A 56309-nucleotide genomic window follows, 5' to 3' on the forward strand; every position below is an offset into this window, starting at 1 on the left:
CTGCTGAACCCAAGAAACTCCGCTACCGGCTCCTGCACGTCGCCGCCCGGATCACCCGGGGCAGCCGCCGCCTCCGCCTTCGGATATCGGCGACCTGGCCCTGGCGACATGAGCTCACGGCCGCATTCCACCGCCTGGCCGCACTGCCCCGCCCCGCCAGCTGACTCGCCGCCCCCGCCCACCTCGACTCAAGGACCTTGGAGAACCCGACCCCGCGTTGGGCCCTCACCATGTCCACCGGCCGACGCGCCCTCAAACAACCCCGCTCAGCCGCCCAACAGCCCCAACTGAAACGCCGAGGCTAGGGCTTGTCCGGGCGATCACGGGGCACACTGACCGGCATGCCCTTATCTCTGCATCACATCGTTATCGATGCCCACGACCTGCCTGCCCTGGCACGGTTCTGGGCTGAGGTCTTGCGCTGGCGGATCCTGTCCGAGCGGGAGCGGGAGGTGGTGATCGGGCCGGATGAGACGGCGCCGGTGGGCATCTGCTTCATGCCGGTGACGGATCGTAAGGCCGTCAAGAACCGCCTCCACCTTGACTTGACGTCCGCCGCAGAGGACCGGGAGGCCGAGATCGAGCGGATCCTTGCACTCGGCGCCCGCAGAGCGGACATCGGGCAGAGCGGCAACGAGTCGTGGACTGTGCTCGCCGATCCGGAGGGGAACGAGTTCTGCGTGGTCCGCCCGAAGGAGACCCTCATTGGGTAAGGCTTGTTCGTGCGGTCATGTTCGCAGCCAGATGACGACAGCGGTTGCTGTCGCGGTGCCGAGGTAGACGTAACCACGCTTGTCATACCGAGTAGCGACTGATCGGAACTGCTTGAGTCGGTTGATCGCCCGTTCCACGGTATTGCGCTTCTTGTACCGCTCTTCGTCGAAGCCGGGGGGCCGTCAGCCGCATGATCCCTTTCGCAGACGCACGGCCTGGCTGCCGGACTTCTCCGGGGTGGGTGTGCTGGATACCGCGCCGCTGCAGATAGGTGCGGCACGGCCCGTTGCTGTATGCCTTGTCCGCAGCAAAGCTGTCGGGCTTGTCGCGCGGCTTGCCCGGCCCGAGCCGTGGGACGCGGATCTTCTCCAGCACCGCCTGGAGCTGGGTGTGGCCTGCCCGCTGTCCGCCGGTGACGACCATGGACAGCGGGCGACAGCGACCGTCTGCGCTCAGGTGGAGCTTGCTGGTGAGCCCGCCGCGTGAGCGACTCAGGCCTTCGCCTCCATGCCACCTCCACCAGGCTGGCGTGCAGGCTCTGCCATGGCGTTTCGTCGTGATGTTCCTCCGCTTCGGCCCCCTTCGCTTGGCCCGCGGCGCATGTGTCGGCCGGCCGTGCTTGCTGTGGGATCCGCTGGGCCCGATCCCACGGAGGGGGTCCGCGGAAGCCCTGTGTTTTCAAGGGAATGGGCAGTCCGCCGCTGCGAACGCGCCGTCTGTGCAGCACCGATGCGCTTGCAGTACAAAAAACACCCCTCTGACCGCGTCTCCGCAGATCAGAGGGGTGTTACAAGCGGTAGCGGTGGGATTTGAACCCACGGAGGAGTTGCCCCCTCACGCGCTTTCGAGGCGCGCTCCTTCGGCCGCTCGGACACGCTACCGAGATGAAGCTTAGCGGACGGTGGGCCGTGGGCCGAAATCGGTTACCGGGCGGGGGTACCGAGGGTGGTCAGCGGGTGCGGAAGAAGGCGGTGAGGGGGGCGGCGCAGTCGGGGGCCAGGACGTCGGGGATCACTTCGGGGCGGTGGTTGAGGCGGCGGTCGCGTACGACGTCCCAGAGGGAGCCGGCCGCGCCCGCTTTCTCGTCACGGGCGCCGTAGACCACGCGGTCCAGGCGGGACAGGACTATCGCGCCCGCGCACATCGTGCACGGCTCCAGCGTCACGACCAGCGTGCAGCCCGTCAGCCGCCACTCGCCCACCGCCTTCGCCGCCTCCCGCACCGCCAGGACCTCCGCGTGCGCCGTCGGGTCGCCGGTCGCCTCGCGTTCGTTGCGGCCGCGGCCGATCACCGTGCCGTCCGGGCCCAGCACGACCGCCCCCACCGGCACGTCGCCCGTCTCCGGCGCCCGTACCGCCTCCGCCAGGGCCAGCCGCATCGCGGCACGCCAAGGTGCCCGGACCGGGTCGTGGTCCGGGGCGCGGTCGGTTTCGGGGGACTCGACGGGGGCCTCGGCGGAGGGGCGGCGGCGGTCGGGTGCGGTCATGCCACCAGTGTGGGCGACCTCCGCGCCACGGCCGTCAGCGCACCGCCTCCAGCACCTCCGTGCAGCCCAGCATGTCCGCGATCTCGCCGAGCGCGTCGTCGCTGAGGGCCTTCAGCCGCTTCTCCGGCATACCGAGGTCCGCGAGGATCTCGCCCTCGCCGAGCGGGCCCGCCGGCACCGGCTCTTCGGCGGCCGCGGCGTCGTCCTCGTCGTCCGCCTCGGGCTCCCCGTCCTCCGTGCCGTCGAGGTCGACGAGGCTGTCGAGGTCGTCCACTTCGTTGTCGCGGCCGAGCAGTTCATCGGCGAGCATCGCGCCGTACGAACTGCGGGTGGCCGCGGCGGCGTCCGAGAGGTACACCCGTGGGTCCTCCTCGCCGTCGATACGCACGACGGCGAACCACGCGTCCTCCTGTTCGATGAACACGAGCACCGTGTCATCGTCCACTGCCGACTCTCGGGCCAGGTCGGCCAGATCGGACAGCGTCTCCACGTTGTCGAGCTCTGTGTCGCTCGCTTGCCACCCGTCTTCGGTGCGCGCGAGCAGTGCGGCGAAGTACACCGTGACTCTCCCACTGGTCATAGGCGGTGCCGGCCGGGCGGGAAACGCACCCCGCCCACTCGGAATCGTGGCAGAAAGCGACGCGTTGCGAGAGGTCTTCCGCGCTGCGTCGTGCGGCGGTCCCAAGAGATGTCGCTCACGCTGCGCCCGTACGGACCTGTGCGGGGGTCCTTTCGGGGCCCTCTCGGCTCACCACCGGAACGTACGCATCCGCATCTGTTGGCGCATTCGGGCCGCCCGGGCCCGGCGCGGCTGCACCCGGTCGCGCAGCTCCTTCGCCTCGTTCAGCTCACGGAGAAACTGCGCCCGTCTGCGCCGCCGGTCGGCATCCGACTCGGAAGTCTCGGGCCTCCCGGCAGTTTCGGCAGTTTCGGGAGTCCCAGTAGTTTCGGTCGTCTCGGGACTCCCCGGCGCGAAATTCACTGAGGTCTCGGTGTTTTCGGAGGGTTCAAGATTCTCGGGGAAATCGGCCTGGGCGTCCGCCGAACGGGGCGTCCTGTCCCTCGTGACCATCCACTGGGGCCCGGCCTCGCCTACGCCCGTGCCGCCTACGCCCGCCCCGGCTGCGCCCGTGTCACCCGCGCCCGCGCCGCCTGCGCCCGTGTCACCCGCGCCCGCGCCGCCTGCGCCCGTGTCACCCGCGCCCGCGCCGCCTGCCTTCGACCCGTCCGCGTCCGGGCCATTTCCGCAACGCCTGGCCCGCCGTTCATCCCGGGCGTCGTCGTCCCGCCGATCGTCTCGGTCAGCCATAGGACACACCGCCTCGGGCCGAGGTTCCCGCCCGGTGCGACCGACCGGGCCTACATGACTTACACGGCTTACGCGGCCTACATGGCTTACGTGGCCACTTTCGCCTTTCCCGCCCCTTTCCCCTCTCCTTTCTCTCGTTTTCTCCTCGCAATTTTTCCCCCAATCAGCGGGTTGATGCCAGCGCAGGAGTAGCGCAGGCGCGGCACAGAAGCTGCACAGACCAGGCGCGGAGGAGGCGCGGAGGAGGCGCGGAGGAGGCGCGGAAGCCAGGTCGCCGACCCCTCACCAGGGAGCGACGCCCCTTCTGGCCTCGGTTACTGTCGATGTCATGCGGATTCACGTCGTCGACCACCCCCTGGTCGCGCACAAACTCACCACGCTGCGCGACAAGCGCACCGATTCCCCCACCTTCCGGCGCCTCGCCGACGAGCTGGTCACGCTGCTCGCCTACGAGGCGACCCGTGACGTGCGCACCGAACAGGTCGACATCGAGTCCCCGGTGATCGCGACCACCGGCGTCAAGCTCTCCAGCCCGAAGCCCCTCGTCGTGCCGATCCTGCGCGCCGGGCTCGGCATGCTCGACGGCATGGTCCGGCTGCTGCCCACCGCCGAGGTCGGTTTCCTGGGCATGATCCGCAACGAGGAGACGCTCCAGGCGTCCACGTACGCCACCCGGATGCCCGAAGACCTCTCCGGCCGGCAGGTGTACGTACTCGACCCCATGCTCGCCACCGGCGGCACGCTCGTCGCGGCGATCAAGGAACTGATCTCGCGCGGCGCGGACGACGTCACCGCGATCTGCCTGCTGGCCGCGCCCGAGGGCGTCGAGGTCATGGAGCGGGAGCTCGCGGGCACCCCGGTCACCGTCGTGACTGCCTCGGTGGACCAGCGCCTCGACGAGTCCGGCTACATCGTCCCCGGGCTGGGCGACGCGGGCGACCGGATGTACGGGACCGCCGGCTAGCCGAACCGGATCGCTCACGCATCACGCATGGGGCCGTTCACCGTCGAAGTCGGACGGTGAACGGCCCCGTCCATTTCCCGCCCGCGTTCCGCCCGTGTCTCGTCCGTGCCTCGCCCCCTCCGGCTCCCCGCCACCGGCGATTAGGCTGCCCACATGCGGATCATGGTCGTGACAGCCGGATCGCGGGGCGACGTCGCTCCCTATACCGGGCTTGCCAGGCGTCTGAGCGAGGCGGGCCATGACGTGGCCTTCGCCACGCACCACACCTTCGCCGACATGGTCGGCGCCGCCGGTTTCGACGTGCGTACGGTGCCCGGTGACCCGCAGGAGCTGATACGGGCCCGTACGGCGGGCCGGTCCGAGGCGGAGAGGCAGCGGGTCACCGCCGCGTTCCTGAGCGACCTGGGCGAGGGGGTGGCCGAGGCCGCCGAACAGGGCGCCGATGTGATCCTCTCAAGCCTCGGCCAGGCGCCCCTGAGCTGTCTGGTGGCCGAAGGGCTGGGCCTGCCCAGCATGGGCGTCTACCTCGCGCCGGCCGTACCGAACGACGCCTTCGCCCTGCCGGGAGCCGCCACGAACGGCCCCGGCGGCTCCCTGGGCAACCGGGCCGCGGGCGAGCGCATGCTCGACGGGGCCCACGCCCTCTACGCCGAGGTCCTGCCGCGCCTGGGCAGGCGGCTCCGGCTGCCCGAGTCCGCGGTCGACCGCGCGTGGCGGCGCTGGCAGGGCAAGGAGGGGTGGCCCATCAGCCACGGCGTGAGCCCGGCCGTCCTTCCCCGGCCCGACGACTGGCCGCCGGAGGTCGACATGGCCGGCTACTGGTGGCCCGAACCCGCCCCCGACTGGCAGCCCCCGGAGGAACTGCTCTCCTTCCTGGCAGCCGGCCCGCCGCCCGTCTTCCTCGGCTTCGGCAGCATGGCCCCCGGCCTCGGGGAACGGCTCGGCCCGCTGATCGTGGAGGCAGTGCGCCGGTCGGGCGCCCGCGCGGTCGTCCAGGCCGGCTGGGCCGGTCTGGACGTGGCCGGGGACCAGCTCCTCACGGTCGGGGACGTACCGCACGACTGGCTCTTCCCCCGGACGGCCGCCGTGGTCCACCACATGGGCGCGGGCACCACGGCCGCGGGGCTGCGGGCCGGGGTCCCGACCGTCGCGGTCCCGGTCATGGCCGACCAGCCGTTCTGGGCGGCACGCGTGTACGGGCTGGGGGCCGGACCCGCCCCCGTACCCTTCGGTGAGCTGACCGCCGAGCGCCTGGGCGACGCGATCCGGGCCGCCGTCGGGGAGCCGGGCTACCGCCGCCGCGCCGCCGAACTGGCCCACCAAATCGGCTTGGACGACGGCGCCGGGCGGGTCCTGCGGCGGATCGAGGCCCTGGCCGCCGTCTGACTCCCGACCCCTGACGCCTCGCCGGTCACCGGCTCATCGGCGGCGCGCCCGTCCGTGCGTCGGCCAGTACGTACGCCCGTACGCCCGTACGAGTGCCGTATCAGCGCCGCGTCAGCACTTCTTCGCCGACGACGGCGTCGGCTGGGGCTCGGACAGTGCGGTCAAGCCCTGGTCGGCGTCCTTCTTGGCGGTCAGGCTCTTGAACTCCGAGCCGATGATCAGGTCCACGTCCGCGCCCTTGCGCGCGTCGCTCTTGACCTGCGCGCCCGCCAGTTGGGTGCCGAGCACCTTCAGCGACCCGTCGGCGGCCGCGGGCGCGCCCAGCAGCAGCCCGCTGCTCTTGACCTTCTTGTCGTACTCGGCGGGGGCGTTGCCCACCTTCCCGACCTTGAACCCGCGGCTCTTCAGCTCGTCCGCGGTGGACTTGGCGAGGCCGCCGCGCGGTGTCGCGTTGAGGACGTTGACGGTGATCGCGCCGGGCTTCGGCAGCGCCGCCGCCGGGCGGGCGCGGGGCCGGTCGCCGCTCTTCGCGCAGTCGTCGCTCTTGCCCTGGGCGGCCTGTGCCGTGCTGTTTCCGCCGTTCGCGCCGTTTCCGCCGGTGAAGACGTTGATGAGCTGGAGCGTCCCCCACCCGACGAGGCCGAGCGCGGCTACCGCGCCCGCCACGGCGAGAGCGATCCTGCGGCGGTTTCGGGGGCGGCGCATATGCGGGTAGCGATTGCCCGTGATGCGGTACTTTCCGCCCATGCCGGGAGGGGTGAGCATGCTCATGGCCGCAGCGTAGTGCGGGCCGGTACCGATGCCTACTAAATGATCAATGGGTTGCGTACAGCCCAACCCGAAAGGGCCAATACCGGCCCGCTCCGCCCGTACCCGATAATGCGTCAGGCGTGCCGGGGCCGGATCGGCAGACGGCTCAGCCGAGCTCCAGCACGCGGGCGTGCAGCACCTGGCGCTGCTGGAGCGCGGCGCGCACCGCGCGGTGCAGCCCGTCCTCCAGATACAGGTCGCCCTGCCACTTCACGACGTGGGCGAACAGGTCGCCGTAGAACGTCGAGTCCTCCGCGAGGAGCGTTTCCAGATCCAGCTGGCCCTTGGTGGTCACCAACTGGTCGAGGCGTACCGGCCGAGGAGCGACATCCGCCCACTGGCGGGTGCTCTCCCGGCCGTGGTCGGGGTACGGCCGCCCGTTTCCGATGCGCTTGAAGATCACACGGAAAGCCTACCGGGCGAGCGGCTCCCGGCGCAGCCATGGCGCAAGAGTGCGAAGGCGACAATCAGCCGTATACCAGGAGCGATACCTGCGCCGGGGCGCGTGAGCGAGAGCCCCGGGCCCGCCCCCGAGGACCGCCGACCGCCAACGCTGCCCCCGCGCCCTCCGACGGTGCCCCGCCGGACGCCCCCACGGCTGCCCGCGCCTCCGCGTTTCCGTGTCTCTACGCCGAAGCCGTCCCCCGCGGACCTGTCCGCAGGCACTTCCCTTCGACCCCCTTCGGCTCCCTTCGACTCCCTGCAAAGCCATTCGACACAAACGAGTTAACGCGATCGATGGCGGGCGCGGGCGGAGTGGGCTTCGTTATGCACAGCCTGTGGATCACGAACTGGCGTACGGCAGGACCCGCCCCCCGCGCCCGCGCCGCAGTGCGGGCGCGGCGCGCGTCAGGACTTCTTGGCCTCGGCCGCCTGCTTGGCCTCCTGCTTGAGGGCCTGCTTATGGGCGCGGACCTTGCTCAGCGTCTCGGGCCCGGTGATGTCGGCGGCCGAGCGGTACGCGCCCTCCTCGCCGTACGGGCCCGCCGCCGCCCGCCAGCCCTGTGGCCGTACGCCGAGCTGCTTGCCCAGCAGGGCCAGGAAGATCTGCGCCTTCTGCTTGCCGAAGCCGGGCAGCTCGTTGAGCCTCTTGAGCAGCTCCTTGCCGTTGTCGACGCCGCGCCACACCGCCGCCGCGTCGCCGTCGTAGTGGTCGACCAGGTACTGGCAGAGCTGCTGCACGCGCTTGGCCATGGAGCCCGGGTAGCGGTGCACGGCGGGCTTGGCCTTCAGGAGTTCGGCGAACGCGTCCGGGTCGTACGCGGCGAGCTCGTGGGCGTCCAGGTCGTCGCCGCCCAGCCGCTGGGCGATGGTCAGCGGCCCGGAGAACGCCCATTCCATCGGGACCTGCTGGTCGAGCAGCATCCCGACCAGGGCCGCCAGCGGGCTGCGGCCGAGCAGTTCGTCGGCGTCGGGCTGCTGGGCGATCCGAAGGGTGATGTCCATGGGAATGGCCAGGGCCGCGTATCCGGGCGTCGGAGCCGCTTCCCTGCCTCCTTTCGCGTACCTTGCCCCAGTTTGCATGAAGCCTTATCTGCCGGCAGGCCGCCCGTCGGCCTTTTTCTCGTACACCTCCACCCGCCGTCCCCGTACGACCGTGTCGCTGTGCCGTACGAAGTGGTCGGCGAGGGTGCGGCGCTTGGCGACGTCGCGGCGGGCGGCGCCGGAGGACGGCTTGGCGTCGGTGATCAGCACTATCCGGGAGGACTTCAGGATGGCCGACCGTATGTGCGCGGGGCTGCCCTCCTCGCCCTTGAGGGTGCGCGACTGGAGCGGGGATTCGGTGAGGGCGAGGTCGTTGAGGCCGTGGAAGCGGTCGGGGGAGACCAGCCGGGTGTCTCGGCGGGCGGCCGGTATGAACAGGACGCCGTCGCCCGGCCGGGAGACCGCCGAGACGACCTCCGCCGGCGCGAACACGTCGTCGACGCGGCTCGTCGACGCGCGCAGCCCCGTCTCCACGGGCAGCAGCGCGACCACCGCGATACCGCTCACGGCGGCGATCGGCGCCCAGGGCCGTACGCGCGGCCACCGCGCGTGCACCGCCGTGGCGCCGAACGCCAGCAGCAGGCCGATCATCAGGGCCGCGCCGGTCTGCGCGAAGACCACGTACCGGTCCACGTACACCGGCTTGACCAGCGAGACCAGTATCAGCGCCGCCTGCGGTACGAGCAGCAGCGGCAGGGCCACCGAAGCGGTCGTCGCCGGGCCGGAGCGCGGATGCGGCACGAAGGCGGCGCCCACGGCGACCACCGCCATGGCGAGGAGCCCGATCAGCGTCGCCGGGGTCGGCGGCTTTATCCACGAGACCTGGTCGGCCTGGGAGCGGCTGGCCAGGATCAGCGGCAGCGATCCGAGCACGACGACCGCGGCGGGCAGCGCCCAGGCGCGTACGGTGCGGCGCGCGCCCCGCCGCACCGCGATCGCCACGGTCACGGCGAAGGCCGGCAGCGCGAGCAGCGAGAACCAGTTCAGCTGCGCCGCCACCAGCAGCAGCGCCGCACAGCCCCACCAGTGCCGGCGGCTCCTGCGCTGCAGCGCGGTGACCAGCATCCACGTCGCCCCCGCGACGCACGCCGTGACCAGCGCGTACGAGCGTCCCTCCTGCTGGTACCGCTGGACCACGGGCAGCACGGTGAAGGCGAGCCCCGCCGAGAGGCCCGCCCAGTTCCCGGCGAGCCGGCGGCCGGTCGCCGCGGTGAGCCCGGCGGCGGCGGCCACGCCCAGCACCGAGGGCAGCCGCAGGGTCAGCAGGCTGTCGCCGAATATCTCGAAGAGGGCGTGCATGAACAGGTAGTACAGGCCGTGCACGACGTCCGTGGTGCCGAGCAATCGCACGATGTCGGCGGCGGACCGGTGGGCGACCTGCCAGGTCGCCGCCTCGTCGCGCCACATGCTGTGCTCCCGGCCGACCCCCCACAGGCCGAGCGCCAGCGACAGCAGCGCGGGCACGGCGGGTACGAGCAGGCGGGCGAAGGGGCGTACGAGGGCGGGTCCGGCGAGGGGGCCGGGGCCCGGCGCGAGGGGCGTGTGGTGCGTGGTGGCAGCAGTGTGCGCCGATGCGTCGGGAGAGGCCATGGGAGACGACTATACGTAGCGTGTATACGCACAGACGTGTGACGGGTGTATGTCCGATGTCCGTAGCGCCTCGCGGAAACCTCTTCGCGCTCTCAGGCCACCGGAGCGTTGTCGTCGAGGTTCGCGATGCGCTGCCGCACGGCTTGCAGCGCGCCTTCCTTGCTGCCGGGCACGCGGGTGCGCAGGTCGATCAGTTCGGGGCCCAGCGCCCGTACGGCCCTCGGGTCGACGACCTGCTGCCAGCAGTGGTGGGCGCGGTCGGCGGCGGCCTGGACCTCCGGGTGGGTCTCCGGCTGCCCGGCGTTCATGCGCTGCGTGGCCGCGTGCATCCACAGCCCGCACGCCTTGGCGGGCTCCTCGGCCAGGCGCGCGAGGTCGGCTCGTACCTCGGTCCAGTGGATGACGTCGAGCGAGCCGGGGCCGTGGGCCCGCCAGGCTTCCTGCTCCCACGCGGCGGCCATCGCGGCGGCCTCGCTGTGCCGGCCGGCGTGGGCGGCTTCGAGTATGGCCGGATGTGGATCAGGGTGGGGCTCGGGGTGGGGCTCGGGGCGCGGCGCGGGATGAGGCTGGTGGGGCTGGGGCTGGGACTGATGGGGCTGGGGCTCGGGGCGCGGCCGGGGGACCGGGTCGGGGGCCGGCCCGGAGACCGGTCCGGAGGACGACGCGGGGACCGGTCCGGATGACGGCTCGGGCGTGTGCTCCGGGCGCGGCTCCGAATGCGGCTCCGGGTGCGGACGAGGAGCGGACTCCGGGGCCGAGGCAGGGTCCGGACCCGGCGCGGGCGCCGGGATGTCGAGCCGCCGGCCAGGGTCCGGCGCGGGCTCCGGATGCCGCGGTATCGGCTCGGAACCGGCGGGCTCCGGGGCCGTGTACGCGTGCGGGGTGCTGGCGAGGAGGTAGCCGGGGCCCGAGGCGAGCCCGGCGTGGTTCGCCGCCTCGTGGTGCAGCTGTTCCACCGGCGGGCGCTCGGGTCTCGTACGCAGCAGCGTGGCGAGGGCCTGGCTGTAGGCGGGCACCGGGCGGTCGCGGCGGCGGGCGGGCGGCGGGGCGACGGTGCCGTACAGCGCGTACGGGCCGGACAGGAAGCCCGGCTTGTCGGTCAGCCGCTGCCAGACGGCCTCGTCGGCGACCAGGTCCGCGAGCACGGTGGTGCTGCCCGGCGGCCGGTCGCGCAGTTCGGCCGTGAGCCAGTGCCAGGGCAGCGCGGTGTAGCGCACGGTACTCGCGGTCGTACGGGCCAACGCGAGGTGCGGCAACTGCTGTTTGCGGTCGAGCTGGAGGTGGCCGGCCAGGTAGAGGAGGAGCGGTCCGGGCGCGGCGGCGGCCGTCCGCAGGTGGGTGAGGACGGTGTTCGGGGCGTCGGGGCTGACGAGCTGGACGACGGACGCGAAGGGCGTGCCGAGCAGCACGGTGGGCGGTACGGCCGCGAGTTGGTGCAGCGCGGCGGTGGCGTCCATGGGCTGTTTCGAGGGGGGTACCGCGGCCATCAGCAGCCCGTACCCGTGCTCTTCGCTCCCGGCCCGGTCGTTCACCATGCGAGCACCGTATCCGTTCGAACCCGGTCATCGGGTAGGACGTGGGTAATGGTTTATGGGGCGCCGACCGCCGATATGCGGGCCGTACGGGCTCGGCGGCCGCGCCCGTCACGACGCCGACCGCCCCGTCCGTACCAGCTCGGCTGCCCCGCCCGTACCGGCTCAGGCGTCCGCCCCGTCTGTCTCGTTCGCTCCGTTCGACCCGCTGCTGCTACCGCCACCGCCGCCGCCGCTGACGGCACTGGCCGCGAGCCCGGCGAGTACGGTGCGCAGCCACTGGTGGGCCGGGTCGGCGTCGACGCGCAGGTGCCAGGCCATTTCGATGGTGATCGGGGGCAGCGACAGCGGGATGTTCCAGACGACGAGGGGCATGAACCGGGCGGCGCGGGCGGCGAAGGCCGAGGGGACCAGGGCCAGGGCGTCGGTCTCCAGGGCGAGGAAGCAGGCCGCGCTGTGGGTGGGCACGGTCGCCAGGACGTCGCGGCGCAGGCCGAGTTCGCGCAGCCGGTCGTCGACGACGCTCTTGGCCCGGCCGCGGCGGGAGACCGTGATGTGGGGGACGGCGGCGAACCGGTCCACGGTCAGCGGCTCGCGCGCGTACGGCGCGTGGGCGCGGGCGGCGGCTACGTAGTGGTGGTGGAGGACGAACTCGCTGCGGACGTCGTGCGGCAGTTCGTGCATCGAGCCGATGTCGAGGTCGACGCTGTCGCGCAGGTCGGCGGGGTCCTCGTCGCCCTCGGGGAGGACGCGCAGCCGCACGCCGGGGGCCTCGCGTACGACGTGCGAGGTCAGCGCGGCGCCGAGCACGACGGCCAGCCCGTCGTTGGTACGGATGGTGAACTCCCGCCGCATGGTGGCGATGTCGACGGGGCGCGGCGGGTGCAGCGCGGCCAGGGCCTGGCCCAGCGCGGCCTCGACCTGCGGCTGGAGTGCGCGGGCGCGCGGGGTGAGGACGAGGCCGCGGCCGGACGGTACGAGCAGCGGGTCGCCCACCACGCGGCGCAGCCGGCCCAGGGTGCGGCTCATCGCGGAGGCGGAGACGTTCATCTCGGCGGCGGCTCCGGTCACGCTGCTCTCGCGGAGCAGGGCGTCCAGGGCCGGCAGGAGATTCATGTCGGGTAGTTGCATGGGGAGCAATGGTAGGCAGCCGTAGGCCGCTGACCAGCGCTCTTAGGGATGCATGGCGCGCAACGCTGGCTTGCTGATTCGGACCTTGTGGTTCATGGTCCCGGCTTCGACGATGAAGGGAATTCAAGGAAGAGACGGGACCTGATGATTCACGCACAGCATCGCAACACCGCTCTCCTGGTGGCGGGCTGCTTCTTCATGGAGAACCTGGACGGCACCATCGTGGCGACCGCCGCCCCCCGGATGGGGGCCTCGCTCGGCGTCGTGCCGACGGCGATCAGCCTGGTCATCACCGCCTACCTGCTGACGCTGGCCGTGCTGATACCGCTCAGCGGCTGGCTGACCGCCCGGTTCGGGGCGCGGCGCGTCTTCCTGACGGCCATCACCGTCTTCACCCTCGCCTCCCTCGCCTGCGCCGTCGCCACCGACCTCGGCGTGCTGGTCGCCATGCGGGTGCTCCAGGGCGCCGGCGGCGCGATGATGGTGCCGGTCGGCCGGCTGATGGTGGTCGCCAAGGCCGAGAAGCCGGACCTCCCGCGCGTGATGGCGTACATCACCTGGCCCGGCCTGGTCGCGCCCGTCATCGCGCCGCTGATCGGCGGGCTGATCACCACATACGCGAACTGGCGCTGGATGTTCCTCATCAACATCCCCCTCGGCGTCGTCGCCTTCGTCGTCGCCCGGCGGCTGATCGAGGCCGCGCCCGCCACGCCCGCCGGGACCGCCCCGCCGCGCCTGGACTGGCTGGGCGTCGCCCTGACCTCGACCGGGCTCGGGGCGCTGACCTGGACCGCCCACCTGCTGTCCGAGACCTCCGCCGGCATCGGCTCGGTGCTCGTCACCGGCGGGGCCGCGGTGCTGCTGCTCGGCGCGGCCGTGTGGCATCTGCTGCGGAGCGACAACCCGCTGGTGGACCTGAGCACACTGAAGATCAAGACGTTCCGGGCCTCGGTGTCCGGCGGCTCGACGTTCTGGATCGCCGTGGGCTCGGTGCCGTTCCTGCTGCCGCTGCTGTTCCAGGAGGCGCTGGGCTGGAGCGCGGTGAAGTCCGGCGTGGTGGTGCTGTTCGTCTTCATCGGCAACATCGGGATCAAGCCCGCGACGACGCCGCTCCTCAAGCGGTACGGCTTCCGCCCGCTGCTGCTGGCCGCCGGGTTCGGGCTCGGGGCCGCGATGGTGGCGTCCGCGTTCATCACCGGCGCGATGCCGATCGCGGTCATCGCCGCCATCGCGCTGATCAGCGGCGTGGCCCGGTCGCTGGGGCTCACCGCGTACTCCACCATCGCCTTCAGCGACATACCGCCGGAGCGCCTGCGGCACGCCAACACGCTCCTGGCGACCGCCCAGCAGATGGGGGCGGGCCTCGGCGTGGCCGCCGCCACGGTCGCCCTCCGGGCCGGCGGCCCCATCGGCGACTGGCTCCCCGGCCGCCCGACGGCCACCACCGCGTACGGCGTGGCCTTCTGCCTGCTCGCGCTCGTGTGCGTGGGCACGGTGGCGGGAGCGCTGCGGCTGCACCCGACGGCGGGGGACGCGGTACGGGGGCCGGTTGCGGCCCGCAGGTGAGACGGGTCGCGGACAGCGGCCTGCGGGGTTCAGCACAACCGTCGGGCCAGCCGGGTCTGGAGGGCGCACAGTGCGTGGAGGAGCAGCAGGTTGCCGGCCCAGACGGCGGCGCCGACGGTCGCGTGCGCGGCCCAGGCCCCGACCAGGGTGGGCCCACCCCATGTGGCGTGGAACATCGGGTCCGCGGTGAACGGGTGGCCGATGGCGGCGATGGAATCGGGCCGCAGCGGATACAGGAACCCGAAGTAGACCGAGTAGGCGCACAGCGCGACCAGCAGGAAGGACACCAGCGCGGGCAGCAGCGACAGCAGGGCGTACCCGAACACGCGGCGCGCCTTCGGCCGCTGTGCCCCTTCGGCGGCCGCCGCTCCGGCCCTCGCCCCGGCCGGTGCTTCTTGGCCTTCCGCCGCCCTGGCCCGCGCCCTCTGGACATCCGCCATCCCGGCCAGCGCCCGTTGCCAGCCCGCCGCCGCCCGAGCCGCGCCCACCAGCGCGGCCGGTGCCGCCGCGGTGGCCAGGGGCAGCCACAGCGCGCCGCGCACGAGGGGGCGCCCGATCCAGCGGAGCGCCGTCGGCGCCATGCCTCGTGCAGGCCGGCGGCCGGTATCCGCCTCGCGGGCGGGGGACGCGCTCGGGGACTGCGTGATGACGGTCAAGGCTGACCACTCCTGGCGGTATCGCTGCTGGTCAAGGACGTCTTCACGCTACGGCGGGAGGGCCCGGAGGGAGTCCCGCCACGGGGGTGAATCCGAGGTGATACCCAGGTATGACACGCGGGCGAGGTGTTCCCGTCGGCAGGCGGGTGCTCGGAAACCAGATGCGGCTCGCGGGACGGCGCGCCTAGAGTGAATGACATGTCTACGCCCCGCATTTCCTAGCTCAGGACACACGCTTCCCCGCCACCCGTGTGTCCTTGAGCTTCTCCGGAGCGTAATTACATGATCACCGTTCGCGGTGTCGACGTCCGCGTCGGCGCCCGTCTTCTGCTGTCCGACGTTTCCTTCCACATCGCCCCCGGCGACCGCATCGGCCTGGTCGGCCGTAACGGCGCGGGCAAGACCAGCCTGCTGGAGACCCTCGCCGGGCACGCCCGGCCGGCCGCCGGGACCGTGACCCGCCTCGGTCACCTCGGCTATCTGCCGCAGGACTCCCGCGCGGCCGACCCCGCCGCCTCCGTCACCGACCGCATCCTGTCGGCGCGCGGCCTGGACCGCGCGGTACGGGGGCTGCGGGCCGCCGAGTCGGCGATGGGCGAGGCCGTGGCCCCCGGCGCCGTGGAGCGGGCGATGGGCGTGTACGCGCGTGCCGAGGCCGAGTTCCAGGCCCGGGGCGGGTACGCGGCCGAGGCCGAGGCGGCGCGTATCGCCGCCGGGGTGGGGCTGCCGAACCGCGTCATGCACCGGCCGGTCGGCGACCTCTCCGGCGGTCAGCGCCGCCGCGTCGAACTGGCCCGCATCCTCTTCGCCGACCACGACACGCTGCTGCTGGACGAGCCCACCAACCACCTCGACGCCGACTCCGTCGGCTGGCTCCGCACCTTCCTGACGGGCCACCGGGGAGGGTTCGTGGTGATCAGCCACGACACGGGGCTGATCGCCGACACCGCCAACCGGGTCTTCCACGTCGACCCGGCGCGCGCCGCGATCGACGTGTACAACACCGGCTGGCGCGGCTATCTCGCCCAGCGCGACGCCGACGAGCGCCGCCGCACCCGCGAGCGCGCCAACGCCGAGCGCAAGGCGGCGGCGCTGCACACCCAGGCCGACAAGATGCGTTCGCACGTGTCGACGGCGGTCGCGGCGAAGAACATGGCCCGCCGCGCCGACCGTATGCTCGCCGGCCTCGAACCCGCCCGCCGCACCGAGAGGACCGCCCGCATCCGCCTCCCCGAGCCCGCGCCGTGCGGCCGGCTGCCGCTCGCCGCGGTCAGCCTCGCCAAGGCGTACGGCGACCAGCCGGTGCTCACCGGCGTGGACCTGGCGCTCGACCGCGGCAGCCGGCTCGTCGTCCTCGGGTTCAACGGCGCGGGGAAGACCACCCTGCTGCGGCTGCTGGCCGGGCGCGAGCGGCCCGACTCGGGCCGGATCGTGCCGGGACACGGGCTGCGGCTGGGCTACTTCGCGCAGGAGCACGACACGCTCGACCCCGCCCGTACGGTCCGCGAGAACCTCGCCGACGCCGCGCCGCACCTGACCGACGGCGAGGCCCGGCACGTACTCGGCTCGTTCCTCTTCACCGGGGACGACGCCGACAAGCCGGCCCGGGTGCTCTCCGGCGGCGAGAAGACCCGGCTCGCGCTGGCGGGGCTGGTGCACTCCGGCGCGAACGTGCTGCTCCTGGACGAGCCCACGAACAACCTCGACCTGGCCTCGCGCGGCGAGGTCCTGGCGGCGGTCGGCTCGTACCCCGGCGCGATCGTGATGGTCACGCACGACGAGGGCGCGATCGAGGCGCTGCGCCCGGACCGGGTCCTGCTGCTGCCGGACGGCACGGAGGACCTGTGGAGCGAGGAGTACGCGGAGTTGGTGTCGCTGGAGTGAGGAGGCGGGGGATGCGGAGGACCGTGGCCCGTAAGCCCGTAGTCGCGGCCCCCGCTCAACCGCTCAACCGCTCCTACGGACGCTTACGACGGGCCTCGATGAGAAAGCGCGTGGTGTACGCGACGAAGGGGCCGTCGTCCTGGATCAGCCCGTGCAGTTCGAGCAGCCGGTCCCGGTACTGCCCGACGGTGAATCCGGGGACCATCCAGATCACCTTCCGCAGGAAGTAGATCACCGCGCCGATGTCGTGGAACTCGGTCCGCAGGGACTCGCAGCGCAGGTCGACGACGTCCAGCCCGGCGGCCTCGGCCGCCTGGCGGGCGTCGTCGGGGTGGCGGGTGCGCCGTACGTGCTCGGGCTGCGGCCCGAGGAAGTACTCGACGAGTTCGAAGACGCTGGCCGGGCCGACCTGCTGGGAGAAGTACGTGCCGCCGGGCCGCAGCACGCGGGCGATCTCCTCCCACCACACGGTGACCGGGTGCCTGCTGACGACGAGGTCGAAGGCTCCGTCGGCGAACGGCAGCGGCGGCTCGTCCTCGTCGGCGACGACGGCCGCGCCGCGCGGGTGCAGCAGCGCGGTCGCCTTGGCGACGTTCGGCGGCCAGGACTCCGTGGCCACCATCAGGGCGGGCAGCTCCGGGACTCCGGCGAGCACCTCGCCGCCGCCCGTCTGGACGTCGAGCGCGGCACTCGCCCGCGCCAGCCGCTCGCCCATCGCGCGCTGGTACCCCCAGGAGGGGCGCTGCTCGGTGGCGCGGCCGTCGAGCCAGGAGAAGTCCCAGCCGTCGACGGATACGGAGTCGGCTTCGGCGACGAGTTCTTCGAAGGCGCGGGGCATGGACCGAGCATCACAACAAATGGGCGGATATGCCAATGAATTAGCCCAGTCCCCGCAAGACCCAGTCCCCGCAAGGCCCAGTCCCCGCAAGACGGGAAGGGGACGTCAGCGCCGGGCCGCCGCCCGTACGGTGTGCCGCAGCAGCAGCGCCGTGGTCACCGGTCCCACTCCGCCGGGTACGGGCGTGAGGGCGCCCGCGCGGCCGGCGACGGAGGCGGCGTCCACGTCGCCGGTCAGCCCGCCGTCCTCGGTGGGATTGGTGCCGACGTCCACGACCACGGCCCCGGTCCGTACGTGCTCGGCCCCGATCAGCCCGGCCCGGCCCACCGCGGCCACGACCACGTCGGCGGCGGAGGTGACGGCCGCGAGGTCCTTGGTGCGCGAGTGGCAGACCGTGACCGTGGCGTTCCTGTCCAGGAGCAGATGCGCGACGGGCTTGCCGACGACGTTCGAGCGGCCGACGACCGCTACGTGCCGGCCGGTCAGCTCGACGCGGTGGTGGTCCAGGATCCGTACGACGGCCTCGGCGGTCGCCGGGGCGAACGCGGGCAGCCCGGCGGCCAGCCGCCCCAGGGAGAGCGGATTGGCGCCGTCCACGTCCTTCTCGAACGCGATGGCCCCGGCCAGCTCCTCCAGCGCGGCCCCGTCCGGCAGCGGCGTCTGGAGGATGACGCCGTGCACGCCCGCGTCGGCGGACAGCTCGGCCAGCTTCGCCCGGATGGCGTCGGGAGCGGCGTCCTCGCCGAGGTCCACGACGTCGCAGCCGATGCCGGCCTTCGCGGCGGCCCTGGCGATGGACCGTACGTACCAGGCGCTGGACTCGTCGGCCGTCGCGACGACGACGGCGAGCTGCGGCGGCGTACCGGCGGCGGTGAGGGCGGCGGCCTCGGCTGCGGCTTCGTCGCGGATGGCGGCCGCGAGTGCCTTGCCGGGCAGGGGAGTTGTGGTCACTTGGAGATCTCCTCGCCGGTCCGGGGTGCTGCGGTCACTCGGCCATTTCCTCGCTGGCCAGGGGGTGCTGCGGTCACTTGGCGATCTCCTGGCGTACGGCGGCCGTTACCTGCTCGGCGCGGGCGGCGACGGCGTCGACTCGGTCGGTTTCGGCGGTCAGTTCGGCGCGTACCCGCTCGTCCTTGATGCCGCCGAGGTTGATCTCCACGTTCACGCGGGCGGTGGTCGCGGCGGCGCGGGCGGCCTCGGCGGCGGCCGCGACATCGGTGACGACATTGCGATTGCCGACCGGCAGCAACTCCTCGGCGAACCCGACGACGTCCGCCGCCACGGAAATCACGGCGGCCGGCGCCCGCCCCGCGCCGACCAGCGCCTCGGCGATCGCGGCCGAACGCGCGGCCTTCGCCTGGTCGCCGTCCCTCGGCAGCTTGTACGCGTCGGTGACCGCCGTGAACGCCGCGGCGTCCTCCTCCGCCAGCCGCAGCGCCCTCTCCCGCAACTCGTCGGTCCCGGCGGTGACCCGCCCGATGACGGCGGCGTGCGCGGCGTACTTCTCCCCCGTGCTGTAACGGGCCACCATGCCCAGCAGCGCCGCGGCCTGCGCGGCGTGCAGCGCCGCGACCGCACCCCCACCGGGCGCGGGCACCCGCCCGGCGAGCTGTTCCAGAAATCCGCTGATCGTCTCGTCGCGCATGAACGCTCGTCCTTCGGTAGGGGCGGGCACTTCGGTACGGGGAATCCACAACACGCCTCGAAATCGTCCCACGCACGCGCGTCAGCATTCGCCGCCGGCGATTGCCCAGCCCCGGTGCGTCCAGGCGGCGCCTATGCGGCGTGCGGGGTGAAGGCGACGGTGGAGATGTCGCCGTCGAGGGCGATGTTCAGCGACGCGTCCAGTGCCTTCGCGAGCCGCGCCAGCAAGGGGAGCGTCGGGACGGTCCCGCCGAGTTCGAGCTTGGAGATCTGGGGCTGGGTCATGTGGGCCCGATCGGCCAGTTCGGCCTGGGAGATGCCCAGTTGGACGCGCTGGTCGTGGACGGCCTGTCCGAGGTCGAACGCCAGGCGGATCTCCGTCCGCGCGGCTTCGACCTCGGGGGATTCCACGTACCCCTCGGCGATCTTGCGCTCCCGCGCCAACTTCCACTGTGTGTGGCTCAACAGCCGCCCCCATCCATGGCGTTATGCGTGAACACGCCGCACGCGGTTCTTCGGCGTGGCCGCGCCACGGCCTGACTGGCCGCAACTGTCGCAACCGTCGCAACTGTCGTGGCTGGTCATAGTTGGTCGTAGTTGGCCGTAGCTGGTCGTAGGGGAATTCGGCGAAAGCAACAAGAAAGGCAAGGAGGAAAACCCACCCCTTGCCACTCTCAACATATAGCGCACTGGGGGGCTTGCGGCAAGGCCCCGGGGGTGGGGCAGAATCCCCGGACCGAGGACGGAACTTCACTAAATGGGGGATTCGAGAAGTGCGCATTTTGTTGTCGGTTTATGGGGTGTGTGGTGGCGTCGAGGGGGCGGTGGCATGAGCTCCCCGACCACCAAGGCGACCAGGCCCGCCGAGGCGACCAGGCCCGCCGAGGCCACCAGGTCCGCCGAGGCGACCAGGCCCGCCGAAGCCATCAGGTCCACCAAGGCCACCAGCGCCTTCGACCTTCCCGACCACCTCTCCGCCAAGGCGGACCCGTCGCTGATCGACGGCGACGAGCGGCACTTCGCGGCCATGGCGGAGAGCCTTGAGGAGACGATCGCCGAACTCTCCGACCGGCTCGCGGACGCGCGCAGAGCGCCCGGCGGCATCGGGCGGGCGGCGATGGACCGGGACGCGGAGGTGCACCGGCTGACGGGGCGGCTGCGGGCCCTGCGCCGGTTCGGGCTGGACCTGTGCCTGGGGCACATCGTCCCCGCGGACAGCCCCGAGCCCGTGTACATCGGGCGGCTCGGCCTCACCGACAGCACGGGGCGGCTGCTGCTGCTCGACTGGCGTTCGCCCGCGGCCGAGCCGTTCTTCGCCGCCACGCACGCCAACCCGCTCGGGCTGGCGAGCCGTCGCCGGTACCGCTGGACCCGCGGCCGTATCAGCGACTACTGGGACGAGGTCTTCACCGCCGACGGGCTCCAGGGGCACGCCGCGCTCGACGACCAGTCCGCGTTCATCGCGAGCCTGGGCGGCAACCGGTCGGACCGGATGCGCGATGTGCTCGCCACCATCCAGGCCGACCAGGACGCCATCATCCGGGCGGGTTCCCGCGGCGCCCTCGTCGTCGACGGCGGCCCTGGTACGGGCAAGACCGTCGTCGCCCTGCACCGCGCCGCCCACCTCCTCTACTCCGACCCGCGCCTCGGCCACCGGCGGGGCGGCGTGCTGTTCGTCGGGCCCAGCCGCCCGTACCTGGCCTACGTCTCCGACGTCCTGCCCAGCCTCGGCGAGGAGGGCGTACAGACCTGCGTCCTGCGCGACCTCGTCGCCGAGGGGGCCGCGGCCGCGGTCGAGGCCGATCCGGCCGTCGCCGTTCTGAAGTCCTCCGCGGGCCTGGTGAAGGCGATCGAACCGGCCGTCGGCATCTACGAGGAGCCGCCCGCCGAGGGGATGACCGTCTCCAGCCACTGGTCCGACATCTGGCTGAGCGCCGGCGACTGGGCCGCCGCCTTCGACGCGGTGGAACCGGGCACCCCGCACAACGAGGCCCGCGACCAGATCCTGGAGGCGCTGCTCACGATCCTGATCGACAAGGACGACAGCGTCGACCAGGACAGCGTCGATCAGGGCAGCGTCGACGAAGACCGCGCCGACGAGGAGGACGGTGGCGGCAGTGGCGGGGCGCCCACCCCCGACATGCTGCGGAGGTCCCTGCGCCAGGACCGGGACCTGATCAGGACCCTCAACCGCGCCTGGCCGATGATCGACGCGAACGACCTCGTCGGCGACCTCTGGACCGTACCCGCCTACCTGCGCAAATGCGCCCCCTGGCTCACCCCCGAGGAGATACGGGCGCTCCAGCGCGCCGACGCCCAGGCGTGGACGGCGTCCGACCTGCCGCTCCTGGACGCGGCCCGGCAGCGGCTCGGCGACCCGGAGGCGTCGGTGCGCAAGCGCCGGCGCGAGGCCGCCGTCGCCGCCGAACGCGAGCGCAGGGCCGACGTCATCGCGCACATCCTGGAGGACAGCGACATCGACGAGAGCCAGGGCGCGGTGGGCATGCTGCGCGGGCGGGACATCCAGGACACCCTCATCGACGAGGACGCGCTCGACAGCCCCGAACCGGACCTGCTCGCCGGACCGTTCGCGCACATCATCGTGGACGAGGCGCAGGAGCTGACCGACGCCGAGTGGCAGATGCTGCTGCGGCGCTGCCCCTCCCGCAGCTTCACCATCGTCGGCGACCGCGCCCAGGCCAGGCACGGTTTCACGGAGCCGTGGCGGGAACGGCTGGAACGGGCCGGGCTCGACCGGATCACCGTGGCGTCCCTGGGCATCAACTACCGCACCCCGGAAGAGGTCATGACGGAAGCCGAGCCGGCGATCCGCGCCGTCCTCCCGGACGCCAACGTGCCGGCCTCCATCCGCAGCAGCGGCGTCCCCGTGGTCCACGGGTCCGTCGCCGACCTGGACTCGGTGCTCGACACCTGGCTCGCCGAACACGCCGACGGCGAAGGGATCGCCTGCGTCATCGGCCGCCCCGAACTCCGGCCGCTTCAGGCGTCATCCCGCGTCCGGTCGCTCACCCCCGAGCTGTCGAAGGGGCTTGAGTTCGATCTCGTCGTCCTCATCGACCCGGAGGGGTTCGGCGACGGCATCGAAGGGGCCGTCGACCGCTATGTCGCGATGACCCGCGCGACCCAGCGGCTCGTCATCCTCACCAGCGACTGACGGCGGTACGCCCGGACGGTCACCGCGCCCGGCTCTGCTCCGCGCAGGCCGCCAGGACCGGCAGCGCCTTCTCCAGCCTCCCGTCCGCGTCGGCGAAGGGCAGCCGCAGGTGGTGGCGGAAGCCGTCCACGGCGGAGAAGGCGGGGCCGGGAACGATGAACACCCCTGCCCTGCGGGCGAGTTGAGCCGTGGCCTCGGTGTCGGCGCCGGGGATCTCCACCCACAGGGCGGAGCCCCCGGCCGGGCGTTCCCAGCGCCAGTGGGGGACCCGCGCCCGTAGCAGCCGCTCGGTCTCCGTCAGCCGGTCGCGCAGCCGGGCGCGGCGCAGGGCGCGGGCCTCGGGGAGCCGCTGGAGGAGCTGTACGGCCACGAGCTGCTCCACGACCGGGCAGGCCAGGTCCACGGATTTCTTGATCTCGGCGAGCCGGGCGATGACGGTGGGGGTCGCGCGTACCCAGCCGAGCCGGAGGCCGCCCCAGAACAGCTTGGACAGGGTGCCGACGGTCGCGGCGCCGGCGGGCGGCAGCCGGCCGGCGAGGGAGCCGGGCGCGGAGTCGTCGCGCAGGTCGAGTTCCGCGTAGGAGTTGTCCTCCACGATGTACAGGCCGTGCTCGGCCAGCACGCCCGCCCACGCCTGCCGGGTACGCGCGTCCAGGGCCCGGCCGGTGGGGTTGTGCACCGCCGGCTGTACGTAGAACAGCCGGGGGCGGATGTGGCCGACGAGGCGGCCGAGGGCGGCGGGTTCGGTGGCCGCCGTCAGCGGGATGAGCCGGGCCCCGCGCGCCCGCAGCGCCTCCAGGGCCCCGCGGTACGTCGGGTCCTCCACGAGCACGCTGTCACCGGGCTGCACCAGCCCCTGCGTGATCAGCCATACGGCCTGCTGGGAACCGGCCGTGACCAGGATCTGGTCCGCCGTGGTCGGCAGGCCCGCGTCCCGGTGGTACCCGGCGATCGCCTCGCGCAGCGCCGGCAGCCCGTACGGCAGATAGCCGTCGTCCAGCAGCGCCGCCGCGAGGTCCCGGGCGGGCAGGCCGCGTACGGCGTCGGCCACCGCGGGCAGGCCGTCCAGCGCCCCGCTGGACAGGTCGATGCCGCCGTCCCGGGCCCCGAACCCGGCGAGCCGCCCCTCGCTCGCGGGCGCGTCGGCCGCGCCCGCGCCGCGCAGCCGCGACCCGCTGCCCTGCCGGCTCTCCAGCCAGCCCTCGGCCTCCAGCTGCCCGTACGCGGCCGTCACCGTGGAACGGCTGACGCCGAGCGCCGCCGCCAGGACGCGCTGCGCGGGCAGGACGGTGCCGGCCGGCACGTCGCCGCGCTGGGCCAGTTCGCGCAGCGCGTCCGCGAGGAGGCGCGGCAGCGCTTCCGTGCCGCCTTTGGTCCATCCGGTGAGCAGCCGCGACAGCCGGGTGGGAGGGATACGGTCCATGCCCGACATCATCGCTGGCTCCGCATCGCGTATCCCTGCATATCCGTTTCCGGGGCCATCTGCGCGTCCACCTGCGCGTCCGTCTCCGGGGCCTTCTCCGCGTCCGTCTGTGCGTCCATCCACGCGTCCATCTGCGCGTCCGTCTGCGTGTCCCTCTACGCGTCCGTCTGCGCGCTCCAGGCCAATTCGCCCGAAGTGGTCTTGGGCGGCGGTCCGCGGCCGGTCGATGATCGGAGCATCGACCGGCCCTTCACCGGCCGTCGACCGTCCGTTCAAAGGAGAAGGACATGGCGAGCGTGGTGCTGCTCGGGACGCTGGACACCAAAGGCGCGGAGTACGCGTGGCTGGCCGAGCGGCTCCGTCGGGCGGGCTGCGAGGTCGTGGTCGTCGACGCCGGAGTGATGCCGCTGCCCGAGGGCGCGTTCCCCGGTGACGTCGACGCCGCCACGGTCGCGAGCGCCGGCGGACACGACGTGACGGCGCTGCGTACGGGCGGGGACCGCGGCGCGGCGGTACGGGCCATGGCCGAGGGCGCCGACCGGGTGATCGCCAAGTTGCACCGGCAGGGCCGGCTGCACGCGGTGCTGGCCGTGGCGGGCAGCGGCGGTTCGTTCATCGCCGCGCGGGCCATGCAGTCGCTGCCGATCGGGGTGCCGAAGCTGCTGGTGTCCACGATGGCCGCCGGGGACGTCGGCCCGTACGTGGGCAGCAGCGACATCACCCTGATGTACAGCGTGGTCGACGTCGCGGGCATCAACACCGTCTCCCGGCTGGTCCTGGGCAACGCGGTCGCCGCCGCCGCCGGGATGGCCCGCTCGTACGAGCTGAGCCTGAGCGCACCGCCGGCGCCGGGGCGCGAACTGATCGCCGCCAGCATGTTCGGCATCACCACGCCCGCCGTCGACGCCGCCCGCGCCCGGCTGGACGCGCTCGGCTACGAGGTGCTGGTCTTCCACGCCACCGGCTCGGGCGGTCGGGCGCTGGAGAAACTGGCGGCGGGCGGGTTCCTCGCCGGCGTCCTCGACCTGACCACCACCGAACTCGCCGACGAACTGGTCGGCGGCGTCCTCAGCGCCGGACCCGACCGCCTCACCGCGGCCGGGCGCGCGGGCGTACCGCAGGTGGTGGCGCCCGGCGCGCTGGACGCCGTCAACTTCGGCCCCGCGGACACCGTCCCGCCGCGCTTCGCCGACCGCCGCCTCCTGGTGCACAACCCCACCGTCACCCTCATGCGCACCACGGCCGAGGAGATGGCCGCGCTGGGCGACACCATCGGCCGGAAGCTGGCCGGGGCGCACGGACCGGCGGCGGTCCTGTGGCCGCTTGGCGGCGTCTCGGCGGTGGACGCCGAGGGCGGCCCGTTCCACGATCCGGCCGCCGACGAGGCGGGGCTCGACGCGCTGCGCGGGGCCATCGGGGGGAGCGCGGTGGAGCTGCGGGAGGTGGACGCGCACCTCAACGACGCCTCGTTCGCGGTGGCCGCCGCGGAGCTGCTGGACCGGATGATCGGGGAGCGGCGGGAGGCGGAGGCTGGCAATACGACGCAGCCTTGAGAGGCCGATGGGCGAAGGCCGAAGGTCGTAGAGCGTAGGCCTGCGGCCATAGGTCCAGAAGCAGCACGACACACAGCACGACGCAGTACCGATGGCAGCACCGATGGAGGACCCCACCATGGACCGCACTACAGCCCTGGCCCGTCTGACCGGCCAGGTGAGCGCCGGCCGAGCCGTCATCGGCGCGGGCGCGGGCACCGGACTGTCCGCGAAGTGCGCGGAGGCCGGCGGCGTCGACCTGCTGATCATCTACAACTCCGGCCGGTACCGGATGGCGGGCCGCGGCTCCCTCGCGGGCCTGCTGCCCTACGGGGACGCCAACGCCATCGTGCTGGACATGGCGGGCGAGGTGCTGCCGGTCGTACGGGACGTACCCGTACTCGCCGGGGTCTGCGGCACCGACCCCTTCCGGATCATGGGGAACTTCCTGGACCAGCTGAAGGCCGTCGGCTTCGCGGGCGTACAGAACTTTCCGACCGTCGGCCTCTACGACGGCAAGTTCCGCGAGAACCTGGAGGAGACGGGGATGGGCTTCGGCCTGGAGATCGACATGATCCGCCAGGCGCACGAACGCGAACTGCTCACCGCCCCCTATGTCTTCGACGCCGACCAGGCGGCCGAGATGGCGCGGGCGGGCGCGGACGTCCTCGTACCGCATGTGGGGCTGACGACGAAGGGTTCCATCGGCGCGGCGACGGCCCTGACGCTCGATCAGGCTGCGGTCGCCGTACAGGAGATGCACGACGCGGCGAAGCGGGTCAACCCCGACATCATCGTGCTCTGCCACGGCGGCCCGATCGCGGAGCCCGAGGACGCGCGTTACGTCCTGGACCACACGTCGGGGATCGCGGGCTTCTTCGGCGCCTCGTCCATGGAGCGCCTCCCCACGGAGCGCGCCATCACGGACCAGGCGCGCGCCTTCAAGTCGCTGGCGCTGTAGCCGGCATGACTGCCAACCGTGCTGCTGCCGCTGCTGCCGCTGCCGCCGCTGAGGCCGATCCCGATTCCTGGTCCGGCATGCCCCCGCTGCACGCGGACCTGCTGGCGGCGAAGTCGCTGGTGTACGACCCGATGGGGTACACGTGCTCCCGGCCGGCGCCCGAGGCGGAGAGCGCGGAGTACGCGGCGCACACGTTCACCTTGGAGGGGCTGGCGGTCAGATTCCGCGCCGCCAGGACCACTCCGACGAAGGCCGGCCAGTTCGTGACCGTATGGAAGAGGCCCGACGGCGGCCCGATCCGCCCCTTCGACGCCGACGACCCTGTGGACCTCTTCGTCGTCAGCAGCCGTGAGGGCCGCCATTTCGGGCAGTTCGTCTTTCCGAAGGACGTGCTCCGCGAGAGGGGAATCGTCTCGGCGGGGAGCACGGGGAGCACGGGGAGCACGGGGAGCACGGGAGGTACTACGGGCTTTACGGGCGGGAAGCGCGCGTTCCGCGTCTACCCGCCCTGGGCCGCCCCGCCCAACCGTCAGGCCCGCGCGACGCAGACCTGGCAGTCGGAGTACTTCCTGCCCGTACCCGAGTCCGGGCCCCTGGACGCCGTACGCGCGGACCGGCTCCACCACCCGTAGCCGTACGGGGGAGGTGGGGCGCCAGGGCCTACGGGGTCCAGGGGCCCGGTCCCGGGGCTCGGCAGTGCCTCAGCATCTTTCGGCGGGACCTCAACGCCTCATCAGGCAGCGGCGACGGCCGGCTTGAGGACCTCCTCGCACCACTGCCGGAACGTCGTCGGCGTCGTCGACTCCGCCGTACGCGGCTCCGCGAGGTCCAGGCCCTGGTTCTTGGCGTCGAACATGTCGACCATCCCCTGGGCCATCGCGTCGGTCATCCCGAAGCCGGTGAGGCGGTCCTTGAGCGCCGCGCCCGGGATCTGCTGGTAGCCGATCTCCTTGCCGAGGACCTCGGAGATGATCCGCGCCATGTCGTTGGGCGACAGGTCCTCGGGGCCGAGGCAGGGGACCTGTCCGGCGCCGCTCCACGAGCTGTCGAGCAGCAGCCGGGCGGCGGTGTCGGCGATGTCGCGGGTGGCGACGGTGGGGCTCTTCAGGTCAGGGGCGCTCATCATGAAGAACATGCCCTTCTCCTTGATCGCCGTGGCGTGGTTGAGCAGGTTGTGCATGAACGACGGGCAGACCACGGCCCGGTAGGCGACGCCCGACGCGGCGATCAGGTCGCCCATCGCCAGCGACGCGGCGACCAGCCCGGCGCGCTCGACCAGCGCCGTCCCGCGCCCGAGGGCGGAGATGCCCACGACGCGCTTGACGCCGTGCCGGGCGAACGCGTCGGCCGCGGGGCGGGTGAAGTCGGCATAGGCGGCTTCGAGGCTCGGCGCGGACGGGTCGTCCGGAGCGAGCCAGAAGACGGCCTCGGCGCCGGCGCACGCCTGGTCGATGACGGCCGGGTCGCCGTGCGAACCCTGGACGACCTCGACGCCGGCGTGCTCGCGGACCTCGGGGGCGAGCCGTGAGGGGTCGCGGGCGACGAGGCGCAGCCGCGTCCCGCGGGCGAGCAGGTCATCGACGAGTACGCGGCCGATGGTGCTGGTGGGGGCGGTGATGACGATCATGAGAGTGCTGTTCCTTCTTGGTTTCTGTGTTGCTGGTTCTGGGGGTACGGGCGCCCGGCCGCCGGGGGACACCGGCGCTCACGGGCTCACGGGCTGACGGGCTCACGGACGGGGCTGTCACGCGTTGTCACGTGCCTTCACGCGTTCTCACGCGTTCTCATGCGCGGTCACGCCTCTTCAGGCGTCTCCGCGGACATGTCCACTGTCGTCGCCGAGAAGCCCCGCGACAATGCAAAGATAGGCACCTAATCATTAACTCAGGCGTAAAAATGCAGCTCAGGGGCTTGAATGGATCTCAACCTGCTACGGGCGTTGGACGCCCTGCTCCAGGAGAACAGCGTGACCCGTGCCGCCGAACGGCTCGGCACGTCCCCCGCGGCGGCCAGCCGCACGCTGGCCCGGCTCCGCCGCGCCGTCGGCGACCCGCTGCTGGTCCGCGCCGGTCAGGGCATGGTTCCGACCCCGCGGGCGCTGGAGCTCAGGGAGGAGGTCGGCGCGCTGCTGCGCGGCTGCGACAACGTTCTGCGGCCGGGCGCGGGGTTCGACGCCGTGCACCTCCAGCGCACGTTCACCGTACAGACCACCGACCTGCTGCTGGTGGAGCTGGCCGGAACGCTGACCGACCGCATCCACCGGGAGGCGCCGCACGTGGACGTGGTCTTCCTGCCGGAGGCCGTGGAGGGCGGCCCCGCGCTGCGGCAGGGCTGGGTGGACGTCGAACTGGGCGTACTCGGCAACCTGGACCCGGAGATCCGCACCCAGCGGCTCGCCCAGTTGCCGCTTGTCGGCATCGCCCGCAGCGGCCACCCGCTCTTCAACGGCCGTATCGACGCCCGCCGCTTCGCCGAAGCCGACCACATCGGCATCTCCCGCCTCGGCAAACGCCACGGCCCCATCGACAGCGCCCTGTCGGAACTCGGCCTGCGTCGCCGCACCGCGGTGGTCGTGCCCAGCCATACGAGCGCGATGATGCTGGCCCGCACCACGGACCTGGTGGCCCTCACCCTGACCGACTGGCTGACCGACACCACGACGGCCCTGGGCCTGCGCACCTTCCCCATCCCCCTGGACATGCCCCCCTTGGACCTGGGAATGGCCTGGCACCCCCGCAACTCGGCGGACCCGGCCCACCGTTGGTTCCGCGACCACGTGGCGGCGGCGGTACGGGGACCGGGCGAGGGCCGGGCGGGGGCCGAGGGGCCCGCGGCGTGACGGTCGCGCCTACCCGAGCATCCCGCGGACAGCGGCGCGGTCGACGTTCGTCAGGGCGCGGATCAGCTTCGGGGTGAGGAAGACGATGACCAGGCCGACGAGGGAGACCCCGGCGAGCTGGAAGGGCGAGGTCAGGTAGTACTGGTGGTGCACGCCGCCCGAGGTGAAGTCGAACAGCCGGTAGCCGGGCCACCCGACGTAGTGCGGGAAGACCCAGTTGTACGCGGGGAGCAGCGCGACCGCCCAGCCGACGAGCAGCACGGCCGTCGACAGGACGAAGTTCACCATCCGCCACGGGAACATCACCAGCTGGAAGAGGAACGCGCGCCAGCCCGCCGCGTCCCCCAGCCGCGCCCGCTGACCGGCCCAGAAGCCCGCCGCGCGCGGCGTCGGCACGGACGCGGGCGCGCCGGCCGCCAGGCCGAGCTTCTCCGCCGCCCGCCGGCGCTCGGCGCCGCCGAGCCCGCGCGCACCGGCCAGCAGCCCGGCGAGTACGGGCAGCCCGAGCACGGTGACGGCGAGGACCGCGCCGACCGAGAACATCGTGAGGGCGAAGGCGAAACCGACGACGGCGATCGGGAGCGAGGCCAGGATGTACCCGAACTCCCGGTACGTGACGGCGGCGAACGGCGCGCGCCAGAAGCCGACCCGCTCCGCCGGAGCGGCGTACGACAGGGTGCCGGCACCGGTGCTGACGCTGGTGCTCATGCTCATGGCGGGCCTCGGATTCATATGAGTTCGGGTGAGTTCGGGTGAGTTCGTACGAGGGCGAGTGGGCGGTGGCCCGGCGGCCGGTGGGGGCGCGCCGTCTCGATATCCACGATCCCGAATCCGAACGCCCGGCGGCATACGGTGACGTGGCCTCTTCGGGGTGGTGCTAGGTCCACCCCTGGGAGGCCGACGCGCCGACGCCGCCCCGCGCCCGTACGGTCACCGGCCCGCCCCGAGCCCGTACGGTCACCGGCCCGCTCCAGCGCCGGAGTCGGCCGTCATCAGGGGGAACTCCAGCCCCTCCGGCAGCGCCCCGGTGTGTATCACCCCCAGCCGCTGGGTGGCCCGGGTCAGCGCCACGTACAGGTCGCTCGCGCCGAACTCCGCCGGCTCCGCGACGAGCACCGTGTCGAACTCCAGCCCCTTGGCCTGCCGGGGGTCGAGGAGCACCACCGGCCTGGTCAGATCGGGGGTGCGACCGGCGGAGGCGTGCGGCAGGGCGGCGGCGAGTTCGCTGTGCCGATCGCGCGGTGCGATGACGGCGAGATGCCCGGAAGCGCCGTGATCCGCCTCCTGCCGTACGGCCTCGGCGACCGCGCCGCCGAGGTCCCCGGTGCGGTGCGCCCAGGGCCGTACGCCGGTGGAGCGGATCGAGCGCGGCGGCTCGAAGGCGGGGTCCGCGGCGCGCGGCACCGCTGCCGCGATCTCCATGATCTCGGTCGGCGTGCGGTAGTTGACCCCGAGCCGTACGCGCTGCCAGCGGTCCCCGGCGTGCGGCGCCAGGATCGTCTCCCACGAACCGCAGCCGCCCGGCTCCGCGGCCTGCGCGGGGTCGCCGACGAGCGTCATCGAACGGGTCGGGCAGCGCCGCATCAGCAGCCGCCACATCATCGCGGACAGCTCCTGCGCCTCGTCCACGATGATGTGGCCGAAGGCCCAGGTGCGGTCGGCGGCGGCGCGTTCGGCGGCGCTGCGGTGGTCGGTCTCCTCCTGGCGCTCGGCGAGCCGCTCCGCGTCGACCAGGTCGTGCGCGGCCAGCACCTCGGAGTCCTCGTCGTCGAGGTCCTCGAACTCGTAGGTGCGCGAACCGTGCGAGAGGTCGAGCACCCCCTGCGCGTACGCGATGCGCTCCTGCTGTTCGGCCTCGGCGGCGGCGCGGGCGGCGGAGTCGTCGTCGCCGAGCAGCTCGGCGGCCTCGTCGAGCAGCGGAACATCGGCGGGCGTCCAGTCCTGCCCCCCGCCACCGTCCCCGCCCCTGTCCCCGCGCCTGTCCGACCGTCGAATCGCCGCGGCGTCGTCCTCCCCCAGATGCACGGGCTCGGCGAGGAAGTCGGCGACCAGCTCCTCGGGGGTGAGGGACGGCCACAGCTCCGCGATGGCGGCGTGCACCTCGGCGCTGGCCGCGATCGCCTTGCCGAGCATGGCGGTGTCGTCCGGCCCGAGGAGGTTGGGCCCGCCGTACGGGTCCGCGCCGATCCGGTCCGTGAGCTGCGCGGTGAGCGCGTCGATGACGTGGAACGCGAAGTGCGGCCGCGCGAGGTTGTGCGGCAGCCCGGTCGCGCGCGCCGCGTGCCGCGCGTCGCTCGCGATGTCCGCGTCCAGCAGCAGCTCGCCGTCCTCGTGGTCGATCACGATGGGCTCACCGCGCGGCGGCACCGCCTGCCGGTCCCGTACGAACCGGGCCAGCGCGTCCGCCATCGCCGCACCGCCCTTGACCTCGGCGGCGCGCGCGGTGTCGACGCCGGTCGCGGTCACGCCGGGGAAGAGGTCGCCGGGCGTGGCGAGCAGCACGCCGGTCTCGCCGAGCGAGGGCAGCACCTCCGCGATGTACCCGAGGAACGCCGGGTTCGGCCCGACGATCAGGACGGCGCGGCGGGCCAGCAGCTCCCGGTGCGCGTAGAGCAGGTACGCGGCCCGGTGCAGCGCCACCACGGTCTTCCCGGTGCCGGGCCCGCCCTCCACGACGAGGATGCCGTGGTGCGGGGCGCGGATGATGCGGTCCTGCTCGGCCTGGATGGTCTGCACGATGTCGTGCATCCGCCCGGTGCGCGCCGCGTCCAGCGAGGCCAGCAGCACGGCGTCCGCGTCGGAGCCCTCGTGTCCGGTACGCACGGTGTCGGTGAGGTCCATGAGCTCGTCGTGGAGCGCGGTGACCTCCCGCCCCGCCGTGCTGATGTGCCGCCGCCGGCGCAGCCCCATCGGGGTGTGCCCGGTCGCGAGATAGAACGGCCGCGCCACGTCGGCCCGCCAGTCGACGACCAGCGGCGTACGCTCCGCGTCGTCGCGCCGCATCCCGATCCGCCCGATGTGGTGATCACGCCCGTCCCGGAACGCCAGCCGCCCGAAGCACAGCCCGCTCTCCCCGGCATTGAACGCGGCCAGCAGCCCGGACCGCTCGGCCACCAGCACCTCCCGCTCCAGCCGCGCCTGATGGCTGTTCCCCTCCACCGGCAACACCTCCCGCACCGAGCCCTCGGCCTCGTCCCGCAACTCGGCCAGCCGCTCGTAGAGCAGATCGATGAATTCCTGCTCGTTTCGCAATTCCGTGTTTGACAATTCAGCTCCGCTCGGATACCTTGTGAAAGTGAGGGATTAGCCATGTCCGAAAGTCGAAGCAGACATGGAAACCCCCAATATACGCAGAGAAATACCCCGGCCGTCAATACGGACCGGGGTATTTCCTTTTGACGGGTGAGGCCGCCGGCCACCGGACGGCCCGGGCAGCAGTGGACGCCCGCACGCAACAACCCGACCAACAGCTCACCCGACCCGCCCGTAATCGCAACCACCCGGAAGAGACCGGCCGATAGCGGTCGGCACCGGCACGCGGCCGTCCCGCCGTCGTTAGTTTGGTTCCTCCGTGGCTCGGCTGCTCTTCGCGGGGGTGCGACGGAGGACGGTGGGTTGCATGGGGTTCGGCTCGGCTCGGTGGGGGGACGGGCGGGTGCCCGCCGAGATGACGAGCTTTGTCGGGCGGGACCGTGAAATCGCCCGGGCGCGGGAGCTGTTGGCGCGTACTCGAATGGTGACGCTCGTGGGGCCCGGCGGGGTGGGGAAGACGCGGATCGCCGTGCGCGTCGCCGCGCAGGCGGCTCGGGGGTACGCGGACGGCGTGTGCTTCGTCGAGCTGTCGGGGCTCGGCCGCGCCGGGCTGCTGCCACGGGCCGTGTCCGAGGCGCTCGGGCTGCCGGAGCAGACGTCGCGGCCGCAGGCGGACGCCTTGATCGAGTACGTGGCGGAGCGCGAGCTGCTGCTCGTACTCGACACCTGCGAGCACCTGGTCGACTCCTGCGCCGCCCTCGCCGACCTGCTGCTTCCCCGGGCGCCCCGGCTGACGATCCTGGCGACCAGCCGGCAGCCGCTGGCCGCCCCCGGCGAGCACCTGCTGCCCGTACCCGCGCTGCCGCTGCCCCGGCCGGGCGAGGACGCGGACAGCGAGGCGCTGGTCCTGCTGGCCGAGCGGGCCGCCGCGGTGCTGCCAGGCTTCGTGCTGACCAGCGCCAACCGGCGGCACGCCGTCGCGCTCTGCCACCGTCTGAGCGGCATGCCGCTCGCCATCGAACTGGCCGCCGTCCGGCTCCGGGCCCTGCCGCTCGACCGGCTGGTGGCGCAGCTCAGCGACACGTTCGCGCTGCTCGACCACGGCCGTCTGGCGGCGCCGGCGCGTCACCAGACGCTGCGTACGACCTTGGACTGGAGCCATGAACTGTGCACGCCCGCCGAGCGGTTGCTGTGGGCGCGGCTCTCCGTGTTCGCGGGGTCGTTCGGGCTGGACGCCGTCGTCGAGGTCACCGCGGACGACGAACTGCCCGCCGAGGCGGTCCTGAACCACCTCGTCGGGCTCGTCGAGAAGTCGGTGGTGGTGCGGCTGGGGGAGGACGGCGACCGCTACCGGCTGCTCGACACCCTGCGCGAGTACGGCGCCGACCGCCTCGAAGGGCTCGGCGGCACCGGCGCCCTCCGCCGCCGCCACGTCGCCTACTTCCGCACCATGCTGCGGGACTTCGAGGACCGGTTCGTCACCTCCCGGCAACTCCCGCTCTACCAGGCGCTCGTGGGGGAGCGCGAGAACCTTCGCGCGGCCCTGCGATACGCGGCGGACGGCGCCGAACTCCTCGGCCTGACCGCCGTCATGTGGACGTACTGGCTCTGCTCCGGGCAGCCCGCCGAAGCCGCGTACTGGATGGCGAAGGCCCTGGAGCGGACCCGCGACCACGAGCCGTCCCCGCGACGGGTGATGACCCTCGCCTGGTACTCGATGTTCCTCGGCAGGGAAGGGGACCAGACGGCGGCCCTCGCCACCGCCGGCACCGCGCTCAGCAGCGCGCGATCACTCGGCGACGCCCGGACGGCGGCCTGGGCCGCCTTCGCCGAGTCCGCCGCGCTCTACTACCAGGGCGTCCACGAGCGGGGGCTGGCCGGGGCGGTCGCGGCCGTGCCGCTGATGCGGGCGGCCGGGGACGCGCACGGCGAACGGCTGGCCCAGATGCACGTGAGCGTCGCCCACCTGCTGGCCGGGCAGCCCGCGGCGGCCGTCGACGCGGCCCGCGTCACCCTCGAACTCCTCGGCCCGGACAGCGAGGAGTGCTTCGTCCAGGGCTCGCAGCGCATCACCGAGGGCCTGGCGCACATGCTGCTCGGCGCGCCGGCCGAAGCCGCCCGTTCGCTGCGTACGGGCGCACGGCTGACGGGCGCGCTGGGCGACACGCTGGGCGTGGCGGCGGCCATGAACCTGCTGGCCTGGATCGCGGTCGGCGAGGGCCGGATGCGCCGGGCGGCCTGCCTGTTCGGGGCGTGCGCCGCGCAGTGGCGGAAGATCGGACCGCAGACCCTGGTCGGGAACCCGCAGATGCGGGCCCTGCACGACCAGTACGAGCAGCGGGCCCGCGACGAACTGGGCGCCGGCCGGTACGCCGCCCTGCACGCCAAGGGCGCGGCGCTCTCCCTGAGCGCGGGCGTGCTGCTGGCGACGGAGGACAAGGACGCCCCGCCGGGCGTGCCCCGCCAGCAGGCGATCACGGCCCGGCCGCGGCCTCTGCCGAACGCGCTGACGCGGCGCGAGCGGGAAGTGGCCGGGCTCGTCGCCGAGGGCCTGACCAACCGCGAGATCGCCGAACGCCTCGTCATCTCCCGTCGCACCGTCGACGCGCACGTGGAGCACATCCTCGCCAAGCTCGGGTACTCCTCGCGGGCGCAGATCATCGAGTTGGTGCGGGGCGGGTGATGGAGGTAGGGGGTGACGGCGGGCGTTGAGGACGGGGTTGGACAGTCCGTCGCCAAGCCGTAGGCATACGGCATACGGTTTGGCGGCGGACTACGGCCTTCGGCATACCCCCTTCTGCGCATGCCCAGCCGCGTGAAGCCCCTGACCTGCGCGTACTCGACCTAGGTATACGGATACGGGCCGCTCACCGATGTCCCACCGGATCGTCCCGGCCAAGCTGACTGCCTTCCGAGACACACGCGCCGCGAAGCGCTGTGCAGCACCATGGAGGTAGGGGACATGCCGGAGCCGCTTGACGCCCGGTCCGCCGCGCTGGTCGGCCGTGACGCCGAGGCGATCGAAGTCGAACGGCTGCTGAGAGAGCACCGGCTGGTCGCGGTGGTCGGCCCCGGAGGGGTGGGCAAGAGCGCGCTGGCGGCGGACGTGACGCGGCGGATGCTCCCCGGCCCCTGGGCGGCGGTGGCCGCCACCGATCTGGCCGGGCTGGAGACGCCCGGCCAGGTGCCCCACTGGATGGCCTGCGCGCTGCGGCTCTGGGGCCGGCCCCGGCTGGCCGAGGCGGTGGGGCGCCGCCCGACGCTGCTGGTCGTGGACACCTGCGAGCATCTGGCCGAGGAGTGCGCCGACGTGCTCGTACGGCTGGTCGGGGCGTGTCCCGGCATGCACGTCCTGGTCACCAGCAGGGTGCCGCTCCGGACTCCGGCCAACTACTCGCTGCGCCCGCTCGCCCCGGAGGCCGCCGCCACGCTGTTCTCCAGGACGGCGCTGCGGTTCGGCGCGAGCGTCACACCCGAGAGCGAACTGGCCCGCAGGATCTGCACCTCGCTCGACGGCCTCCCGCTGGCCGTACAGCTCGCGGCGGGCGGGCTCGCGCACCGTACGCCCGACGAACTGCTGCCCTTCGTCTCCCGGCTCCGGCACGTACTCGACCTGACATCGCCCGTGACCGCCCTGCCCAGCCGCCAGCGCACCCTGCGCGCCTCGCTGAGCTGGAGCCATCGGCTGTGCACGCCGGACGAGCGGCTGCTGTGGGCGCGGTGCAGCGTCTTCGCCGACCCGTTCACGCTGCGGGACGCGCTCGCCGTGTGCTCGGACGAATGGCTCGCCGCGGGCCCGCTCGTGACGGCGTTCGCCGGGCTGGCCGCGCAGGCCGTGCTCACCCCGGAACCGCCGCCGCACACGGCCGCTTTCCGGATGCCGCGGGTGACGCGGGCGTACGGGCGTCAGCGCCTGGAACTGCTCGGCGAGGAGGACGAGTTCGAGCGGCGGTGCAGGGCCTGGTGCGTCAGCAGTTGCTGAGGGCGGTGGGGGTGAGTACGTACGTACCGGGCGGTCGGTACATGCGTATGTGCGTATGTGCGTACGTGCCCGGGGCCGGCGATGCCGGTACGTACGCGTCGCCGCCGCTCCGGTGTCAGCGCGTGGCGGCCGGGCGCGGGGCGCCGTGGAAGACCTGGCGGGTGTGCCAGGCGCGGTGGTCGGCGGCGACGGGGGCGGCGCCCGGCTGCGGGCCGATGAGCGGGCGGCCGGCGAGCGCGGTGACGTGCTCGCGGGCCGCCGCGCTCTGCCCGACGAAGTGCTGGGAGACCATCACGACGTGGCGGTCGCCCACGCCCTCGGCGACCTCTTCGCCCACTCCGAGGACGCCTTTGTCGAACAGCTTGTGGTGCAGGGCGCACAGGCACAGCCCGTTGTCGACGACGTCCGGGCCGTCGAAGGCCCACCAGCGTACGTGCGCGGCCTCCAGCCCGACCGGGGTCGCCCCGATGCGCCCGTCGTAGCCGCAGAACGCGCACTGGTACTCGTAGGCGGTCAGCACCAGCTCCCGCATGCGCCGGTCGCGCCGCTGCCGCGGCGGCCCCGCCACGAGCGGGTCCGTCTCCGCGGCTTCCAGCTCCAGGCCGACCGCTTCGCACAGGTCGGGGTGGAGGGACGGCGGGAAGTGCAGGTCGAGCAGGACGCGGGCCATCCGGCCGAGGAGCGAGGGCTCGCGCCGCAGCGCCGAGCGCAGTTCCGGTACGAGCCGCCCGGCCGCGCCCGTCGCGCGCAGCTCCAGCACGCCGGTGCCGGGGCTGCCGGGGCCGCGGTCCGTACGGACTTCCCACACTCCGTCGCTGATGAGGTGGTGGAAGGGGTAGGCCGGTGTGGTCTTGTTGGCGGGCCCGTACTCGACCAGGAGCCGCTTCAGGTCCTCCTCCACCGCGCTGTAGCGCAGCTCGCCGTCGGCGTCCTCCTGGAAGCGGCCCAGCGCGTACAGCAGCAACAGCGGTTTGTGGGGCGCCCGTACGCCGTTCCCCGTCCACTGCCTCAGTTTCGCGGTGCGCTCCAGCCAGTCCATGGCGGTCGATCATAGGCGCGGGGCGGGGGGACCCCGGGGGCCACCGGGGAGTGAGTCCGGGAGCGGTGCGTAAAACATTGGCCAGCGGTCGTAGGGGTGATCGCCGCGGACCGGAAGGTAACTTCCGCTTCGGTGAGCTGACGGCAGATCATGGCCATGCCAGATTTGCCGGGTCGAACTACGACGAAGACCCGCAAATCGCACGCCATTCATTCCCGTATGGCCAGAGATGGATGATTTCTGAGCGATTTGCCGCGATGCGAATGTGCAGCCGACCCAAAACGTGAATAGATGCATTCCCGGCTGTGATGTGAGTCACTTGACACTTTTAGCGGCTGGGTCTTCACTCTCTCGCGGCGACCGGAATGCATTCCGAAGGGTTCCGCCTCTTTCGGATTACAGCTGTTCGCCGAGTCGGTCAGTCAGTCAGTCAGCTGGTGCATATGAATGGAGGAATTTATGAAGCTGGTTCACCTGGTCAACAAGTTCCGTTCCGAGAAGAGCCTCAAGGCGTACTCCTGGTACCAGTGGCTCTAATCAGGTAGTTTTTCACCGGCCCCGGACCGACCAGCGACCCTGGTCGGTCCGGGCAGCCCAGTAACGGAGTTCACCCATGCCAACGCATCGCACCGGCGGGAGCACTCGGGCCGTAGAGTTCGCGCCGAGAATAGAAGAACTGCTCAGCCGCTATAGCGATGCGTCGCTATTCCGCCTGGAGCCGGACACCATCGGCATAGCCGACCCCGACATGATGAACGCCGTGCTGGGCGGCAGGCCGGCCAACGAACACGAGCGCCCCACCTTCAAACCCGTCCAGGGCAGGTCCGTCACCCGCACCGAAGCCTCCGCGTTCATGCAGGCCCTGGGCTCGGACGTACGGGCGGCGATGCAGCGCCCGGTGGACGAGGCGGCCGACGTGAGCGGCTCCTGGCCGCACGCGGGACACGTTTATCTCCGCGACCTGCTATTCGGCAACGAGTATCTGCGCTTCCGCATTCTGGTGGACCGCAGACTGGAGCTGACGCCGAAATTGACCTGGGCGGCCGTGGCCTCCGGCGCCGCGGTGCTGGGCAAGCCGAAGAGCGACGAACCGCTGTCCAAGCTCGCCTCGCTCGTACTCGATTCCCCGAACTACCGCGACCGGCGGCACGCCATGTTCCTCTACCGGCGCATGGGCGCGCCGATGTGCTTCACGGTGTCGGCGCTCGTCACCAGTGCGCTCTGGCTCGGCGCCCCGTTCCGCGACGACACCTCGAATCGGAACATCCTCCTGGAAGCGCTCCGCCTGCTTCCCCCGTCGTGGAACATTCTGCGGGTGGCCTCGCCGGAATTCCAGTCAGTGGACGAACGCATCGGGCCCAAGGACGACATCCTGCTGTTCCCCTTGCTGAGCCACCGCAACCCCAAACTCTGGGACGACCCCGAGGAATTCATTCCCGAGCGGTGGGACGAGCTGGACAGCGAGAACCACCCCGGCTACCTCCCCTTCGGCCCCGCGAGCGAACGCTGCTGGGCCCGCCACATGGTCTTCCCTCTGGCCGAACGCCTCCTGGACCTCGTACGCCGCGACGGCCTCGTCATCAGCCCGGACCAGACCAAGGTCAAGATCGAACTCGGTGGGCTGCTGGAGCTGTCGGAGGTCCGGATGGTGCGGCCGTGACGGTGTGACGGTGAGGACGCGAGGGTGAGGACGCGACGGTGAGGGCGCGCCCGTAGGAAGAACTACGCGGGCATGACACCGTGGACGCGGGAGAGGGTGAAGACGCGGTCGTCGTCGCGCAGATGGCACCAGGCGTAGATATAGGGCGCGTCGAGGTCGATCTCGCTGATGGTGCGCACGGTGTAATTGCCCGAGGCATCGACGTATTCGATGGTGATGGCCTGCCGCTTCGAGATGGCGTGGGCCAGTTGACGTATGTCGGCGAGGGGCAGCAGGCGCGCGTAATAGGCGGTGATCTCCTCGACGTCGGTGTTGTACGGGATGCCGTTCTCGGGATCGGGCTCCGGCGCGATGGGCGGGGCGGCCAGCAGCTTGGCGGCCAGCGCGCCCACGTCGGGGGCGTCGGCGGCGCCCCGGGACTTCTTCTTCTTACGCGCGTTCGTGGCCCGGCCGCCCGACGCGCGCTCGGGCTGCCGCGGGCGCGGCACCGGGGCGGCGGCCCGGCGGTGCTGAGGCTTCTCGACGCGTACGGTCCCGTCGGCGGCCTCGGCGACGGGCGCGTACCCGGCGGCCCGCAGCGCGGCGAGGGTGTCGTCGAGCGGGCTCCGGCCGACCAGTACCGTCGGGGCCAATCGCCGCAGGCCGAGGCCGGTGAGCTGCCGGTGGGCGGCGAGTTCGGCGAGCAGGGCGGGCTCCTCGCCGTGGATGACGCAGGCCGCGGTGGTGACGCGCATACGGCCGTGGCCGCGCGCGGTGTCGTGGACCAGGTACGACAACGGCTGCGGGAGCGCGCCGACGGCGACGGCGGCCAGGTCGGCCACGATCGCCTCGGGCGTACGTCCCGAGTCCAGGGCGCGGCGGACGGTACCCGGTCCGAACCGCCACACCGATGCCGTGCCGCCGGCCTCCCGGTCCGCGGTGGCGTCCAGGAGCGCGGCGAGTGAGGCGGACGGGGTGCCGGTGACGACGGCGGTGAGGTCGGTGCCGAAGCGGGCTGTCTTAGCGGCCGCGGGCAGCAGTCGCCGGCAGGCCGCGGCGAGCGCCTTGGCGTCATGCTCCCGCGCGGCGGCGCCGATGCGGGACAGAGCGCCGCGAGCGATGACCCCGAGCAGTTCGGCCTCGCGGACGTGCGTCGCGAACGGCACGGCGTCACGGTGCAGCTCCTCCGCGAGCGGACGGTGCCAGGCGATCAGCGGCCCCAGCTCCGCGGCATTCTCCGCTCCCCGGCCCGCCGGGAGGATCGCCGCGGCGATGAGGAGCCCGTCCCGGGCCTGCGCACAGGCGACACAGGGCGGTGTTCCGGCGAGTACGGGCAGCGCCTTGCCGTCTTCGCCGCGGGCCTGGGACGGGGCGAACGGCAGCTCCCGCCACGCCTGGAGCAGCACGGCGAACCGCTCAGCCGGCTCTCGTTCCGCCCACGCGTCGTAGCCGTCCGTCGCCGCGACCCGGTCGCCGTCCGCGGCCAGCAGCCCGGCGGCGTGCGCCGTCTCCAGCACGAGGCGTACGACGCCGTCGTCGCACCGCGCCGCCTTGCCGATCCGGGCCAGCTCACGCGCGCCGACCCCGCCGGACTTCAACACGGCCGGAGGCGAGGCGGAGCACACCGCCAGGACGGACGCGGCGTCGGCGGCGAACGCCGTGGCCGCCGCGGACGCCTCCCGGTCCACGTCCTCCGAGGTGACGGGCGCCGAACTCACCGACGGCGGAACCGGATCGAACGGCGCGTGCCAGTCGTCCCCGCGCAGCGCGAACGCCACCTCGGCGGGCATCCGGGCAGGCACGTACCCGTACCGGTCCTGTACGAGCAGCCCCCGCTCCAACGCCCAGCGAGCACCGGGAGGGGAGCCCGCGTGGATCTCCCCGAACTCGTCCTCCTGCGCGGCCCGTTCACTCCCTCGCAGGGCCAGCCGCCCAAGCAGTTTCCGGGTGGCCGCAGGCGCTCCCGCCACCAGCGCGGTGACCTGCTCCGGATCGCTGTGATGCCCCACGAGGGCGGAGAGCCGCTGCCGCCTGGTGGTGCCGGGCGACTTGACGCCCAATGCCACCAGCATGCGGCGCAGTTCCTCGGAGGCCGTGTCCGCCAGCAACTCGACGAGCGGCGCGTCCAGCCCCAGCGGCGTGTGCCACGCCAGCCGCAACGGCTCGGCCATGCACAACTGCCCGTCACCGTCGGGCCACACCAGCGCCAGCTCGGCCAGCCCCCCGAGCGCCTCGTCCAGCCCACGAACACCGTCCGCCCCGGACACGCCCAGCAAATACGCCAACTCCGCACGCGAAGCCGTCCCCAGCGCCGCCAGCGCCTCGGTCGCCTGCAGACACGGCAACGTCAGCCTCGGCAGCACCCGCGCCACCGACGCCTGACGCCGCAGCCGATCCGCCACCTCCCCCAGAGACTGCGGCTCCGGCGCCGCCACACCGTCCGGCCGCGCGACGAGAACCCGCTCCAGCCGCTCGCCGTCGAGCCCGCTCAACCACGCGGCCAACGTCGACCCACCGGGCTCACTGATTCCATTGCTCTCGCTGATGGGGCACCTCACGACAACGACAACTCTTCACTCCCGGACCGAAACCACCGGCCCCGTACCCGTAGAGGACTCCAGACTGCCGCATACCCATGCCCCGCCGCGTCCCGCTCCGCCGGAAACCCGCTTCCGTGTGAACGCGGGGTGGGCTGGGGGCGGCTCCTCGTACGAGCCCATGGACACAACCCCTCGCTCAGAGGGCGATGAGGACAACCGTCGGCAGGAGTGTCGCGGCGGTACTGAGCAGCCAGTACGTGCGCGGAGCCAGCGTGATTCCGCGGCGAAGGGGCCGGTTTGCCGACCACCAGAGCAACCCGTAGAGCCCGACAACGGGAATGCCGATCAGCAGCCATGGCAGCACGCCGTCGTTCTCCGTCGGCTCCCGCTGAGTCAGCCCGAGAGCGGCCAGCGGCCAGTTCGACGCGAAGTACCACAGCAACCAGACCGGCACCACACCGAGAACCCCGAGCAGCAGGTTCACACCCAGTGATACCGGCCAACGCCCTGGCATTTCGCCCCGCCTCTCGAAGTCGTGGTCGCGGTGCAGGAGAGTCAGGCCCTGGAGCTCCGCGGTGGCGGCGACGACCAGATCCACGGCCCCCGCACTGCGGTGCTGCCCGCGCTGGGCTGCCCGCCATGGGAACCGAGGCCGTGCGCCGAGTACGACCAGCCGATGCGCCGGTACGGGCAGGACGCGGCCATGTTCTGCGGCGTGTGCCTTGTGCCCCTGAACCGTCGGCAGGAGTCAGCGGCCCGACGACGGCAGTCGCGGCCAGAACTGCAACCACCAACGTCGTAGGGCCCCACCGCAAGCGGTGGGGCCCTACGACATCGTGCCCGGTGAGGCACTGGCGGAGGATACGAGATTCGAACTCGTGAGGGGTTGCCCCCAACACGCTTTCCAAGCGTGCGCCCTAGGCCACTAGGCGAATCCTCCGCCGCAAACAATACAAGACCGGAGAGGGTGCTCGCGAACATGGTCGGGAGGGGGGTCCGGGGAGGGGGTGAGGGTGGTCCTCGTGGGGGCTGGGATCGGTTAGAGTGGGGGCAGCCCCTCACGTGGCGCTATCTCACCGAACTCCCCCAGGGCCGGAAGGCAGCAAGGGTAAGTGGGCTCTGGCGGGTGCGTGAGGGGTCTTCGCGTTCCCGGGGCTCCTGGGAGGGGCGTTCGGGGCCCTCGGGTTTTGTGAGCGAGACCACTTGTCAGTGGGGCCCGATATCGTCGTATGCGTGTCGTCCCTCGCGCTCTACCGCCGCTACCGCCCCGAGTCCTTCGCAGAGGTCATCGGGCAGTCGCATGTCACCGATCCCTTGCAGCAAGCGCTGCGCAACAACCGGGTCAACCACGCCTATCTGTTCAGCGGTCCGCGCGGCTGCGGCAAGACGACCAGTGCGCGCATCCTGGCCCGCTGTCTGAACTGCGAGCAGGGGCCGACGCCCGACCCCTGCGGCGAGTGCCAGTCCTGTCAGGACCTGGCGCGCAACGGGCGCGGTTCCATCGACGTCATCGAGATCGACGCCGCTTCGCACGGTGGCGTGGACGACGCCCGTGAGCTGCGGGAGAAGGCGTTCTTCGGGCCCGCGTCGAGCCGGTACAAGATCTACATCATCGACGAGGCGCACATGGTCACCTCGGCGGGGTTCAACGCCCTGCTGAAGGTGGTCGAGGAGCCGCCCGAGCACCTCAAGTTCATCTTCGCGACCACCGAGCCCGAGAAGGTCATCGGCACCATCCGGTCGCGTACGCACCACTACCCCTTCCGGCTCGTCCCCCCGGGCACCCTGCGCGACTACCTCGGCGAGGTCTGCGGGCGAGAGGCGATCCCCGTCGAGGAGGGGGTGCTGCCCCTGGTCGTACGGGCCGGGGCGGGGTCCGTCCGTGACTCGATGTCCGTCATGGACCAGCTCCTGGCCGGCGCCGCCTCCGACGGTGTGACATACGCCATGGCCACCGCGCTCCTCGGGTACACCGACGGCAGTCTGCTCGACTCCGTCGTCGAGGCGTTCGCCTCCGGGGACGGCGCCGCGGCCTTCGAGGTCGTCGACCGGGTCGTCGAGGGCGGCAACGACCCGCGGCGCTTCGTCGCGGACCTCCTGGAGCGACTGCGCGACCTGGTGATCCTCGCCGCCGTCCCGGACGCCGCCGAGAAGGGGCTCATAGACGCCCCGGCCGACGTCGTCGAGCGGATGCAGGCCCAGGCGTCGGTCTTCGGGGGCGCCGAGCTGAGCCGCGCCGCCGACCTGGTCAATACGGGCCTCACGGAGATGCGCGGGGCCACGTCCCCGCGGCTTCAGCTGGAGCTCATCTGCGCCCGCGTGCTGCTCCCCGCCGCCTTCGACGACGAGCGCTCCTTCCAGGCCCGCCTGGACAAGCTGGAGCGCGGCGCGATGGCCGGGGCCTTCATGGGCTCCGGGCCCGCTTCCGCGCCGCCCATGGGATACGTGCCGGGGCCGGACGCGCACGCCCCCAGCGGCCCCGGCGCTCCCGGTGGGCTGTCCGGGCCCGCCGCCGCCCGTGCCGCCGTTACGGGCGGGGGGGCCGCCCCCGAGGCCGGTTCCGTCCCGCCGGCCCCGCAGGCCGCTCCCGTACCTGCCCCCGCACCCCAGCAGGCCCCGCACCAGGTGCCTCCGCCCCCGGCCGCCCAGCCCGCGCAACCCGCCCAGCCCGGTGCCTGGCCCACCGCCGGCGCGGCGGCCCCCGCGCCGCCCGCGCAGCAGCCCGCCCCCGCCCGCCGCCCCGGCGGCTGGCCTTCGGCGGCCACGCCCGGCCAGGGCATCCCGCAGGCCGCCCCGGCGCCGTCCGCCCCGGCAGCGGCGCCTCAGCAGTCCCAGCAGCCCCAGGCCGCGCCTCAGCAGGGGCAGGGCGGCATGGCGCAGGGCGCCGCCCAGGTCCAGCGGATGTGGCCCGAGATCCTGGAAGCCGTCAAGAACCGCCGCCGCTTCACCTGGATTCTGCTCAGCCAGAACGCGCAGATCGCCGGGTTCGACGGCACCACCCTCCAGATCGGCTTCTCCAACGCCGGCGCCCGCGACAGCTTCGCCGGCGGCGGCAGCGAAGAGGTGCTGAAGCAGGCGCTCGCCGACGCCCTCAACGTGCAGTGGAAGATCGACCTGGTCGTCGACCCGTCGGGCGGCGCGAACCCGCCCGGCGGGGGCGGCGGAGGCGGCAGCGCCTTCGGCAACGTCGGCTACGTCAACCCCGGCCACGCCCCCGCGGCCGCGCCCCGCCCGGCCGCGCCGGCGCCGCCCGCCGGCGCCCCGGCCCCCGGCCCGTACAGCGGTGGGGGAGACGGCGGAGGCGGCGGCCAGGCGGCGCACCAGGGCGGTCACACGCCCCCCGCCGCGCCCCCGGCCTCGCCGCAGGTCCAGCAGGCCCCGGCACCGGCCTCCCCGGAGCCCTCGGGCGGCTACCAGGCGCCCGAGCCTCCGCCGCATATCGCCCTGGAAGACGACATGCCGGAAGAGGACGATCCGGATCTCGTCGACTCCGCGCTGACCGGCCACGACCTGATCGTCCGGGAGCTGGGCGCCACGGTGATCGAGGAGATTCCCAACGAATGATCCCGGGCCCCCGGCGAACGGCCGGGGGAGGTCGCCGGACGGGTGTGCAGGGCCGCCGTCGGCAGGCGGCGCGATCGCGTTCCCGGCCCGTCACCTGCCGCTTCCCGTACGTACCCGCGTTCCTGCCCCCAGGGGAGGGCGCGTCGCTCCAGGACCACGTAGGCTCGGGCCACTGAACCGTCGTTGTCGACAACCAGGAGCAACCCGTGATCCCCGGTGGTGGCCAGCCCAACATGCAGCAGCTGCTCCAACAGGCCCAGAAGATGCAGCAGGACCTCGCGACGGCCCAGGAAGACCTGGCCAAGACCGTTGTGGAGGGCACGGCGGGCGGCGGTCTCGTCAAGGCCACGGTCAACGGCTCCTGCGAGCTCCAGGCCCTGGTCATCGACCCCAAGGCCGTGGACCCCGAGGACACCGAGACCCTCGCGGACCTGGTGCTGGCCGCCGTGCGCGACGCCAACGCCACCGCGCAGCAGCTCCAGCAGGAGAAGCTCGGCCCGCTGGCCCAGGGCCTCGGCGGCATGCCGGGCCTGCCCTTCTGACCCTTCCGGTCGCGCGTTCCCGCTGACTGGCAGAAGCTGACAACCGGACAAGGAGAAGGCGTCCCGTGTACGAAGGCGTGGTCCAGGACCTCATCGACGAGTTGGGCAGGCTGCCCGGCGTCGGTCCCAAGAGCGCGCAGCGGATCGCCTTCCACATCCTCCAGTCCGAGCCGGCGGACGTCCGCCGGCTCGCGCACGCGCTCACCGAGGTGAAGGCGAAGGTGCGGTTCTGCGGTGTCTGCGGCAACGTCGCGCAGGAGGAGCGGTGCCGGGTCTGTCTGGACCCGCGCCGCGACCTGTCCGTCATCTGCGTCGTCGAGGAGCCGAAGGACGTCGTCGCCATCGAGCGGACGCGCGAGTTCCGCGGCCGGTACCACGTGCTCGGCGGGGCCATCTCGCCCATCGAGGGCGTGGGCCCGGACGACCTGCGGATCAGGGAGCTCCTCGCCCGCCTCGCGGACGGCGTCGTGACCGAGCTGATCCTCGCCACGGACCCCAACCTGGAGGGCGAGGCCACCGCCACGTACCTCGCCCGCATGATCAAGCCCATGGGGCTGAAGGTCACCCGGCTCGCCAGCGGTCTGCCGGTCGGCGGTGACCTGGAATACGCCGACGAGGTCACTCTCGGCCGCGCCTTCGAGGGAAGGCGGCTGCTGGATGTCTGACACCACGTCGGGGTATAGGCGTCGGACGGGGGCCGATGCAGATGCACACCGATCCGCCGCCTACGAGGTCGCGCCGGAGCGTGCCTTCGAAGGGAGTCGACTTCTCGATGTCTGACGCAACGCTTCACGACGCCAAACGCGATCCCGACGATTTCTCCGTCCAGATCGCCGACTCGATCGAGAGCTTCATCGTCGCGGTCACCGAGGTGGCCAAGGGCGACGAACCCGACAGCGCGGTTCCCTTTCTGCTGCTGGAGGTCTCGCAGCTGCTGCTGACCGGGGGCAGGCTCGGAGCGCACGAGGACTTCGTACCGGACGAGCGGTACGAGCCGGACGTCGGTCCGGAGCCGGACGCGGACGATCTGCGCGAGCGGTTCGCCATCCTGCTGGACCCGATAGACGTCTACTCGGAGGTCTTCGACCCGTACGTGCCGCGCTCCGCGCCCGTGGCGTGCCGGATCTCCGACGACCTCGCCGACATCGTCACCGACCTCCGGCACGGCCTCGCGCACTACCGCGACGGGCGGGTCAGCGAGGCCCTGTGGTGGTGGCAGTTCTCCTACCTCTCCAACTGGGGCCCGACCGCCAGCGCCGCGCTGCGCGCGCTGCAGTCGCTCGTGGCGCACGTACGTCTGGACTCCCCGCTCGACGAGCTCGACGGCCTCGACACGGACGCCTCGGCGGGCGAGGAGCAGCTGGCCGAGGAGGCCGGGAAGGTGATGGAGGCCGAGATCGCCGGGCCGCTGGGGCTGCGCTCCGTCTGAGCCCTGTTCGAGATCTGGTTCTGGTCCGAGCTCTGTCCGGGCTGCGTCTGAGCTCTGTGTCCGGGCTCCGTCCCACACGTCGCTTCACCGCGGAAGCCGGCGCCTCATCGCGAGGCGCCGGCTTCCGCGGTCGGGACGCCTGTTCGGCCGCCGCGCCGGATGTGAACTTGTGACCTGGGTTACGTTCTCGTGTGCTCCCGCCGGATGCGGGAAGGGTTCGTCGCGGAGCGGGCTCGACGGGGAGCCTCGCCGGTCATGATCACCCAGTGAGCGGTTTGTCTCATAGTGTGATATCGGCGGGGCGGATCTCGCCTGCTCGATAGACTGAGCCGACCGCATCACCCCCTGGCGGGGGTCTGGGGGACACCCCCAGGAGACACAGAGCGAGGAGCGCACGTGGGCCTTGTCGTGCAGAAGTACGGAGGCTCCTCCGTAGCCGATGCCGAGGGCATCAAGCGGGTCGCCAAGCGAATCGTCGAAGCCAAGAAGAACGGCCACCAGGTGGTCGTCGTGGTTTCCGCGATGGGCGACACGACGGACGAGTTGATCGATCTGGCGGGGCAGGTTTCCCCCATCCCGGCCGGGCGCGAGTTCGACATGCTGCTGACCGCCGGGGAGCGGATCTCCATGGCGCTGCTGGCGATGGCGATCAAAAACCTCGGTCACGAGGCGCAGTCGTTCACGGGCAGCCAGGCCGGGGTCATCACCGACTCGGTCCACAACAAGGCGCGCATCATCGATGTCACGCCGGGCCGCATCCAGCAGTCCGTCGACGCGGGGAACATCGCGATCGTCGCCGGGTTCCAGGGCGTCTCCCAGGACAAGAAGGACATCACCACCCTGGGCCGCGGCGGGTCCGACACCACCGCCGTGGCGCTGGCCGCCGCGCTCGACGCCGAGGTCTGCGAGATCTACACGGACGTCGACGGCGTCTTCACCGCCGACCCGCGGGTCGTGAAGAAGGCCCGGAAGATCGACTGGATCTCGTTCGAGGACATGCTGGAGCTGGCGAGCTCCGGTTCCAAGGTGCTGCTGCACCGCTGTGTCGAATACGCACGCCGTTACAACATTCCGATCCACGTCCGGTCGTCCTTCTCGGGGCTGCGGGGCACGTGGGTCAGCAACGAACCGCAAGGGGATCAGCCGATGGAGCAGGCGATCATCTCGGGTGTCGCCCATGACACGTCCGAGGCGAAGGTCACGGTCGTCGGGGTGCCGGACAAGCCCGGCGAGGCCGCGACGATCTTCCGCGCGATCGCGGACGCCCAGATCAACATCGACATGGTCGTGCAGAACGTCTCCGCGGCGTCCACCGGCCTGACCGACATCTCCTTCACCCTCCCGAAGACCGAGGGCCGCCGGGCGATCGAGGCGTTGGAGCGCACCCGCCCGTCCGTCGGCTTCGACTCGCTGCGCTACGACGACCAGATCGCCAAGATCTCGCTGGTCGGCGCGGGCATGAAGACCAACCCGGGCGTCACCGCGACGTTCTTCGAGGCGCTGTCGAACGCCGGCGTGAACATCGAGCTCATCTCGACATCCGAGATCCGCATCTCGGTCGTCACCCGCGCCGACGACGTGAACGAGGCCGTACGGGCCGTGCACAGCGCGTTCGGCCTGGACTCCGAGTCGGACGAGGCAGTGGTCTACGGAGGCACCGGCCGATGAGCACCGGGCCTTCGGGCCGTAAGCCGAACCTGGCCGTCGTCGGCGCCACCGGAGCCGTCGGTACGGTCATGCTCGGCATCCTGTCCGAACGGGCGGACGTATGGGGCGAGATCCGGCTCGTCGCGTCCGCCCGCTCGGCCGGGCGGAAGCTGGTCGTCCGGGGCGAGGAGACCGAGGTCGTCGCGCTCGACGAAGAGGTCTTCGACGGCATCGACGTCGCGATGTTCGACGTGCCGGACGCGGTGGCCGCGCGGTGGGCCCCGATCGCCGCCGCCAAGGGCGTGGTCGTGGTCGACAACTCGGGCGCCTTCCGGATGGACGCGGATGTGCCGCTGGTCGTGCCCGAGGTCAATCCGCACGGCGTACGGGTCCGCCCGCGCGGCATCATCTCCAACCCGAACTGCACGACGCTCTCGATGATCGTCGCGATCGGCGCGCTGCACGCCGAGTTCGGGCTGAGCGAGCTGATCGTCTCCTCCTACCAGGCCGTCTCCGGCGCGGGCAAGGAGGGCGTCGACACGCTCCGCTCCCAGCTCGCGGCCGTGGCCGGCACGGAGCTGGGCACGGCCCCCGGGGACGTACGGCGCGCGGTGGGCGACACCGGCCCGTTCCCGGCCCCGATGGCGCTGAACGTGGTGCCGTTCGCGGGGTCGCTGCGGGAGGACGGCTGGACCTCCGAGGAGCTGAAGGTCCGCAACGAGTCCCGCAAGATCCTCGGGCTGCCGGAGCTGCCGGTCACCGCCACGTGCGTACGGGTCCCGGTGATCACCACGCACTCGCTGACCGTGCACGCGCGGTTCGAGAAAGAGGTGACGGTCGAGCGGGCCCACGACATCCTGCGGAGCGCGCCGGGCGTGGTGCTGTGCGACAACCCGGCCGAGGGAGAGTTCCCCACCCCGGCCGACGCGGTGGGCACGGACCCGACCTGGGTGGGGCGCGTACGGCGGTCGATGGACGACCCGAGGGCGCTGGAACTCTTCGTGTGCGGCGACAACCTGCGCAAGGGGGCCGCGCTCAATACGGCTCAGATCGCGGAAGTCGTGGCATCGGAGCTGACCAGTTCGTAATAATGCGAGGGGATCTGTGAAGGCCTTGTGATGAACTTGTGGTCACACACCACTTGAACTGGGCCGACGCGAACTGTTCGACTAAACGCTCCCCGCTCGCTGCAACCGGCAGCAGGGCGGGGAGCGTCTTTGTCGCCGCTCCCGATGAGCGGCGCGAAAAATGGGGCATTGGGGAAAAACTGGTGCGCACTAGGGCATTTAACTCGTCGTCAAAAGCGGTGCCTTACGCGTACAACCCTGAGGGGGGTAGGCGTGTCCAACTTGCGTGGCAGACGTCATCAGCATCGCAACCGCCCCGAGCCGCGGCAGCGCTTCAGCGCGCCCGCGTTCTCGCACGTCAGGCGGTATGCCGGTGATCGCGCCATGGCCTGCCGCCCGCCCTGCCCAGATACCCCCCCAACGCGGGGACACTGACGAGGCGATGGCAGCGGGCACCACAGTCGACCATCTCACCGAGACCTACCGCGCCCACTACAGGTCGCTGCTCGGTCTGGCCGCCCTGCTCCTGGACGACACCGCGTCGTGCGAGGACGTCGTGCAGGAGGCGTTCATCCGCGTGCACTCCGCGCGCAACCGGGTGCGCGATCCGGAGAAGACGCTCGCCTATCTGCGGCAGACCGTCGTCAACCTCTCCCGCTCCGCGCTGCGCCGGCGCATCCTCGGCCTCAAGCTGCTCTCGAAGCCGATGCCGGACATGGCGAGCGCGGAAGAGGGCGCGTACGACCTGCTGGAGCGCGACCAGCTGATCACGGCCATGCGCGGACTGCAGCGCCGCCAGCGCGAGGTACTCGTACTCCGCTACTTCGCCGACATGACCGAGGCGCAAGTGGCCCAGACCCTCGGCATCTCGCTCGGCTCGGTCAAGGCGTACGGCTCGCGGGGCATCGCGGCGCTCCGCGTCGCCATGGAGGCCCCCGCATGAACGAACAGCACCACGGCCCGGAGGATCCCAAGGGTCCGCAAGGGCCCCAGAGCGGCGATCCCGGATCCGCCGACGGCTCCCCTGAAAGCCCTCCCGGCGGCTCTTCCGACGGTTCCCTCGGCGGTTCTTCCGACGGTTCCTCCGGCGGGTCTCCCGGCGGCTCCCTCGGCGGCTCTTCCGGCGGCTCCCTCGACGAGGAGGCGTTGCGGAGCCTGCTGCGCGGCGCGGTCGGCGACCTGGAGCCCGACCCGGACTCGCTGGAGCACATCCGGCGCGCCGTGCCCGCCCGGCGCACACGCCGCAGGCAGGCCCTCGTCGGCGCCGCGGCCGCAGTGATCCTCGGCGGTACGGCCGTCCCCGCGCTCTTCCACGCCGCCACGACCGGCGACGCCGCCGACGACCGGTCCGCCAACACCGCCAGCAGCCAGCGCGCCCACCAGACCACGCCCGAGCAGCACACCGGGGGCGGCAGCGGCACCGGCGGCGGCACGGGCCAGGAGAGCACCTCCGAGGAGGAGCAGAAGGACAGCGGGAAGCCCGGAGGAGAGAAGAGCCAGGACCGGAGCGACGGCCCCTCGGGGGCCCCCGGGACCCCGTCCCCGGACAACACCAGCACGATGGCGGCGACCTCGCCGACCTGCGACCGCGACCAGCTCGGCCAGGGCACCGCGAAGGTCGGCCAGCCCGACAAGGACGGCCGGATCTACGGCAGCTTCCGGGTGGTGAACACCTCCGACCAGGCTTGTACGGTCGACGGCGGGGGAGTCGTCTCGGCGGCCGCCCAGGGCGGCACGCAGAGCTCGAACGTCTCCGTCGTCGACCACACCAAGGGCGACGCCGCCTCCGGCCTGCCCGACCCGGCCACCGCGCCCCGCGAAGTGATCCTCAAGCCCGGCCAGGCGTACGCGGTGGGCTTCGCCTGGATCCCCGCCTCGGGCGGCGGCGCCGGGGGCTGCTCGACCGGCGGTGGCGGCACCCCGAGCCCCGGCGGCAGCGGCGGCGGCTCGCCCTCCCCGGGCAACAGCACCAGCGCCGGCACCTCGTCCAAGGCGGCCTCCACCGCCTCCACGGAGGTGCTCTCGGCCGGCGGCGGCAAGCCCAGCGGCGAGGACCCCGGCAGCCCGCAGCCGACCGGCAGCGTGCAGCTCACCCACGTACCGGAGGTCGGCGAGCCCGAGGCGGCCAGCGCGACGATCCCGGGGGCGTGCGCGGGGACGATCTACCGCACGGGGGCTCTCGCGGGGGACGCGTAGGCGGGTGGGCGCGGTCGTCGGCTGACGCTTCGTTTTTCTCTCCCCCGCCCCTCCCCACCCCTCCGCCCCGCCCCCCGTTCTCCTTGGTCGTGCGTTGCCCGCGGCGGCCGTGCATGGCCTGCGCGTCCGCGGCCCGTGCGTCCGTGACCCGCGCGTCGACGGCCTGCGCGTCGATGGCCCGTGCGCCCACGGTTTGCCGGTCCACGGCCTGCCGGCTCCACGGTTCGCCGCCCACGGGCCTGCCCGTCCGAGGTCCCGCCCGTGGCTGGGAGGGGGCGGGAGAGGCCCCGTTGCCGGGGGCCCGTACCGTGGGGGTGTGTATCGGTTCCTGCTGACTCCCCGCTGGTGGGGGATCAACCTTTTCGCCGTACTGGCCATTCCCTTCTGTCTGTTCATGGGCAGTTGGCAGCTCGGCCGCTTCGAATCACGTGTCGACACCCACCGTGAGCAGCAGGTACAGGCCGACGACGCCAAGACCGCGAAGGCCGAGCCGCTGGCCGATCTGCTCCCCGTCAGCACCAAGACCTCCGGGCGGCAGGCCAGTGCCACCGGGCGGTACGACACGGCGCACCAACTGCTCGTACCGGACCGGGAGCTGGACGAGCGCACCGGCTTCTACGTGCTCACCCTGCTGCGGACCGACGCCGGCAAGGCCCTGCCCGTCGTACGGGGCTGGCTGCCCGGCGACGCGGGCTCCAAGGCCGACGTGGCCAAGGTCCCCGCACCGCCGGCCGGCGAGGTCACCGTCACCGGGGCGCTCCAGTCCTCGGAGGGCCCCAGCACCCGCGGCGTGCACAACGGCGCCGGCCTGCCCACGGGGCAGCTCGGCATGATCAGCGCGGCGTCGCTGGTCAACATCGTGCCGTACGGGGTGTACGACGCCTGGATCACCACGGACCGGGGCGGGGCCGGCCTGACGCCGGTCCCGGCCGCCGCCCCTCCCAACAGCGGCCTCGACCTCAAGGCGTTCCAGAACCTCGGTTACACGGGTGAGTGGTTCGTCTTCGCGGGCTTCGTCGTCTTCATGTGGTTCCGGCTGCTGCGCCGTGAGATCGAGGCGGAGCGGGATCTCGCGCTCGGCATCACCCCTGAGGAGCCGGGGCCGGGCGGTCCTGCGGGGCCGGGCGGTCAAGATGGCGCTGAGCGAACTCGATCTCCAGCCGGAGCTGCTTGATCCGCTCCTCGACCACCAGCGAGCCGTGCCCCGCGTCATAGCGGTACACCTCGTGCGGGTGGCCGCGCCGCTCCAGCCGCTGCACGTAGTTCTCCACCTGGCGGATCGGGCAGCGCGGGTCGTTGACCCCCGCGGAGATGTAGACCGGGGCCCGCACGGCGTCCACATAGGTCAGCGGGGAGGACGCCGCATAGCGCTCGGGCACCTCCTCGGGGGAGCCGCCCAGCAGCGTGCGGTCCATCGCCTTCAGGGCCTCCATCTCGTCGTCGTACGCCGTCACGTAGTCGGCGACCGGGACCGCGGCCAGGCCCACCGCCCACGCCTCGGGCTGGGCGCCGAGCCCCAGCAGCGTCAGATAGCCGCCCCACGAGCCGCCCGCCAGCACCAGCCGCTCGGGGTCGGCGAGCCCGGAGTCCACCGCCCACTCGCGGACCGCCGCGATGTCCTCCAGCTCGATCAGGCCGATGCGGTGCTTGAGCGCGTCCGTCCACTCCCGGCCGTAGCCGGTCGAGCCGCGGTAGTTGACCCGGACCACCGCGAAGCCGTGGTCGACCCAGGCGGCGGGGCCCGAGGCGAAGGCGTCGCTGTCGTGCCAGGTCGGCCCGCCGTGGATCTCGAAGACGGTGGGGAACGGCCCCTCGCCCGCCGGGCGCTGCACCAGCGCGTGCACCTTGCCGCCCGGACCGTCCACCCACGCGTCGGTGACGGGCACCGAATCCGGGGCCTTGCTGAGCCCGTCGGGCAGGGCCGGGGGATCGAGGACGACACGGCCGCTGGTGGACCGTACGACCGGGGGCTGCGCGGCCGAGGACCACAGGAACTCGACCGTTCCATCCGGGCGGGCCGTGGCGCCGGAGACCGTGCCGGAGGGGATCTCCACCCGTACGAGCTCGCCGGTGCCCAGCTCGTACCGCCACAGCTCGCTGCGGGCCTGGAAGCTGTGGGAGATCAGCAGCGTGCCGGTGCCGGTGCTGGTGCCGGTGCCGGTGCCGGTGCTGATGCCGGCGTCCGTGCCCGTGCCCGCGTCGGCTGCGGCGGGTTCGTCGGGGGACTCCGGGTACCACTCCGCGCCGATGTCTCCGGGGAGCTCGATGGCCAGCGCGGTCTCCTCACCCGTCACCGCGTCCCAGATCATCGGCTCCCAGCGGCCGCGCCGCTGGTGCCCGACCAGCATCCGGGTGTCTCCCGCGCGAGGCGCGAACCCCATGACGGTCAGGCCCAGCTCCTCGGTGCCGCTCTTCGTGTCGTCCAGCTCGGAGACGACCGTTCCGTCCAGGCGCGTGACGCGGATCGCCGAGTGCATCGCGTCGCCGTGCTCGGTGTGCTCGATGGCGATCAGGGTGCCGTCGTGGCTCAGGTCGCCGACGCCGGCCGACTCCCGGTGCCGGTAGATCTCCACCGGCTCGGCGCCGGGCCGCACCACGTGGATGGAGGAGCCCTCGTCGTCGGTGGAGCGGCCGACCACCGCCGTGCCGTCGCGGCCGAGCGCCAGGCCGCCCGAGTACGAGGGGGCGAGGCCCGGCGTCGCCGGCTCGTCCTCGCGCCGGCCGTCCTCCCACCCGAAGAAGGGCTGGCGCAGCCAGACGCCGAACTCGTCGCCGTCGGTGTCCGAGAACCACCAGATCCACTCGCCGTCGGGCGACAGGACCCCGTCCGTCGTGCCGTTCGGCCGGTCTGTCGCCTGGCGCTGCGCGCCCGTGGCCCGGTCCCACGCGTACAGCTCGAACGTTCCCGTCGCGTTCGACACGAACAGCGAGCGGTCCGGGGCGTCCTCGGCCCAGTCCGGCAGGCCGACGCGCGGTGCTCTGAATCGCTTTTCCCAGTCCGGCATGGACGACGGCGTCGCGGCTGATTCGTTGCTCTGTGTCATGCCCCCCATTCTGCGCCGGGGAGGTGACAACCCGCTGGCGAGGGCCCAAGCCTGTGGATAACCTCACCGGCATGCACAGACCCATGGCCCCCGATGACTGGCGCGAGGCGAACCGCGCGATGTGGGACGAACGCGTCCCCATCCACATCGGCAGCGATTACTACGACCTCGACGCCTTCCGCCGCGACCCGGACTCACTGCGCGGGTTCGAGATCGAGGAGGTCGGCGACGTGACCGGCCGCAGCCTCCTCCACCTCCAGTGCCACATAGGGCTCGACACCCTTTCCTGGGCCCGCCGGGGCGCCCGGCACGTCGTGGGCCTGGACTTCTCCGAGCCCGCCGTCGAGGCCGCCCGCGACCTCGCCGCGAGCCTCGGCCTAGGCCCGGACCGCGCCTCCTTCGTGGCCGCCGACGTGTACGACGCCGCCGAGGCCGTGCCGGACTCCGCGTACGACATCGTCTACACGGGCGTGGGCGCCCTGTGCTGGCTGCCCGACATCGTCCGCTGGGCCGAGACCGCGGCCTCCCTCGTCGCCCCCGGCGGCTTCCTCTACCTCGCCGAGTTCCACCCGATGACCGACGCGCTGGACGACGAGACCGGCGCGCGCGTCACCTACGACTACTTCAGCCGCCAGCCCTGGGTGGACGAGACCCCCGGCACATACGCGAACCTCGACGCGACCACCGTCAGCAACCGCAGCGTCGAGTGGCAGCACACGCTCGGCGACGTCGTCTCGGCCCTGGCGGCGGCCGGGCTGCGCATCGACTTCCTGCACGAGCACGACGTCACCCTCTTCCAGCGGTTCGGCGCGCTGGAACGCCGGGACGACTACTACCGCCTGCCGGCGGACCGGCCGCGCATCCCGCTGATGTACTCGCTGCGGGCTTCGCGGCCGTGAGCGGTGGGCGGTGACCGGTGAGCGGTGGGCGGCGGGCGGTGAGCGGTGAGCGGTGGGCGGTGAGCGGTGGGCGGCGGGCGGTGAGCGGTGAGCGGTGGGCGGGGCCGTTGTCATTGGCGGGGTGCACACTGACGCCATGTACGAGACCCCCGAGGAACTGACGGCTCTCCAACGGCTCTTGGACGACAGCTACGCGGCGTCCGGCCGGTACCTCCGCTCGGTCATCGGCGAAGAGCGCCGGCTGGGCGCGGAGGGCGTCGTGGACAGGCTGCGCGGCGTCTCCACCATGGCCTTGGCCACGGTCACGGCACGCGGCGAACCCCGCGTGGCCCCCGTCGACGCCATCTTCCACCGAGGCCATTTCGTCTTCGGCACGGCCCCGAACTCCTACCGCTTCCGCCACATCAGCGCCCGCCCCTCGGTCAGCGTCACCGTCTTCGACGGCGAACGCCTCCAGATCACGGCCCACGGCAAGGCGATACCGCTGTCCCTCGCCGAGGAGCCGGGGCTCGAATCCTTCCTGATCGAGTTGTACGGGCAGGAG

48 protein-coding genes, 2 tRNA genes, 1 other RNA gene and 1 pseudogene (1 of these 52 running past the window's edge) are annotated in these 56309 nt (G+C 72.4%); 27 read left to right on the forward strand and 25 right to left on the reverse strand.

Features of this window, described 5'->3' with window-relative positions; translation table 11 throughout:
* On the forward strand, positions 1-164 hold a 164-nt coding region (locus AB0I22_RS09455; protein ID WP_363130377.1), incomplete at its 5' end, for a transposase.
* Positions 165-341: 177 nt separating this feature from the next.
* On the forward strand, positions 342-713 hold the full coding sequence (locus AB0I22_RS09460) for a VOC family protein (protein ID WP_363130113.1): 372 nt from the start codon (positions 342-344) through the stop codon (positions 711-713).
* 82 nt (positions 714-795) lie between these two features.
* Here the strand turns inward: AB0I22_RS09460 and AB0I22_RS09465 are convergent, their stop codons facing one another.
* The 4 genes from AB0I22_RS09465 to AB0I22_RS09480 form a co-directional block, all read right to left on the reverse strand.
* On the reverse strand, positions 796-1359 hold the full coding sequence (locus tag AB0I22_RS09465) for a transposase (RefSeq protein WP_363130378.1): 564 nt from the start codon (positions 1357-1359) through the stop codon (positions 796-798).
* A gap of 149 nt (positions 1360-1508) precedes the next feature.
* Positions 1509-1595, reverse strand: a tRNA-Ser gene (locus AB0I22_RS09470).
* 68 nt (positions 1596-1663) lie between these two features.
* Positions 1664-2200 carry a tRNA adenosine(34) deaminase TadA gene (gene tadA, locus AB0I22_RS09475; RefSeq protein WP_363130114.1) on the reverse strand — a complete coding sequence of 179 codons (537 nt, stop codon included), beginning with the start codon at positions 2198-2200 and terminating at the stop codon, positions 1664-1666.
* 34 nt (positions 2201-2234) lie between these two features.
* On the reverse strand, positions 2235-2759 hold the full coding sequence (locus tag AB0I22_RS09480) for a hypothetical protein (protein ID WP_363130115.1): 525 nt from the start codon (positions 2757-2759) through the stop codon (positions 2235-2237).
* Positions 2760-3837: 1078 nt separating this feature from the next.
* Here AB0I22_RS09480 and upp point away from each other — a divergent pair.
* Both upp and AB0I22_RS09490 read left to right on the forward strand, forming a co-directional pair.
* On the forward strand, positions 3838-4473 hold the full coding sequence (upp, locus tag AB0I22_RS09485) for a uracil phosphoribosyltransferase (RefSeq protein WP_363130116.1): 636 nt from the start codon (positions 3838-3840) through the stop codon (positions 4471-4473).
* A 153-nt stretch (positions 4474-4626) separates the two neighbouring features.
* The gene (locus tag AB0I22_RS09490) at positions 4627-5859 is read left to right on the forward strand and encodes a glycosyltransferase (RefSeq protein ID WP_363130117.1); all 1233 of its coding nucleotides are present in this window, start codon (positions 4627-4629) and stop codon (positions 5857-5859) included.
* A gap of 111 nt (positions 5860-5970) precedes the next feature.
* Here AB0I22_RS09490 and AB0I22_RS09495 read toward each other — a convergent pair whose 3' ends face one another.
* From AB0I22_RS09495 to AB0I22_RS09520, 6 genes are all read right to left on the reverse strand, one after another.
* The gene (locus AB0I22_RS09495) at positions 5971-6630 is read right to left on the reverse strand and encodes a LytR C-terminal domain-containing protein (protein ID WP_363130118.1); all 660 of its coding nucleotides are present in this window, start codon (positions 6628-6630) and stop codon (positions 5971-5973) included.
* 145 nt (positions 6631-6775) lie between these two features.
* Positions 6776-7072: a type II toxin-antitoxin system VapB family antitoxin gene (locus AB0I22_RS09500; RefSeq protein WP_003955420.1), complete on the reverse strand. Its 297-nt coding sequence runs from the start codon at positions 7070-7072 to the stop codon at positions 6776-6778.
* A gap of 446 nt (positions 7073-7518) precedes the next feature.
* Positions 7519-8115 carry an HhH-GPD-type base excision DNA repair protein gene (locus AB0I22_RS09505; RefSeq protein ID WP_363130119.1) on the reverse strand — a complete coding sequence of 199 codons (597 nt, stop codon included), beginning with the start codon at positions 8113-8115 and terminating at the stop codon, positions 7519-7521.
* An 84-nt stretch (positions 8116-8199) separates the two neighbouring features.
* Complete coding sequence (locus AB0I22_RS09510) at positions 8200-9744, reverse strand: glycosyltransferase family 39 protein (RefSeq protein WP_363130120.1); 1545 nt, start codon at positions 9742-9744, stop codon at positions 8200-8202.
* A 92-nt stretch (positions 9745-9836) separates the two neighbouring features.
* Positions 9837-11279, reverse strand: coding sequence for a hypothetical protein (locus AB0I22_RS09515; protein WP_363130121.1), 1443 nt, complete (start codon positions 11277-11279; stop codon positions 9837-9839).
* A gap of 162 nt (positions 11280-11441) precedes the next feature.
* Positions 11442-12407, reverse strand: coding sequence for a LysR family transcriptional regulator (locus AB0I22_RS09520; RefSeq protein ID WP_363130122.1), 966 nt, complete (start codon positions 12405-12407; stop codon positions 11442-11444).
* Between the two features lie 144 nt (positions 12408-12551).
* Between AB0I22_RS09520 and AB0I22_RS09525 the strand changes: the two genes are divergently transcribed.
* Positions 12552-13973, forward strand: coding sequence for an MFS transporter (locus AB0I22_RS09525; RefSeq protein WP_363130123.1), 1422 nt, complete (start codon positions 12552-12554; stop codon positions 13971-13973).
* A 29-nt stretch (positions 13974-14002) separates the two neighbouring features.
* Here AB0I22_RS09525 and AB0I22_RS09530 read toward each other — a convergent pair whose 3' ends face one another.
* A complete protein-coding gene (locus AB0I22_RS09530) occupies positions 14003-14629 on the reverse strand; it encodes a sensor domain-containing protein (protein WP_363130124.1) in 627 nt (208 codons plus the stop codon).
* Between the two features lie 282 nt (positions 14630-14911).
* Between AB0I22_RS09530 and AB0I22_RS09535 the strand changes: the two genes are divergently transcribed.
* Positions 14912-16513: an ABC-F family ATP-binding cassette domain-containing protein gene (locus tag AB0I22_RS09535; RefSeq protein WP_363130125.1), complete on the forward strand. Its 1602-nt coding sequence runs from the start codon at positions 14912-14914 to the stop codon at positions 16511-16513.
* A gap of 73 nt (positions 16514-16586) precedes the next feature.
* Here AB0I22_RS09535 and AB0I22_RS09540 read toward each other — a convergent pair whose 3' ends face one another.
* The 4 genes from AB0I22_RS09540 to AB0I22_RS09555 all read right to left on the reverse strand — a co-directional run bounded on the left by AB0I22_RS09540 (position 16587) and on the right by AB0I22_RS09555 (position 19460).
* Entirely contained in the window at positions 16587-17351 is a 765-nt protein-coding gene (locus tag AB0I22_RS09540; RefSeq protein WP_363130126.1) for a class I SAM-dependent methyltransferase, read from the reverse strand.
* A gap of 105 nt (positions 17352-17456) precedes the next feature.
* Positions 17457-18302, reverse strand: a complete 846-nt coding sequence (locus AB0I22_RS09545) for a bifunctional 5,10-methylenetetrahydrofolate dehydrogenase/5,10-methenyltetrahydrofolate cyclohydrolase (RefSeq protein WP_363130127.1) — start codon at positions 18300-18302, stop codon at positions 17457-17459.
* Positions 18303-18375: 73 nt separating this feature from the next.
* Complete coding sequence (locus tag AB0I22_RS09550; RefSeq protein ID WP_363130128.1) at positions 18376-18996, reverse strand: cyclodeaminase/cyclohydrolase family protein; 621 nt, start codon at positions 18994-18996, stop codon at positions 18376-18378.
* Positions 18997-19127: 131 nt separating this feature from the next.
* Complete coding sequence (locus tag AB0I22_RS09555; protein ID WP_363130129.1) at positions 19128-19460, reverse strand: helix-turn-helix transcriptional regulator; 333 nt, start codon at positions 19458-19460, stop codon at positions 19128-19130.
* 364 nt (positions 19461-19824) lie between these two features.
* On the opposite strand from AB0I22_RS09555, the gene helR reads away from it, so the two are divergent.
* Entirely contained in the window at positions 19825-22170 is a 2346-nt protein-coding gene (gene helR, locus AB0I22_RS09560) for an RNA polymerase recycling motor ATPase HelR (RefSeq protein ID WP_363130130.1), read from the forward strand.
* A gap of 19 nt (positions 22171-22189) precedes the next feature.
* On the opposite strand, the gene AB0I22_RS09565 is transcribed toward helR, so the two are convergent.
* Positions 22190-23593 (reverse strand): PLP-dependent aminotransferase family protein, encoded by a 1404-nt coding sequence (locus AB0I22_RS09565; protein ID WP_363130131.1) that lies wholly within the window; start codon positions 23591-23593, stop codon positions 22190-22192.
* A 287-nt stretch (positions 23594-23880) separates the two neighbouring features.
* On the opposite strand from AB0I22_RS09565, the gene AB0I22_RS09570 reads away from it, so the two are divergent.
* The 3 genes from AB0I22_RS09570 (at position 23881) to AB0I22_RS09580 (ending at position 26718) form a co-directional block, all read left to right on the forward strand.
* Complete coding sequence (locus tag AB0I22_RS09570) at positions 23881-25146, forward strand: Tm-1-like ATP-binding domain-containing protein (protein ID WP_363130132.1); 1266 nt, start codon at positions 23881-23883, stop codon at positions 25144-25146.
* 91 nt (positions 25147-25237) lie between these two features.
* The gene (locus AB0I22_RS09575) at positions 25238-26086 is read left to right on the forward strand and encodes a phosphoenolpyruvate hydrolase family protein (RefSeq protein ID WP_363130133.1); all 849 of its coding nucleotides are present in this window, start codon (positions 25238-25240) and stop codon (positions 26084-26086) included.
* A gap of 77 nt (positions 26087-26163) precedes the next feature.
* Entirely contained in the window at positions 26164-26718 is a 555-nt protein-coding gene (locus AB0I22_RS09580; RefSeq protein ID WP_363130379.1) for a MepB family protein, read from the forward strand.
* A gap of 101 nt (positions 26719-26819) precedes the next feature.
* On the opposite strand, the gene AB0I22_RS09585 is transcribed toward AB0I22_RS09580, so the two are convergent.
* Positions 26820-27713 carry an NAD(P)H-binding protein gene (locus tag AB0I22_RS09585; protein WP_363130134.1) on the reverse strand — a complete coding sequence of 298 codons (894 nt, stop codon included), beginning with the start codon at positions 27711-27713 and terminating at the stop codon, positions 26820-26822.
* Positions 27714-28001: 288 nt separating this feature from the next.
* Between AB0I22_RS09585 and AB0I22_RS09590 the strand changes: the two genes are divergently transcribed.
* Positions 28002-28925, forward strand: a complete 924-nt coding sequence (locus tag AB0I22_RS09590) for a LysR family transcriptional regulator (RefSeq protein WP_363130135.1) — start codon at positions 28002-28004, stop codon at positions 28923-28925.
* Between the two features lie 9 nt (positions 28926-28934).
* On the opposite strand, the gene AB0I22_RS09595 is transcribed toward AB0I22_RS09590, so the two are convergent.
* Positions 28935-29639 (reverse strand): sensor domain-containing protein, encoded by a 705-nt coding sequence (locus AB0I22_RS09595; protein ID WP_363130136.1) that lies wholly within the window; start codon positions 29637-29639, stop codon positions 28935-28937.
* A 243-nt stretch (positions 29640-29882) separates the two neighbouring features.
* Positions 29883-32177 carry a helicase gene (locus AB0I22_RS09600; protein ID WP_363130137.1) on the reverse strand — a complete coding sequence of 765 codons (2295 nt, stop codon included), beginning with the start codon at positions 32175-32177 and terminating at the stop codon, positions 29883-29885.
* Positions 32178-32592: 415 nt separating this feature from the next.
* Here AB0I22_RS09600 and AB0I22_RS09605 point away from each other — a divergent pair, with 415 nt between their 5' ends.
* Both AB0I22_RS09605 and AB0I22_RS09610 read left to right on the forward strand, forming a co-directional pair.
* A complete protein-coding gene (locus AB0I22_RS09605) occupies positions 32593-34860 on the forward strand; it encodes a LuxR C-terminal-related transcriptional regulator (protein WP_363130138.1) in 2268 nt (755 codons plus the stop codon).
* A 279-nt stretch (positions 34861-35139) separates the two neighbouring features.
* A complete protein-coding gene (locus tag AB0I22_RS09610; RefSeq protein ID WP_363130140.1) occupies positions 35140-36159 on the forward strand; it encodes a hypothetical protein in 1020 nt (339 codons plus the stop codon).
* Between the two features lie 115 nt (positions 36160-36274).
* Here the strand turns inward: AB0I22_RS09610 and AB0I22_RS09615 are convergent, their stop codons facing one another.
* Positions 36275-37198, reverse strand: coding sequence for a phosphorothioated DNA-binding restriction endonuclease (locus AB0I22_RS09615; protein WP_363130141.1), 924 nt, complete (start codon positions 37196-37198; stop codon positions 36275-36277).
* A gap of 447 nt (positions 37199-37645) precedes the next feature.
* Between AB0I22_RS09615 and AB0I22_RS09620 the strand changes: the two genes are divergently transcribed.
* Entirely contained in the window at positions 37646-37735 is a 90-nt protein-coding gene (locus AB0I22_RS09620; RefSeq protein WP_245661656.1) for a tryptorubin family RiPP precursor, read from the forward strand.
* Positions 37736-37811: 76 nt separating this feature from the next.
* Positions 37812-38858 (forward strand): cytochrome P450, encoded by a 1047-nt coding sequence (locus AB0I22_RS09625; RefSeq protein ID WP_363130142.1) that lies wholly within the window; start codon positions 37812-37814, stop codon positions 38856-38858.
* Between the two features lie 62 nt (positions 38859-38920).
* Here AB0I22_RS09625 and AB0I22_RS09630 read toward each other — a convergent pair whose 3' ends face one another.
* The 4 genes and pseudogenes from AB0I22_RS09630 to AB0I22_RS09645 all read right to left on the reverse strand — a co-directional run bounded on the left by AB0I22_RS09630 (position 38921) and on the right by AB0I22_RS09645 (position 42317).
* Positions 38921-41341, reverse strand: a complete 2421-nt coding sequence (locus AB0I22_RS09630) for a helicase-associated domain-containing protein (protein ID WP_363130143.1) — start codon at positions 41339-41341, stop codon at positions 38921-38923.
* A 232-nt stretch (positions 41342-41573) separates the two neighbouring features.
* Complete coding sequence (locus tag AB0I22_RS09635; RefSeq protein ID WP_363130380.1) at positions 41574-41891, reverse strand: hypothetical protein; 318 nt, start codon at positions 41889-41891, stop codon at positions 41574-41576.
* A 12-nt stretch (positions 41892-41903) separates the two neighbouring features.
* Positions 41904-42005: pseudogene (locus tag AB0I22_RS09640) on the reverse strand (VapC toxin family PIN domain ribonuclease); the annotation flags it as partial.
* A gap of 224 nt (positions 42006-42229) precedes the next feature.
* A tRNA-Ser gene (locus tag AB0I22_RS09645) sits at positions 42230-42317 on the reverse strand.
* Positions 42318-42426: 109 nt separating this feature from the next.
* Between AB0I22_RS09645 and ffs the strand changes: the two genes are divergently transcribed.
* The 10 genes from ffs (at position 42427) to AB0I22_RS09695 (ending at position 52996) form a co-directional block, all read left to right on the forward strand.
* An RNA gene (gene ffs / locus AB0I22_RS09650) (signal recognition particle sRNA small type) lies at positions 42427-42523 on the forward strand.
* Positions 42524-42610: 87 nt separating this feature from the next.
* Positions 42611-44941 (forward strand): DNA polymerase III subunit gamma and tau, encoded by a 2331-nt coding sequence (locus AB0I22_RS09655; RefSeq protein WP_363130144.1) that lies wholly within the window; start codon positions 42611-42613, stop codon positions 44939-44941.
* A 206-nt stretch (positions 44942-45147) separates the two neighbouring features.
* The gene (locus AB0I22_RS09660; RefSeq protein WP_363130145.1) at positions 45148-45483 is read left to right on the forward strand and encodes a YbaB/EbfC family nucleoid-associated protein; all 336 of its coding nucleotides are present in this window, start codon (positions 45148-45150) and stop codon (positions 45481-45483) included.
* 65 nt (positions 45484-45548) lie between these two features.
* The gene (recR, locus tag AB0I22_RS09665) at positions 45549-46148 is read left to right on the forward strand and encodes a recombination mediator RecR (protein WP_363130146.1); all 600 of its coding nucleotides are present in this window, start codon (positions 45549-45551) and stop codon (positions 46146-46148) included.
* 107 nt (positions 46149-46255) lie between these two features.
* On the forward strand, positions 46256-46912 hold the full coding sequence (locus tag AB0I22_RS09670; RefSeq protein WP_363130148.1) for a DUF5063 domain-containing protein: 657 nt from the start codon (positions 46256-46258) through the stop codon (positions 46910-46912).
* 396 nt (positions 46913-47308) lie between these two features.
* The gene (locus AB0I22_RS09675) at positions 47309-48580 is read left to right on the forward strand and encodes an aspartate kinase (RefSeq protein WP_363130149.1); all 1272 of its coding nucleotides are present in this window, start codon (positions 47309-47311) and stop codon (positions 48578-48580) included.
* A complete protein-coding gene (locus AB0I22_RS09680; protein WP_363130150.1) occupies positions 48577-49647 on the forward strand; it encodes an aspartate-semialdehyde dehydrogenase in 1071 nt (356 codons plus the stop codon). Before AB0I22_RS09675 ends, AB0I22_RS09680 begins: the two co-directional genes overlap by 4 nt.
* Positions 49648-49912: 265 nt before the next feature.
* Positions 49913-50569 carry a SigE family RNA polymerase sigma factor gene (locus tag AB0I22_RS09685; RefSeq protein WP_363130151.1) on the forward strand — a complete coding sequence of 219 codons (657 nt, stop codon included), beginning with the start codon at positions 49913-49915 and terminating at the stop codon, positions 50567-50569.
* A complete protein-coding gene (locus AB0I22_RS09690; protein ID WP_363130152.1) occupies positions 50566-51822 on the forward strand; it encodes a DUF4232 domain-containing protein in 1257 nt (418 codons plus the stop codon). The genes AB0I22_RS09685 and AB0I22_RS09690 overlap by 4 nt, the downstream gene beginning before the upstream one ends.
* Positions 51823-52138: 316 nt before the next feature.
* Positions 52139-52996 carry an SURF1 family protein gene (locus AB0I22_RS09695; protein ID WP_363130153.1) on the forward strand — a complete coding sequence of 286 codons (858 nt, stop codon included), beginning with the start codon at positions 52139-52141 and terminating at the stop codon, positions 52994-52996.
* On the opposite strand, the gene AB0I22_RS09700 is transcribed toward AB0I22_RS09695, so the two are convergent.
* Entirely contained in the window at positions 52905-54827 is a 1923-nt protein-coding gene (locus AB0I22_RS09700; RefSeq protein WP_363130381.1) for a prolyl oligopeptidase family serine peptidase, read from the reverse strand. The genes AB0I22_RS09695 and AB0I22_RS09700 overlap by 92 nt on opposite strands.
* Positions 54828-54937: 110 nt before the next feature.
* Between AB0I22_RS09700 and AB0I22_RS09705 the strand changes: the two genes are divergently transcribed.
* Both AB0I22_RS09705 and AB0I22_RS09710 read left to right on the forward strand, forming a co-directional pair.
* Positions 54938-55765 carry a class I SAM-dependent methyltransferase gene (locus AB0I22_RS09705; RefSeq protein WP_363130154.1) on the forward strand — a complete coding sequence of 276 codons (828 nt, stop codon included), beginning with the start codon at positions 54938-54940 and terminating at the stop codon, positions 55763-55765.
* 136 nt (positions 55766-55901) lie between these two features.
* Positions 55902-56309, forward strand: partial view of a pyridoxamine 5'-phosphate oxidase family protein gene (locus AB0I22_RS09710; protein ID WP_363130155.1) — the 5' portion only. The gene runs 90 nt beyond the window's last position; the window shows 408 of its 498 coding nt (coding positions 1-408); the start codon lies at positions 55902-55904; its stop codon lies off the right edge, out of view.

It is taken from the genome of Streptomyces sp. NPDC050610 (genome assembly GCF_040654875.1).
Classification (GTDB): domain Bacteria; phylum Actinomycetota; class Actinomycetes; order Streptomycetales; family Streptomycetaceae; genus Streptomyces.

What these genes read in the sequence shown, in the direction of transcription:
- AB0I22_RS09460 (WP_363130113.1), top strand. Translation starts at nt 342, where the DNA reads ATGCCCTTATCTCTGCATCACATCGTTATCGATGCCCACGACCTGCCT.
- AB0I22_RS09570 (WP_363130132.1), top strand. Translation starts at nt 23,881, where the DNA reads ATGGCGAGCGTGGTGCTGCTCGGGACGCTGGACACCAAAGGCGCGGAG.
- AB0I22_RS09670 (WP_363130148.1), top strand. Translation starts at nt 46,256, where the DNA reads ATGTCTGACGCAACGCTTCACGACGCCAAACGCGATCCCGACGATTTC.
- AB0I22_RS09615 (WP_363130141.1), bottom strand. Translation starts at nt 37,198, where the DNA reads ATGGACTGGCTGGAGCGCACCGCGAAACTGAGGCAGTGGACGGGGAAC.
- AB0I22_RS09595 (WP_363130136.1), bottom strand. Translation starts at nt 29,639, where the DNA reads ATGAGCATGAGCACCAGCGTCAGCACCGGTGCCGGCACCCTGTCGTAC.
- AB0I22_RS09680 (WP_363130150.1), top strand. Translation starts at nt 48,577, where the DNA reads ATGAGCACCGGGCCTTCGGGCCGTAAGCCGAACCTGGCCGTCGTCGGC.
- AB0I22_RS09625 (WP_363130142.1), top strand. Translation starts at nt 37,812, where the DNA reads ATGCCAACGCATCGCACCGGCGGGAGCACTCGGGCCGTAGAGTTCGCG.
- tadA (WP_363130114.1), bottom strand. Translation starts at nt 2,200, where the DNA reads ATGACCGCACCCGACCGCCGCCGCCCCTCCGCCGAGGCCCCCGTCGAG.
- AB0I22_RS09585 (WP_363130134.1), bottom strand. Translation starts at nt 27,713, where the DNA reads ATGATCGTCATCACCGCCCCCACCAGCACCATCGGCCGCGTACTCGTC.
- AB0I22_RS09590 (WP_363130135.1), top strand. Translation starts at nt 28,002, where the DNA reads ATGGATCTCAACCTGCTACGGGCGTTGGACGCCCTGCTCCAGGAGAAC.
- AB0I22_RS09540 (WP_363130126.1), bottom strand. Translation starts at nt 17,351, where the DNA reads ATGCCCCGCGCCTTCGAAGAACTCGTCGCCGAAGCCGACTCCGTATCC.
- AB0I22_RS09580 (WP_363130379.1), top strand. Translation starts at nt 26,164, where the DNA reads ATGCCCCCGCTGCACGCGGACCTGCTGGCGGCGAAGTCGCTGGTGTAC.
- AB0I22_RS09605 (WP_363130138.1), top strand. Translation starts at nt 32,593, where the DNA reads ATGACGAGCTTTGTCGGGCGGGACCGTGAAATCGCCCGGGCGCGGGAG.
- AB0I22_RS09565 (WP_363130131.1), bottom strand. Translation starts at nt 23,593, where the DNA reads ATGGACCGTATCCCTCCCACCCGGCTGTCGCGGCTGCTCACCGGATGG.
- AB0I22_RS09705 (WP_363130154.1), top strand. Translation starts at nt 54,938, where the DNA reads ATGCACAGACCCATGGCCCCCGATGACTGGCGCGAGGCGAACCGCGCG.
- AB0I22_RS09510 (WP_363130120.1), bottom strand. Translation starts at nt 9,744, where the DNA reads ATGGCCTCTCCCGACGCATCGGCGCACACTGCTGCCACCACGCACCAC.
- AB0I22_RS09550 (WP_363130128.1), bottom strand. Translation starts at nt 18,996, where the DNA reads ATGCGCGACGAGACGATCAGCGGATTTCTGGAACAGCTCGCCGGGCGG.
- AB0I22_RS09520 (WP_363130122.1), bottom strand. Translation starts at nt 12,407, where the DNA reads ATGCAACTACCCGACATGAATCTCCTGCCGGCCCTGGACGCCCTGCTC.
- AB0I22_RS09690 (WP_363130152.1), top strand. Translation starts at nt 50,566, where the DNA reads ATGAACGAACAGCACCACGGCCCGGAGGATCCCAAGGGTCCGCAAGGG.
- AB0I22_RS09620 (WP_245661656.1), top strand. Translation starts at nt 37,646, where the DNA reads ATGGAGGAATTTATGAAGCTGGTTCACCTGGTCAACAAGTTCCGTTCC.
- AB0I22_RS09700 (WP_363130381.1), bottom strand. Translation starts at nt 54,827, where the DNA reads ATGCCGGACTGGGAAAAGCGATTCAGAGCACCGCGCGTCGGCCTGCCG.
- AB0I22_RS09525 (WP_363130123.1), top strand. Translation starts at nt 12,552, where the DNA reads ATGATTCACGCACAGCATCGCAACACCGCTCTCCTGGTGGCGGGCTGC.
- helR (WP_363130130.1), top strand. Translation starts at nt 19,825, where the DNA reads ATGAGCTCCCCGACCACCAAGGCGACCAGGCCCGCCGAGGCGACCAGG.
- AB0I22_RS09515 (WP_363130121.1), bottom strand. Translation starts at nt 11,279, where the DNA reads ATGGTGAACGACCGGGCCGGGAGCGAAGAGCACGGGTACGGGCTGCTG.
- AB0I22_RS09505 (WP_363130119.1), bottom strand. Translation starts at nt 8,115, where the DNA reads ATGGACATCACCCTTCGGATCGCCCAGCAGCCCGACGCCGACGAACTG.
- AB0I22_RS09535 (WP_363130125.1), top strand. Translation starts at nt 14,912, where the DNA reads ATGATCACCGTTCGCGGTGTCGACGTCCGCGTCGGCGCCCGTCTTCTG.
- upp (WP_363130116.1), top strand. Translation starts at nt 3,838, where the DNA reads ATGCGGATTCACGTCGTCGACCACCCCCTGGTCGCGCACAAACTCACC.
- AB0I22_RS09575 (WP_363130133.1), top strand. Translation starts at nt 25,238, where the DNA reads ATGGCAGCACCGATGGAGGACCCCACCATGGACCGCACTACAGCCCTG.
- AB0I22_RS09495 (WP_363130118.1), bottom strand. Translation starts at nt 6,630, where the DNA reads ATGAGCATGCTCACCCCTCCCGGCATGGGCGGAAAGTACCGCATCACG.
- AB0I22_RS09490 (WP_363130117.1), top strand. Translation starts at nt 4,627, where the DNA reads ATGCGGATCATGGTCGTGACAGCCGGATCGCGGGGCGACGTCGCTCCC.
- AB0I22_RS09635 (WP_363130380.1), bottom strand. Translation starts at nt 41,891, where the DNA reads ATGCCAGGGCGTTGGCCGGTATCACTGGGTGTGAACCTGCTGCTCGGG.
- AB0I22_RS09610 (WP_363130140.1), top strand. Translation starts at nt 35,140, where the DNA reads ATGCCGGAGCCGCTTGACGCCCGGTCCGCCGCGCTGGTCGGCCGTGAC.